Source organism: Streptosporangium becharense (assembly GCF_014204985.1).
GTDB classification, from domain to species: domain Bacteria; phylum Actinomycetota; class Actinomycetes; order Streptosporangiales; family Streptosporangiaceae; genus Streptosporangium; species Streptosporangium becharense.
In genome coordinates this window covers 2,986,786-3,044,456 of the sequence record NZ_JACHMP010000001.1, presented here as the reverse complement: position 1 = coordinate 3,044,456, position 57,671 = coordinate 2,986,786, and the positions used below count along the sequence as shown (strand labels likewise).

Here is a 57,671-nt window from a genome sequence, read left to right as displayed (position 1 = left end):
CGGCCCGGACCAGGTGGAAGTGGTAGGCGTTCTCCGGCAGCGTGCCGCCCCACTGGGCGGGCATGCCCGCGGCGCCGGAGCCCGCGACCAGGAACCAGCTCGGCACCGTGCCGAGGGTGCGGATCTCCGCCCCCGCCAGGGAGAACCGGTCGAGCTTGTCGCGCACGCCGGGGATCTCCAGCGTGCGGACCGCGACGACGACCCGGCAGGAGAGCAGGCCGGCCCGCTGGGCCCCGATCCACTGGTCGGCGTACCGGTGGGCGAAGTCGCTCATCGTCCGCTTGTCCGGGACGGTGTACAGCAGCTCCAGCGGCGGCGCCTGCACCGCCATGCCGATCACGCTCTCGTACAGCTCGTCGGCCCCGCTGACCAGGTCCACCGCGAAGTCGCCGCTCTGGTGGTCGAGCCCGGCGTCGTACTGGTGGATGAGGCTGCGGATCGACCCGAGGACGGTGTCGATCCTGCGGCTCTCCGCGGCCAGCCGGTCGAGCCGGTCGGCGATCAGGCGGCCGAGGGCGGCGGCGGGGTGGCGGGCCAGATACTCACCGCCCTGTTCGTCGACCACGCCCAGCCTGACCAGGGCGGCCAGCTCACGGCCGAGCGGTTCCGGTGAGCGGTCGGTGGCCTCGGCGAGCTCCGCGCAGGTGGCTCTGTGCAGGCGCAGCACCGCGTTGTAGAGCGCTGTCTGGGCGGGGGTGAGACCCAGGGTCTCCAGCGGGTCGTGCGGCGGGGGTGTGTCAGTACGCATCAGTGAGGGGCTCCTGAGACGACACGGGTCTGGCGAGGATAGCCCGGCGTCCCCTCCGTGTCCGGGCGTTGCCCCACTCGCTCGCCGTCCGTGCGTCACCCCACCCGGCCGCCGTCCCGTGCAGCTTCGTGCAGCTGCACCTTTCCCCATTGCGGACGGTCGCGCCGTGACGCACGCTTTACCCGGCGTCGGCACCAGCTGCGAGGCGCGTCGCCACCCGGGTGCGGAGGGGGGCCCGGTGGCGTGGACAGACGTCTCGCGGGTCGCCGGTGGTCCGGAGGGCCGAGCGGGTCACCGACCGCTCGGCCCTCCGTCTTCCCCCGCGTCCTCCGATCCGGGAGCCAGACTCTAAACTGTGACCCGGGGGTCGGCGCCTTTCCCCGCCATGAGAGCGCCGCAGCAGGAGGGTTGCAGATGGCCAGATTCACCGAACCCGGGCTCACGTTCGACGACGTGCTCCTGGTTCCCGCGTACTCGGACCTGCAGCCGGGCGAGGCGGACACCACCACGCGGCTGTCGCGCAACATCACGTTGCGCATCCCGTTGATCTCCGCGGCCATGGACACGGTGACCGAGGCCCGCATGGCGGTGGCGATGGCCCGTCAGGGCGGCATCGGCATCCTGCACCGCAACCTCTCGATCGAGGACCAGGCCCAGCAGGCCGACCTCGTCAAGCGCTCCGAGGCCGGCATGGTCACCAACCCGGTCACCTGCTCCCCGGACGACACCCTGGCCGAGGTCGAGCGCCTGTGCGCCACGTACCGCATCTCCGGGGTCCCGGTCACCGACGCGGACGGCGTGCTCGTCGGCATCGTCACCAACCGCGACATGCGTTTCGAGACCGACCACGGCCGCCGGGTGCGCGATGTCATGACGTCGATGCCGCTGGTCACCGCGCCGGTCGGGGTCTCCAGGGACGACGCGTTCGACCTGCTGCGGAAGAACAAGATCGAGAAGCTCCCGCTGGTCGACGCCGGGGGGCGGCTGCGGGGCCTGATCACGGTCAAGGACTTCACCAAGAGCGAGCAGTATCCGCTCGCCACCAAGGACGCCGACGGCCGGCTCGTCGTGGGGGCGGCCGTCGGCGTCGGCGGCGACGCGGACAAGCGGGCGTCGGCGCTGATCGAGGCCGGGGTCGACGTGATCGTGGTCGACGTCGCGCACGGCCATTCCAAGGGTCTCGCCGACATGGTCGCCAAGATCAAGGCCAACAGCCGGGTCGACGTGATCGGCGGCAACATCGCCACCCGCGCGGGCGCCCAGATGCTCATCGACGCCGGGGCCGACGCGGTCAAGGTCGGTGTGGGGCCGGGCTCGATCTGCACCACCCGCGTGGTCGCCGGTGTCGGAGCCCCGCAGGTGACGGCCATCCACGAGGCGTCCCTGGCCGCGGGCCCGGCCGGGGTCCCCCTGATCGGCGACGGCGGCCTGCAGTACTCGGGTGACATCGTCAAGGCCATCGCGGCCGGCGCCAACGCGGTCATGCTCGGCTCCCTGCTCGCCGGATGCGAGGAGTCGCCGGGTGAGCTGATCTTCATCAACGGCAAGCAGTTCAAGTCCTACCGTGGGATGGGCTCGCTGGGCGCGGTCCGCAACCGCGAGCGCGGCGGCGCCTCCTTCAGTAAGGACCGCTACGCGCAGGCCGACGTCGGCGGTGACGACAAGTTCATCCCCGAGGGCATCGAGGGCCAGGTGCCGTACCGCGGTCCGGTCGCCGCGGTGGCCCACCAGCTCGTCGGCGGCCTGCGTCAGGGCATGTGGTACTCCGGGTGCCGCACGATCGACGACATGCACGTCCGGTGCGAACTGATGCCCATCACGGCGGCGGGCCTGAAGGAGAGCCACCCGCACGACATCCAGATGACGGTCGAGGCTCCCAACTACCACCGTCGCTAGCAGGCACCGTACGGCTCCGCCTCCGTGGCGCGGGCCGTACACGCACGAAACGGGAAGTATAGACATATGACTCAGGTGGAGATCGGCCGCGGCAAGAACGGCCGTCGTGCCTACGCGCTCGACGAGATCGGCATCGTCCCCTCCCGTCGCACCCGCGACCCGGAGGAGGTCTCGATCGCCTGGCAGATCGACGCCTACCGCTTCGACCTGCCCGTGGTGGTGAGCCCCATGGACAGCGTGGTCTCACCGAAGACCGCGATCGAGGTCGGCAGGCTCGGCGGGCTCGCCGTGCTCGACCTCGAAGGGCTGTGGACCCGCTACGACGACCCGACGCCGCTGCTGGAGGAGGTCGCCGGGCTCACCGGCGAGGCCGCCACGAAGCGGCTCCAGGAGATCTACGACGCCCCGATCAAGGACGAGCTGATCGGCCGCCGCATCGAGGAGATCCGGGCCGCCGGGGTGACCACGGCCGTCCGCCTCTCGCCGCAGCGCACGATCCAGCACCACAAGGCCGTGATCGACGCCGGGGTCGACATCTTCGTCATCCGCGGCACCACCGTCTCCGCCGAGCACGTCTCCGGGCGGGCCGAACCGCTCAACCTCAAGCAGTTCATCTACGAGCTCGACGTCCCGGTGATCGTCGGAGGCTGCGCCACCTACACCGCGGCGCTGCACCTGATGCGGACCGGCGCGGCCGGGGTGCTCGTCGGCTTCGGCGGCGGAGCCTCGCACACCACCCGTACGGTGCTGGGCGTGGCGGTGCCGATGGCCACCGCCATCTCCGACGTGGCCGCCGCCCGGCGCGACTACATGGACGAGTCCGGCGGACGCTACGTGCACGTCATCGCCGACGGCGGCATGGGCACCTCCGGTGACATCGCCAAGGCCATCGCCTGCGGCGCCGACGCGGTCATGGTCGGTTCCCCGCTGGCCCGCGCCACCGAGGCGCCCGGACACGGCTTCCACTGGGGCTCGGAGGCGCAGCACCCCGAGCTGCCGCGCGGCAAGCGGGTGCATTTCGGCACGGTCGGCACGCTTGAGCAGATCCTGCACGGCCCGTCCTCGGTGGCGGACGGCTCGATGAACCTGATGGGTGCGCTCAAGCGGACGATGGCCACCGCCGGATACTCCGACCTGAAGGAGTTCCAGCGGGTCGAGGTCGTCGTGGCCCCGCAGTCCTGACACCCCGCCCGCGCCTCACCAAGAGATCGCGAACGCCCGGCCGAATCGGCCGGGCGTTCGTCGTCTCCGGCACGTCGGCGGTCGGTGACCACCTCGAACCAGGATGTGGTGCTCGTCCGTTCAGCCGGTCCTGGTGAAGGACATGGCCTGCTGCGTGGTGTCCTCGCTCTCGGTGTTGGTGGCGAGGACCCGCTTCACCCTGCCCTTGAAGTCGATCACCACGGCCTCCTGGCCGGAGTCCCCCTGCTGCCAGGCGACGATGTGCCGGTCGTCGTACCAGCAGATGATCCGTTCGGTCCAGAAGGGGATCCGGACCTTCGGCTCTCCACCGGCTGTGGCGGTGGTGGACCGGAGGCAGATCTCGTTGGTCTCCGGGCAGGATGTGATCATCAGCGCGCCGGACGGACTGACGCTCTCCCCATCGATCCAGATCGGTTCGCCCACATCCCGCAGGGTCTGCAGCGGGGTGCCCTGCAGGTCGTAGAAGCGAAGGTATTTCTTGGTGTCGACGTCGCTCAACCAGGCACCGATCGCCCGGCTGTCGGCTCGCCAGAAGAAGGGCCATATCCCGATGCCCTTCACCGGGACGACCGTCGCCTTCTTCGTGGCGATGTCGACGATCGCGTAACCGTAGAGCTGCGGGGCGATGTCGGGTTCCTCGTCCGTCTCGTACAGGTTGAACATGCCCTTGGTACCGTCCGGCGACCACTGCGGGGAGGTCGCGTAGAACGGCGACTTGGTGATCCTCACGGCGCTGGCCCCGCCGGTCCTGACGTCGACGATCGAGATGTACTCCTCGTTGTTCGAGTCGTAGTCACGATTCGTGGCGAGGGCCTGGGTGCCCGAGGAGTTCAGCACGTAGTCCCGGTAGGTGTTGTTCTTGACGAACTGGCGGGTGTTGGTCTCGCGGATGTAGAGGCTGTAGTCGTCCCCTCTCGCCAGGGTGTAGGAGGTCAGCTTGATCGGGTCCTCGTAGCTCTCGTGGATCGTGATGGAGCTGTCGGGGAGCTTGATCTCCTGGTCCGCCGTGGGCACCGGGGCCGGGGTGGGGCCGGGGGTGGACCGGCCGGTCGCTTGTCCGGTTCTGTCGGCCCGGGGGGTCGCCGGCGTGTCGGACGAGCCGTTGTTCACCACCGCGACGATGCCGCCGGCCACGAGGACCACGGTGGCGAAGCCGCCGACGGCCGCCCACAGTCCGCGCCGGCTCTTGGCCGGTGCGGCGCCTTGCGGCGGGTATGCCGCAGCGACCGCCCCCTGGTACGGCGCAGCCGGGTGGGAGGGGAAGGTCGGAGCGCCGCTGTGGGTCTGGTGGTACGCCTGCTGAGGTCCGGGTCCGGGTCCGGGTCCGGCCTGGTGGTACGCCTGCTGGGGCGGCGGGTTCTGCTGAGGGTGGCGGTGCTGCTCGGCCGGGTACGGCTGTCCGCCGGTGGACCCGCTGCCGTACCAGGTGCGGTCCTCGACCCTCGCGGGCGGGGAGAGGAACGCGGCGCCGGGCAGGGTGCCGGGCGGGTATCCGTTGGGACCGGGACCGGTGTGCTGGGCCGCCACAGCCGACCCCTGGGCGAGGATGCCCTGCGGCGCGGCCGGCAGCGCCGAACCGGTGCTCGCCTCACCGGTCATGCCGCTCGCCCCGGTGGCGTGGCCGAGCAGCCGCATCAGCGCCTCGCTCGCGGTGGGCCGCTGGGTGGGGTCCTTGGCCAGGCAGTGCCCGACCAGTTCGCGCAGCGCCGGGTCGGTGATGGCCGACAGGTCCGGGGTCAGGTTCATGATCCGGTTGAAGATGGCGGCCAGGCTGTCGGTGCCGAACGGCGGTGCCCCGGTGGCGGCGAACACCATGGTGCAGCCCCAGGCGAACATGTCGGCCGGCGATCCGGCGTTCTTCCCCTCCAATTGCTCGGGGGTCATGTAGGCGGGGGTGCCGATCGCGGTGCCGGTCAGGGTGGAGGTGCGGTCCAGGGCCTTGGCGATGCCGAAGTCGATCACGCGGGGGCCGTCGGGCGCCAGCAGCACGTTGGAGGGTTTGAAGTCGCGGTGCACGATCTCGGCCTGGTGGATGGCCACCAGCGCGGTGACGGTGCCGATGGCCAGGCGGTGCAGGACGGCGCCCTCGCGCGGGCCTTCGGTGGTGACGACCTCCTGCAGGGTGGGTCCATCGATGTACTCGCTGACGATGTAGGGGCGGTGGTGGTCGACGCCGGTGTCGAGCACGGCGGCGGTGCAGAACGGGGAGACCCGCCGGGTGGTGCTGACCTCGCGGACGAAGCGTTCCATGGCCTCGGCGTCCTGGGTGAGGTCGGCGCGTAGCAGCTTGACCGCGACGCGGGCTCCGGTGGGGGACTCGCCGAGGTAGACCGTTCCCTGGCCGCCCTCGCCGAGGCGGGCGGTGAGCCGGTACTCCCGCACGTGCTCGGGGTCCTCGGGCCGCAGAGGCGCACGGTCCGGCATGATGACATCCTCCCTAACGGCCGGGGAACAGCGCGGGTATGTCACCGTTATCCGTATCGGCCTTTATCCGTATCGGCCTCGAAGGACCGGTTCATGGGCGAAGTCTCCGAAGTCTCCTGAGATCGCAGCGCCGCGCGCTCAGCATCGCAGGACGCACTTGCGCCTCACTTGGAGATCACCAGAAGGCACCCGCCGGGAGCGCGGCGACCGGGGCCGCGATCGGGGCGGGTGTGGATCCGGGCGCTGGAGCCGGGCCTGGTCGGCATCCGTTGGACATGGCCCTGCCCCTGTGGACCGACCCCGCTCCACCCCCGGCCGTCCCGACCGGCGGCGGCCCTCTCCGGGCCCGGACCGTCCATGCCGGGATGCCGCCGCCTGACGTGCCATCACCCGGTGTACCGCCCGGGGCGGCCGTCCCCCCGTACGATCCGGTTCGGCCGCACGGCCCGGTTCAGCGCGGTTCGACGGCCCAGGAACCGCGCCTCATGACGCCGGCGACCTCGAACTCGTCGGTGAGCACCACCAGGTCGGCCTGCTTGCCGATCGCCACGGAACCCAGGCGGTCGTCGAGGCCGAGCACCCGCGCCGGGGTCAGCGAGGTGATCTCGGCCGCCTCGGCCGGTGACAGGGCCGCCTCCCGGACGGCGCGCCGGAAGGCCGCGTCCATGGTCAGCGTGCTGCCCGCGATGCTGCCACCCTCGGCCAGCCGGGCCACCCCGTCCACGACGTTCACCGTCATCGGGCCGAGCCCGTAGACGCCGTCACCCATGCCCGCCGCCGCCATCGCGTCGGTGACCAGCGCGGTGCGGGCGGGGCCCGCGGCGGTGAAGGCCAGCCGCGTCATGGCCGGGTGCAGGTGCACGCCGTCGTTGATCAGCTCGACCGTGACGCGCTCGTCCTGGAGCAGGGCGGCGATCGGGCCCGGGTCGCGGTGGTGCAGCGGCGGCATGGCGTTGTAGAGGTGGGTCGCCACGCGGGCACCGGCGTCGATCCCGGCGATCGTCTGCTCGTAGGTCGCGTCGCTGTGCCCGAGAGCGGCGATCACACCGTTCGCGACGGCCTCCCGGATGGTGTCCAGCGCGCCGGGCAGCTCGGGGGCGATGGTGAGCATCCGCACATGACCGCGTCCCGCCTTGAGCAGCCCGCCGAGCTCCGCGGGGGAGGGGTCGCGCAGCAGCGCAGGGTCGTGCGCGCCGCAGCGGGCGGTGGAGATGTAGGGGCCCTCGAAGTGGATCCCGGCCAGCAGGCCGTCGTCGCACAGGTCGGCGAGCGCGGCGGCGGCCCCGGCCAGGTCGTCCGGGGAGGCGGTGACGAGGCTGGCCATGATGGTGGTGCTGCCGTGCCGCAGGTGCAGGTCGGCGGCCCGGACCGCCTGCTCGGGGTCGCCCGTCGGGAAGGAACCGCCCGCCCCGCCGTGGTTGTGGATGTCGACGAAGCCCGGCACGACGTACCCGCCGCCGAGACTGTGACCGGAGCCGGGGGCCGCACCCTGACCGATGTGGGTGATGCGGCCGTCTTCTATGGTGAGCCAGCCTTCGTGCACACCTTCGGGGGTCACGACGCGGGCGTCGGCGAGTGTGATGCTCATGGGACCATCCTCCCGGTTCCGTCGGCCGGGCCGTCACGGGTGACCGGTTCCGCCGGTCGGATCATCCTGGATGATCAAATGTCAGATGAATAGGCTTTTGGGGTGGCTACCGTCGGGTAGAAACGCAGAACGCACAGCCGTACCCCAGGGGGATACAGCATGAGGGCGCGAATGGGCAGCGCGCGGCTCGGCCCCGCCGAGCGGTCCGCCGCACTGGCACAGATGGGCTCCGAGGAGCTCGACGTGGTCGTCATCGGTGGCGGGGTCGTCGGCGCGGGGGTGGCGCTCGACGCGGCGACCCGCGGGCTGACCGTCGGGCTGCTGGAGGCCCGGGACTTCGCCTCGGGCACCTCGTCCAGGTCGTCCAAGCTCATCCACGGGGGGCTGCGCTACCTGGAGCAGCTCAACTTCGACCTGGTCAGGGAGGCGCTCCAGGAGCGCGCGCTGCTGTTACAGCGCATCGCCCCGCATCTGGTCCGGCCGGTGCCGTTCCTGTTCCCGCTGACGCATCCGGGCTGGGAGCGGCCCTACGTCGGCGCGGGCCTGATGATGTACGACTCGCTGGGCTTCTCCTTCGGGTTCACCCGGGGCGTGCCCGGCCACCGGCACCTGTCGCGTACCAGAGCGCTGCGCCTGGCCCCCGCGTTGCGGCGCAAGGCGTTCTCCGGCGCGGTGCAGTACTGGGACGCGCAGGTCGACGACGCCCGCTATGTGATGACCACGCTACGGACCGCCGCGGCGTACGGGGCGTACGTCGCCTCGCGGGCGCAGGTGGTGGGTTTCCTGCGTGAGGGCGAGCGGGTCACCGGGGTCAAGGCGTGCGACCTGGAGACGGGCGGCGAGTTCGACGTGCGGGCCCGGCAGGTGGTCAACGCCACGGGCGTGTGGACCGACGACATCCAGGCGCTGGTCGGCGGGCGTGGGCAGATCCACGTGCGCGCCTCCAAGGGCGTCCACCTGGTGGTGCCGCGCGACCGGATCCACTCCCTGACCGGCATCATCCTGCGCACCGAGAAGTCGGTGCTGTTCGTCATCCCGTGGGGCCGTCACTGGATCATCGGGACCACTGACACCCGGTGGGACCTGGACCGGGCCCACCCGGCGGCGTCCCGCTCGGACATCGACTACGTTCTCGACCACGTCAACGCGGTGCTGTCGGTGCCGCTCACCCGCGAGGACGTGGAGGGCGTCTACGCGGGGCTCCGCCCGCTGCTGTCCGGGGAGTCGGAGGAGACGTCCAAGCTCTCCCGCGAGCACGTGGTGGCCCACCCCGTCCCGGGGCTGGTCATGGTGGCCGGCGGCAAGTACACGACGTACCGGGTCATGGCGCGCGACGCGGTCGACGCGGTGGCGCACGGCCTGGATCAGCGGGTGCCGCCGTCCTGCACCGACCGGATCCCGCTGGTCGGCGCCGAGGGGTACCAGGCGCTGTGGAACTCCCGGCAGCGGCTGGCACAGTCCTCCGGCCTGCACGTGGCCAGGATCGAGCACCTGCTGCAGCGGTACGGCTCCATGATCGACGAGGTGCTGGCGCTGATCGAGGAGGACCCGTCGCTGGCCAAGCCGCTGGCCGGGGCGGACGACTACCTGCGGGCCGAGGTCGTCTACGCGGCCACCCACGAAGGCGCGCGGCACGTCAACGACGTGCTGACCCGGCGCACGCACATCTCGATCGAGACCTTCCACCGCGGGCTGGGCGTGGTGGAGGAGGCGGCCGGGCTGCTCGCCGGGCCGCTGGAGTGGGACGACGACCAGGTCAAGCGTGAGGTGGAGTACTACACCAAGCGGGTCGAGGCCGAGCGCCTCTCCCAGGAGCAGGACACCGACCAGGAAGCCGACGCGATCCGGCTCGGCGCACCGGAGATCGTCCCGGTGGCGAGCCCCGAGGCCGCCCGACCGGCGTGACCCGTCCGGGCCGGGGATCCGCGCCGGCCCCGCGGTGATCCTCCCGCACCGGACCAGGCTGAACCGGGCTGAACCGGCCTGAACCGAACCGAGTTGAACCAGGGCTGAACCGGGCCGGGCCACCCCCGGGCCGGGCTGAACCGGCCCGGGGGCGGCCCGGGGCGAGCCGGACCGGGCCACCCGGTCCCGGAGGTCAGCGGATCTCGTAGACGGCGCAGACACCCGAGCGGTACCGGAAGACGGCGAACCCGTCGAGCGGCGGTGACGGACGCCCGTACCGGGTGTCGACGAACAGCCAGCGGACCCCGTACCGTTCCCGCAGCCGCCGCACCCCGGCCGCGGTGGGGACGCGGAACACCGCGTCGTTGTCGGCCAGCCGCCGCCGGTCCCAGAACGGCAACGAGGTGATCGCGTGGGTGGTGACGTCCCCGACGCGGGCATGGGCTCCCGCGCTGTAGCCCCAGCCTTCGACGAGCACCCGCCGTTCGGACAGGCCGGACACCCAGAAGTGCCGGTTGTCGCAGCGGGCCGTGCCGGGTACGGCGCAGTGCGCGTTGGTCGCGACGACGTCATCGGGACGCGAGTGGTCCCGCAGCCACCGTCCCGCCTCCCGTGCCCCCCTGGGGACGGACCCGGCGGGGCCGGCGAGCGGCCACATCTCGTAGGCGAGCAGTGCGCGCTCGGGAGCCGTCACCAGCCCGAGACCGGTCACGAGAGCGATCACCAGCGCCATGGGCAGGCCGCGTGGCGCCCCGAGCCTGCGGCAGGCCACCGTCACACCGGCCGCGCACAGGACCACGGCGCAGGCCAGGGCCAGGTACGGGACGACGAGGTGGGTGAACCGGGCGCCGGGGTCGCGGCCGACGGCGAGCGGCTCGACCGCCGCCCCGCCCGCGAGATCTCCCAGGACGCCGCCCGCGACGCGGACCGCGGCGGCGAGCGCGGCCCCGGCGCAGACGGCCCCCGCCAGCCACCACCGCGTCCGCGCGGCGGGCCGTGCGGCGGTGAGGAGCGTCGCCAGGCCGCAGGCGGCGGCCAGGGAGAGGAAGGGCCGGGCGGCCTGCAGGAAGAAGTACTCGCTGCCGCCGGGGTGGCCGAAGAGCAACACGGCGGGGAGGGCGGCGGCGCCCATGCCCAGCACCATGAGGACCGGCGCCTGCGGCACGGCCGGACGCGGCGGCCCCGGCGGACCGCTCCCGCCGGGCCCTTCCGGCGTCCGGTCCGCGGTGGCGCGAACGCCGGCCGCCGGCCCCCCGCCGGCCTCTTCCGCCTTCCCGCCCGCGGTGGGGACGCGGGCCGCCAGGCCGAGGACGCCGGACCACACGCACGCCCAGGACACGAGCATGATCACTCCCATGGTGATCGAGAGCGCCGGGGAGGGGTCGGTCCAGGCGGGGACGACCCGCCCCGCGACCAGTGCCTTGGTGGCGGAGGCCAGCGGCTCCGGCGCCATCCCGAGGCGTGCCCCGCCGAAGAGCACCAGCTGGGCGAAGAGCGCGCACGCCGCCGTGAGGCCCAGGGCGAGCACGGCGGGCCGGTGCAGGCGGCGCAGGAACACCAGGTGCGCGGCGACCACGGTGGCCAGACCGGCGGCGATCAAGGGCAGGTACGTCGACTTGGCGCCCATCGTGACGGCCAGCGCCACGAGCAGCAGCACCCACTCCGCCCGGCCGCCTCCGCCGCGCAGCAGGCCGACCAGGACCAGGACCGCCAGGCAGGACGTCACCGCGCCGAACGTCTGGGTGGGGCTGACCCAGAGAGTCCCGTCGAGCAGGGCACCGGACGGGACCAGCCCGGTGCTCCACGCCAGCGGGTTCGGGGCGACGACGAGGAAGGAGATCCCCGCCGCCACCGGCCCCGTCCACCACAGGCCGGTCAACCGGCGCGCGGTCACCGCGACGAGCACGACGAGCACCCCCGCCATGGGCGGCACGGCCAGCCGGTGGACGATGATCTCCAGCTCGATCCCGGTCACCCAGCTCGACGCCGCCAGGTGCGGGTAGACGAACCAGTGGTACAGCAGCGGCATCCCCAGCACGGTGGGTTCGGCCGGGGGGAGGTGGTGCTTGAGCTCGGCGGCCAGGGCGAGCTGGAACGGCATGTCGGCGAAGGGGCGGGCGTCCCCGGGCCAGGAGAGCCCGTGCGCGCGCAGGAAACCGGCGCCGCTCCAGGCCAGCACGATCCCGAACAGGCCCGTCAGGGACCACGACCACCACAGGGGGGCGGCCCCGTCGCGCGCCGGCGCGCGCCAGTGGCGCCGCAGGGCCGGGACGGCCGTGAAGGCCGCGAGCGTCAGGGCGGGCGGGACGAGCACCAGGAGCGGCGCGCCGGCCGCCCGCGCGGGGATGTAGGTGAGGACCTGCATCGCGTAACCGACCGCGGTGCCCGCCGCGAGGTCCTCGGCGAGCAGCCGCGGCCCCCGGTGCGCGGCCCGCCAGAGCAGGGCACCGGGCAGGGTCACGGTGAGGGCGACGAAGACGCCGAAGACCGCGACGTCACGCGGGCTCACCTCGTACGCGCACAGGACGCCGACAGCCGGGGCGGCGGCGGCCGGGAACGGCAGCAGACGCCACAGGCCCCTCGCGGCGCCGGACGGGACGACCGGCCTGATGCCCCTGGCGGCGAGGCCGGGGGGTGACGGCCTGCCTGGCGCGACGGTCACGAGGGTCCCCCTCCTGCGGAAGACTCGGGCGGGGACGGCCGGCGGAGTGGGCCGCCCCGGGACGAGCGGGCCGGGCCCGGGGAAGAACGGGAGCGCCCCCGCGAGGTGCGGGCCACGAGGGCGACCCGCCTGTCACGGAGTGTAGTCGAAAGAAATTCGAACGTGACCGTCGCTCCGGTCGGGCGGCTCGCCCGGGGCCGGGGAAAACGGGACCGCCGCCCGGCCACCGTACGGCGGCCGGGCGGCGGCCCGGGATGCGATGGACGTGACCTAGTGCGAGAACGCCTGGAACTCGGCGGCGCGCAGCTGGTCCCTGGCGAGGCTCGCCGTGGCGCAGTCGGTCGAGGAGTTGGGGTCGGCGTCCTGCTCACCGGCGTAGAGCGGGTTGCCGGTGCACTGGGTGGAGACGGCCCGCAGGGCCAGGTGGGTCGCCGTGGTGGTCGGGATCTTGAAGGACTCGATCAGCAGGTCGGCCCCTCGGGGACGCGGCAGGCGGGTCTGGAAGGCGTCGGCCGGGCTGGTGTAGACGACGGAGAAGGAGTCGGGCGACGAGCAGTCCTTCTTGGTGGAGTCGCAGGCCAGGACCTCGAAGGCGCGCAGCGCGCTGAAGCGGTTCTGCGATCCGGGGTCGGCCGGGTCGCCCACGTTGGGCCGCAGCATGGCGCTGACCTGGACCCTGCGGACCTTCACCGGGTCGGTGCCGGCCAGGTCGACGGTGACGGACCTGCCCTTGACCGGTCCGGTGAGCGAGGCCCAGTTCGTGGCCTCGGTCTCGTCGATCAGCTTGGCGTGGTTGACACCGTCACCGGTGGCCGTCGCACCCGACGCTGCGGAGGCGTGGTTCTTCGCGACCGGCAGCGGCAGCGGCAGCTTCACACCCGGCAGCACGGCGAACTTCACCCGGGTGTGCCCGAACCCGTTGCCCACGACCACGAAGTCGTACAGGCCCGGGGTCATCTCGACGGTGTCGCCGAGCTCGGTCGCCGGGTCGGTGTCGGCCACCGGCACCGCGCGGCCCTCGTAGCGGCCGACGTACAGCTTGAGCGCCGCACCCTTGGCGTCACCCAGCGGCTTGAGCTGGAGTTTCCCGTTCTTGCCGGACGGGTCGACGAAGCTGGGCACCGGGTCGGGGTCGTTCGGGCCGTTGCTCGCGGCGCCCGCGCCGAGGCCGTGCTCGGCGAACGCGCGCCACATGAGCGCCTGGTTCGCGCCGCCGAAGCGGATGGCGTCGGCCGCGAGCAGCGCGTCGCGGTGGTCGACGTAGCTGACCGCGCCGGAGGCCATCAGCAGCAGCGCGTCGAAGGAGAGCTGTGCCCAGCGGCGGTTGCCGGGGCACTGCCCGACCGGGGTCTGGCCGTCGGCGCAGGCCTTCTGCTTGGCCGCGGTGCCCTTGCCGTACCGCTGGACGAACGCCTTGCGGACGTCGTACTGGGTCGCCGACCAGATCTCGCCGTCGGCGTGCACCTGCTGGCCGACGAGGTCGTAGGCGATGTCGCTGTAGTTCAGCGGCGAGGCCGACATGTCGTAGTTGCGGATGCCCGCCTTCTTGTCGCCGGTGACGTAGCCGCCGGTCACGTACGGCGTGTCGCCCGCCGGGCGGAAGCCGTACTCCGCCAGGTACTCCATGGCGAACAGGTCGGAGGTGCTCTCGTTCATGGCGCCGGCCTGGGCACCGCTCCATCCGGCGTTCGGGCCGCCGATCATGCGGCCGGAGATCGCGTGCGTGTACTCGTGGCCGATCACCGACATGTCGTAGTCGCCGTCCACGCAAGGCGCGTAGAACGAGCCCGCGATCGGCTGCCAGAGGTACATGTTGGTGATGGGGGCGATCCCGTCCGGGCCGGTGATCTGGTTGGCGTTGTCGCGGATGCTCGGCACCCGGGCGCCCGCCTGGGCGTTGCCCTGCTCGGGGTCGCCGCCGAGGCCGCCGCGCTCACCGTTGTCGTTCTGCATGTTCCAGGCGGTCTCGGTGAAGCCGAGCCGGTAGGACCAGTCGTGCATGCGGTTGTGCATGGCGTGCAGGTTGGCGATGGCGGCTTCGAGGTCGGCCTCGCCCGGCTGGTCGAAGACGGCGGGGTCGCACTTGGCCGTGTGCCACTTGTTGGTCCACGGGTAGGCGTAGTCCCGGCTGGGCGTGGCCACGTTGCTGCGGGTGCCGACGCTGTACGGGTCCTCACTGGCGCGGTTCTCGAAGGTCCTGGCGGCGTTGCCGAGGCTGGTGTTCGTCGGGGTGTCCGTGGCGTGGTCGACGTCCCACGCCTTGCCCGTGGCGGGGTCGCCGCCGACCACGTAGTCGCAGCGCGGGCCGGTCTTGTGGCACCAGGTCTTGCGGGTGTCGGTGGAGGAGTAGTCGGCCGGCGGGTTGGCGGGGAACGCCTCCCAGCTGGGGTTGCCCGGGTCGAAGTGGTGGTCCACCAGGTTCTCGCGGGTCAGGATCTCACCGCTGACCGCGTCCACGTGGATGGTGTAGGCGGCGGCGTGGCCGTCACCGCCGCCGATCAGGACGACCTGGAAGGCCCGGTGCGTCCCGTCGGGTGCGGGCACCGCCACGGCGGTGACCTGCTTGGTCCTGGCCGTGGCCAGGTCGATGCCGCCGTCCGCGGCGGCGATCTCCAGGGCCCGCTGCTCGGTGATCCGGGCGGCGGGGGGCGCCTCGGAGGAGCGGGACAGGGTCGAGGTCACGTGGAAGACCTTGCCGTCCCGCACGCCGATCACGACCTGGCCGTCCACACCCGCGGGCAGGTCACCGAACTTCTGCCGGAGCAGTACGGCGTGGCCCTCCCCGACGGGGTTGGCGGCGATCTTCTCCAGTGCGTCCACGGCCTCGCCGGAGAGGCCGAACAGGTTCTCGTTCGCCTTCAGGTAGGCCCGTGCCGCCTGCTCGGGGTCGGCACCCAGGCCCTCGGCGAGAGGGGCGGCGCCGGTGACGACGGCGGGGGTGCCGAGGGAGTTCCACCGGACCGTCGCGGCGCCGGCGGACCGGGCGAACGACGCCGGCGGCGCGACGCTGCCGCGCCGGTTGTCGAGGTCGGGCTTGGCGCCTTCCTCCGCCTGGAAGTCGTGGATCTTGGGGGCCTGCCCGCCGGGCTCGCCCTGGGCGATTCCCGGGAGGGGGAGTGCGAGCGCCGCGGTGGCGGCGGTGATGACGGTGATGCGTAACCAGGGTTTGGGCGACACCAAGCCTCCTGCGCAGAGACGGCCGTCGTCGGCCATACCGCGTGGAAATCACGCGTGATGCGCAAGAGGTAACACCGGCTCAAGTGTCATGACAAGATCTTGTAAAGAGGGCTGTGTCGGTGTAATGGCCGCCCATGGGCCGCCCCCTCCGCGGGTGCGGGGGAGGGCACGGCCCGGGGCGGGGTCGCTCCGGACCGGAGGCCGGGGGCCGGGCCCGGAGGGCGAAAAGGAGGGGGGCCCGGACGCGGGGTCCGGGCCCGGTCGGCGGATGCCGGGCGGAACGGATGTCAGGAGAAGGGGATCCAGGCCCGGTCGGCCAGGGTCTTGAGGTCGTTGACCTTCATGCCGAGGTCGGAGACCGTCCACAGGCTGTCACCGATGACGATCGAACGGCGGATGCCCGGGTCGAAGGCGGCGAAGCGGGTGTCGTTCACCGGCCTGGGCCTGGGGTGGTTGATCATGCCGACCTTGGAGATGGCCGAGTCGCCGATGGTGAGGACCAGGGCGGCGCCGTTGGTCTGCTCGGTGCCCGTCCAGGTGCTCAGCGGCAGGACCGCCGTCCCCGTCTTGGCCCAGTAGAGGAAGGCGTGCGGGTCCCACTCCGCCTCCGACCCCGAGTCCTTGTGGAACATCTGCGACAGGCGGCGCGGGTCGGCCGGGTCGCCGACGTCGAACAGCGAGACCTGGGTGCCGAGCGTGCGGCCCTTCTCGCTCGCCTCCTGACCGACGCCGATCAACCGCCCGTCGCCCGCCGGGTGCAGGTAGGCCGAGTATCCGGTGATCTTCAGCTCGCCGGTCGTCCGCGGCTTCGCCGGGTCGCTCAGGTCGAGGGTGTAGAGCGGGTCCACCTGCTTGAACGTCACCACGTAGCCGACGGGGCCGGCGAAGCGCACCGAGTAGATCCGCTCGCCCTTCCCCAGGCCGCCGACCTGGCCGACCACGCCGAGGGTGCCGACGTCGAGCACGTGGACGGCGCTGGAGCTGTCCGGTGCTGAGCCGCCGGGGCCGGGGTCGCCGGCGTCCGAGGTGGTGGCGACGCGCAGGTGCCCGTCGTGCTCCGACAGGGAGTACTGGTTGAGCACCCTGCCGGGCACCCTGCCCGAGGCCACGTACCGGGGCTCGCCGGCGGCGGTGACGTCGAACCGGTGCACCTCCGTCTCCTGCGGCGGCTCCTGCGGTGCGGCGCTCGCCGTCGGTGTCACGCCGGAGGGCGGGGCCGTGGGGAGGCAGGGCTCGGGGCCGGCCTCCGCGGATGCGCCGCCGGACGCCGACGCGCAGACCGCGGGGCTCTCCGCCGCGGAGGCCGTGACCGTGGGAGCCGCCTCCTGGACGACCGGCGGCTCGACCGGCCGGGGCATCCACCAGCGCGGGTTGCTGGTCACGTACAGGCTGGAGGCGGTGCCGTAGACCGTGTCGCCGTCGGCGACCACGCCGATCGGGGAGGTGCCGCCGAGCGGTTTCGACAGGTCGAGGGTGTGCACGGTCAGCATCGAGGTGCCGGTGTACTTCTCGGGGTGGCTGACCTTCCCGCACTCGACCGTGTGGTTCGATGTCGTCCCGTCGGCCGCCGCCAGCTCGTACTTCGGCAGCCACGCCTCGATCGGGGTCTTGGCGACGACCTCCGCGTTGCGCCGCGTGCGCTCGTTGTCCGGCAGGTCGGGGCCGAGGTCGGGGAAGGTGATCTGCGGCTGGCTGCGGACCACGATCCGCACCGTGGAGCCCACCATCCTCGCGTCCACGTGGGAGCCGTCCGGGGTGAGCGAGCCGATCACCCTGGGCTTGCCGGACAGGTCGACGAGGACGTAACGCGGCCCGGGGCTCGGCGCGCGCTTGGCCACCGCGCCGAAGGGGATGATCCCTCCCCCGGAGAACAGCACCAACGCCCGGTCGCCGCTGACCAGCAGGTCGGCCGGGGCCCCCACGTGCTCGGCGTCCACGAGCCTGAGCGTGCCGGTGACCTTCCTGCTCGCAGTGTCCGTCACCCGTAGTACACCGCGGTTGACGGTGATCACCCGGTTGCCGTCGGTCTTCACCAGGTCCGGCTCGTCGACCCCTGCCTCGTGCACGTTCGTGGTGGAGTGCTCGGGGGCGGAGTCCGCCATCTTGGCGGCGGCCGGGTCCGAGGACCGCGCCTCGAAGATGATCGGGCCGCCGATGCCCCACGGGCCGACGTTCTTCGCCGTCTCGGCGCGCAACCCGGCCAGCATGTCGTCACAACCGCTGTAGGAGACCAGCCTGGCCTTCGTCAGGTCGATCGGCGTCGCACGACCGGCGTCGGCGGTTCCCGTCCCCGTCCCGGTGGACGTGCAGGCGGTGGCGAGCAGCGCGGCGGCGAGCATGACCGCGCCGGCCGTACGCGTGGATGTCCTCATGCCCCTACTACGGATCGGCGGCAGCCGGGGTTCACCCTTCTCTACCGACCGGTAGCCATCGTTCGTTGCGGCCGATCACGCTGCGGGCATGGCCATCCCCCCCTGACGTGGCCCGGGCACCCGGCGTGACCCGGACACTCGTCAGGCGAAGGGGATGTCAGGAGAAGGGGATCCAGGCCCGGTCGGCCAGGGTCTTGAGGTCGTTGACCTTCATGCCGACCTCGGAGACCGCCCACAGGCTGTCACCGATGACGACTGAGCGGTGGATGTCCCAGGGGATGGACTTCCAGTCGATGGTGTCGTCCCCCCGCCTGGGCCTGGGGTGGTTGATCATGCCGACCTTGGAGATGGCCGACTCGCCGATGGTGAGGACCAGGGCGGCGCCGTTGGTCTGCCCGGTGCCCGTCGAGGTCTCCAGCGGCAGGACCGCCAGCCCCGTCCTGGCCCAGTAGAGGAAGGTGTGCGGGTGGTTCCGCCGGGTCTTCGCCCCCGAGTCCTTGGGGAACATCTGCGACAGGCGGCGTGGGTCGGCCGGGTCGCCGATGTCGAACAGCGAGATCTGGGTGCCGAGCGTGCGGCCCTTCTCGCTCGCCTCCTGACCGACGCCGATCAACCGCCCGTCGCCCGCCGGGTGCAGGTAGGTCGAGTATCCGGCGATCTTCAGCTCACCGGCCGTCCGCGGCTTCGCCGGGTCGCTCAGGTCGAGGGTGTAGAGCGGGTCCACTGGCTCGAACGTCATCGCGTAGCCGACGGGGCCGACGAAGCGCACCGAGTAGATCCGCTCGCCCTTCCCCAGGCCGCCGACCTGGCCGGCCACGCCGAGGGTGCCGGCGTCGAGCACGTGGACGGCGGCGGAGCCGTTCCGGGCGGAGCCGCCGGGGTCGCCGACGTCCGAGGTGGTGGCGACGCGCAGGTGCCCGTCGTGCTCCGACAGGGAGTAGTGGTTGAGCACCCTGCCGGGCACCCTGCCCGAGGCCACGTACCGGGGCTCGCCGGCCGCGGTGATGTCGAACCGGTGCACCTCCGTCTCCTGTGGGGCGGAGGCCGTGGCCGACGGAGTCTCCTGGACGAACGACGGCTCGAACGCCTGGGGCCCCCACCAGCGCAGGTCGCTGGTCACGTACAGACTGGAGGCGGTGCCGTGGACCGTGTCGCCGTCGGCGACCACGCCGATCGGGGAGGTGTCACCGAACGGCTTCGACAGGTCGATGGTGTGCACGGTCAGCATCGAGGTCCCGCTGTACTTCTCGGGGTGACTGATCTTCCCGCACTCGACCGTGTGACGCGAGGTCTCACCGTCGGCCGTCGTCAGGTCGTACTTCGGCAGCCACGTCTCGATCGGGATCTGGGCGAGGAACTCCGTGTTGCGTCGCGTGATCTCGTCGTCCGGCAGGTCGCGGCCGAATTCGGGGAAGGTGACGTCGGGCTCGCTGAGGACCACGACCCGCACCGTGGAGCCCACCATCCTTGCGTCCACCTGGGAGCCGTCCGGGGCGAGCATGCCGATCATCTCAGGCTTCCCGGACAGGTCGACCAGGACGTAACGCGGCCCGTCGCTCCGCGCGCGCTTGGTCTCCGTGCCGAAGGGGATGGGCGCGGGCCCGGGGAACAGCACCAGTGCCCGGTCACCGCTGACCAGCAGGTTGACCGGCCCGTTCCTCACGTTCTCGGTCAAGAGCCTGAGCGTGCCGGTGACCTTCCTGCTCCTGGTGTCCACCACCCGGAGCACACCATGGTTGACGGTGATCAACCGGTTGCCGTCGGTCTTCACCAGGTCCGGCTCGTCGACCCCGGTCTCGTGCGTGTTCGTGGTGATCTGCCCATATGTGGAGTCCGCCAGCTTGTTGGCGGCCGGGTCCGCGAACCGCCACCTGGAGGTGCTCGGGCCGCTGAGGCCCCCCGGACCGACGGCCCTCCTCATTCCGGCGTGCAACCCGGCCAGCATGTCGTCACAACCGCTGTAGGAGACGAGCCCGGCCTTCCCCTGGCCGGTCGGTTCCGCGCGGCCGGTACCGGATCCCGATCCTGTCCCCGCTCCGGTGGATGTGCAGGCGGTGACGAACAGCGCGGTGGCGAGCATGATCGCGCCGGCCGCGCGCGTGGATTTCCTCATGTCCCCTACGACAGGGGGGCGGCGCACGAGGTTCGCGCTTTCTACCGACCGGTAGCCATCGTTCGTTGCGGCCGATTACGCTGCGGGCATGGCCATCCCCCCTGACGTGGCCCGGGCACCCGGCGTGACCCGGACACTCGACCCCCGCATGATCGAACGTGTCGTACGGCAGGTGACCTCCGGCGGGAAGACCCAGGAGATCGTCGCGCCGTTCACCGGCGAGGTTCTCACCGAACTGCCCGTCTCCACCGCCGGCGACGTCCGCGCCGCGCACGCCGCGGCGCGCGAGGCCGCGCGGGCGTGGGCGGCGCGTCCCGCGCGTGAGCGGGTCGTGCCCTTCCTGCGTCTGCACGACGCCATCCTCGACCGCCGCGAGGAGATCCTCGACGTGGTCCAGTGGGAGACCGGCAAGGCGCGCAGGCACGCCTTCGAGGAGGTGCTCGACTCCGCGCTCTCCACCCTCTACTACGCGCGGCGGGCCCCCGGCCTGCTGGAACCCAGGCGCCGGGCGGGGATCTTCCCCGTCGCGACGAGGACCGTCGAGGAACGCCGGCCGCGCGGCACCGTGGTCGTGATCTCCCCGTGGAACTACCCGCTGTCGCTCGGCGTCGCCGACGTCGTCCCCGCGCTGCTCGCGGGCAACGCCGTGGTGCACAAGCCCGACACCCAGACCGCGCTGTCCACGCTGTGGGTGATCGACTTGCTGGTCTCCCTCGGGATGCCGCGCGAGATCTGGCAGGTCGTGCTCGGCGACCCCGCCGAGCTGGGCGAGCCGCTGATCGACGGCGCCGGCTACGTGGCCTTCACCGGCTCCACCCGGGCGGGTCGGGTGATCGCCGAGCAGGCGGGCAGGCGACTGGTCGGCTGCTCGCTGGAGCTCGGCGGCAAGAATCCGATGCTCGTGCTCGACGACGCCGACCTGGACCTCGCGGCCCAGGGCGCCCTGCGCGCCTGCTTCAGCAACGCCGGGCAGCTGTGCCTGTCCATTGAGCGGCTCTACGTCCACGACTCCGTGCACGACGCGTTCCTGGAGCGGTTCGTCCGCCTGACCGGCAACATGAGGCTCGGCACCGGGCTCGACTGGGGCGTGCAGATGGGCTCGCTCACCTCGCGGCGGCAGTTGGAGGCGGTCTCCGCCCACGTGGACGACGCCGTCGCCAAGGGTGCCCGCGTCCTCACCGGCGGCCGGGCCCGCCCCGACATCGGCCCGCTGTTCTACGAGCCCACGGTCCTGACCGGCGTCGACGAGAGCATGAACCTGTGCCGCGCCGAGACCTTCGGGCCCGTCGTCTCGGTCTACCGCTTCTCGGACGACGACGAGGCGGTCGAACGGGCCAACGACACCGACTACGGCCTCAACGCCTCCATCTGGACCGGCGACGTGCCGCGCGGGCGAGCGCTCGCGGCCCGGATCAAGGCGGGCACCGTCAACATCAACGAGGGGTACGGCTCGGCCTACGGCTCCTATGACGCCCCGATGGGCGGGATGAAGTCCTCCGGCCTGGGCCGCCGGCACGGCGCGGAGGGGCTGCTGAAGTACACCGAGGCGCAGACCGTCTCCAGCCAGGCCACCTGGCTGGGCTTCGAGCCGGTCCTCGGCCTGCCGTACGACAGGTACGCCGAGACCCTCACGAACGTGCTCAAGCTCATGAAACGACTGCACCTGAAGTAGCGGGATCCCAAGCCGCTGGATGTGGGAGCACGGTGCCCGCGGTGACGGGCACCGCGCCACGGCCGTCTCCGGAGGGAGCCCCGGATGTTCGACTACGACGTACTGGTGATCGGTTCGGGGTTCGGCGGGAGCGTCTCGGCGCTGCGCCTGACGGAGAAGGGCTACCGGGTCGGGGTGCTGGAGGCCGGGCGCCGCTTCGACGAGAGCACCCTGCCCCGGACCTCCTGGCGCGTCCGCGACTTCCTGTGGGCGCCGGGCCTGGGGCTGAAGGGCATCCAGCGCATCCACGTGCTGCGCGGGAGCCGGGGCACCGGCGTCATGGTCCTCGCCGGCGCCGGGGTGGGCGGTGGCTCCCTGGTCTACGCCAACACCCTCTACGAGCCCGCCGACGCGTTCTTCACCGACGCCCAGTGGGCGGGGATAACCGACTGGAGGACGGAGCTCGCCCCCTACTACGACCAGGCCAGGCGCATGCTGGGCGTGGTGCCGAACCCGACGGTCACCCCGGCCGACGAGGTGGTGCGCGCGGTCGCCGAGCGGATGGGTGTGGGCCACACCTTCCGGATGGCCCCGGTCGGCGTCTTCTTCGGCACCCCGGGGGAGGAGGCCGACGACCCCTACTTCGGCGGCGCCGGGCCGCGCCGCCGGGGCTGCACCGAGTGCGGCGAGTGCATGACCGGCTGCCGGCACGGGGCCAAGAACATGCTGACCAAGAACTACCTGCACCTGGCCGAGCGGGCGGGGGCCGGGGTCCACCCGGAGACCACGGTCACCTCGGTCGTACCGGTGGAGGGCGGTTACCGGGTCGAGACGGCCCGGACGGGCGCGCCTTGGCGCCGCCGCGTGTTCACCGCCGAGCAGGTGGTCTTCGCGGCCGGCACGTACGGCACCCAGCGGCTGCTGCACCGTCTCAAGGCCACCGGGGCCCTGCCCCGTCTGTCCGACCGGCTCGGCGCGCTGACCCGGACCAACTCCGAGGCGCTGCTCGGGTTCGAGCGCCTGTCGGCCGGGGGGGAGAAGCTCAACCGCGGGGTGGCGATCACCTCCTCCGTCCACCCCGACGCCCACACCCACATCGAGCCGGCCCGTTACGGCGACGGCTCCAACGCCATGGGGCTGCTCCGCTCCCTGCTGATCGACGGCGGCGGCGGCCCGCGCTGGCTGCGGTTCCTCGGCGAGGTCCTGCGCAGCCCCCGCCTGCTGGCCCGGCTGTTCGACCACCGCCGCTGGTCCGAACGGGCGATCATCGCCCTGGTCATGCAGGCCAAGGACAACTCGATCACCCTGTCCGCGCGCCGGGGGCCGTTCGGCTGGCGGCTCCACTCCGGTCCCGGGCACGGCGAGCCCAATCCCACCTGGCTCCCGGCCGGGCACGAGTTCGCCCGGCTCGCCGCCGAGGAGGTCGGCGGCATGGCGGCCGGCAGTTGGCTCGACCTGTTCGACATCCCGGCCACCGCGCACTTCCTGGGCGGGTGCGCCATCGGCGCCGGGCCGGACACCGGGGTCATCGACCCCTACCACCGTGTCCACGGCTACGAGGGCCTGCACGTCGTCGACGGCTCCGCGGTGTCCGCCAACCCCGGCGTCAACCCCTCCCTCACCATCACGGCCCAGGCCGAGCGCGCCATGGCGCTGTGGCCCAACCGGGGCGAGAGCGACCCCCGGCCCGCGCCGGGGTCCCCGTACGTCCGGCTCCGGCCCGTCCCGCCCGTCCGCCCCGCGGTGCCCGCCGCCGCTCCCGGGGCGTTGCGCCTGCCCATCGTCGAGATCACCTGACCGTCCGGTCGTGATCACCCCGGTGCCGACGCAATGCAGCTATATATGGGTCAATATCCCGATGTGATGTGGAATGTCGAAGAGTTCGTGCGCGCCGCCGGAGTGACCGTCGACGAGCTGGCCGCGTACGTGGACGGCAGCCAGCGCGGCGTGCCGCCCGTCCTGGGCCGCAGGCCCCCACGGGAGGTGGCCGAGCGGCTCGGGCTGGCCCGGTGGATCCGCGACGGAGGCATGACCGAGGAGGGGTACCGGGAGTTCCTGCGCGCCTACCTCGCCGAGGGGACCCGCCAGCACCACCCCGGCTACCTGGGGCACCAGATCGCCGCCCCCGACTTCCCGGCGGCGCTGGCCGACTTCGTGCACGGGGCCGCCAACAACCCGATGGCGATCTACGAGATGGGCGCCTCGGCGGCGACCGTCGAGTCCGAGGTGCTGCGCTGGATGCTCGGCAGGGCCGGTTTCGGCGAGACGGGCGGCGGGGTGCTCACCCACGGCGGGTCGCTGGCCAACCTCACCGCGCTGCTGGCCGCCAGGGCCGCCGCCGCGCCGGACGCCTGGACCGACGGCGTCCCCGGCGACCTGGCCCTGCTCGCCCCGGCTTCGGCGCACTACTCCCTCACCCGGGCCGCCGCCGTCCTCGGCCTGGGCGAGCGCGCGGTCGTGCCGCTGGACGCCGACGGGCTCGGCAGGATCGACGTCACGCGCCTGCCGGACGCCCTGGAACGGGTACGGCGGGCCGGGCGGCGGCCGATGGCCCTGGTGGCGAACGCCTGCGCGACCGCGACCGGGCTCTACGACGACCTGCGTGGCGTCGGCGAGTTCTGCGCCGCGCACGGTGTCTGGTTCCACGTGGACGGGGCCCACGGCGCCTCGGCACTGCTGTCCCCGGCCCACCGGCACCTGCTCGACGGCGTCGAGCTCGCCGACTCGCTGATCTGGGACGCGCACAAGATGCTGCGGACCTCCGGCCCGGCGGCGGCGGTCCTGACCCGCCGCGAGGGCGACCTGGACGCCGCCTTCCGGCAGCGGGCCAGCTACCTGTTCTACGGCGAACCGGGGCTCGACCTCATCGGCAGGACCGTGGAGTGCAGCAAGGCCGAGCTGGGCCTGAAGATCTTCCTCAACCTGGCCTGGCGGGGCGAGCGCGGCCTGGGCGAGTACGTCGCGCGGCAGTACGCCACCGCGCACCGCTTCTGGGAACTGGCCCGTGAACGGCCGGGTTTCGCATGCCCGTACGAACCGGAGAGCAACATCGTCTGCTTCCGGTACGGCGACGGCGACCAGGCCGCGCTGCGCGAGCGGCTGACCGAGGAGGGTGCCTTCCACCTCACCTCCGCCGAGATCGGCGGCGTCCGCCACCTGAGGATGACCGTCATGGCCCCCGCCACGGACGACGGGACCCTCAAGGCCCTGCTCGACCGCATCCCCGACCTGGCGGACCGGTCCGGCGGGTGACCGGGGCAGGTCGGCGGGTGACCGGGCCGCTGTGGGCCGCCCGGCGGGCCGGGTACGGCGCTCCCCGGCCACGGCCCTGCCGTCCGGGCCGGCGGGGAACCCGCTTGAGCCGCGGGGAGAAGGTCAAATAGCGTCACGCCCATGACCGAACTCGACAGCCGCCTGCGCGCGGTGTGCGACCTCAACGTCGCCGGGGTACGCGAGATGGCCGGCCGCCACGAGTACGACGGGATGATCCAGGATCTCTCACCGGCGGGCGTGCGCGCCGGGCTGGCCGCGCTGGGCGGGGGCCCGCCGCCCGCCGACCCGTACGACGCGGCGCACCTGGAGATCTTCGAGGAGGCCGCCCGGGTGCGGTACGGCGAGCTGGAACTGCACCGGCGCAGCCCCATGGACCACCTGAGCGGCCTCGACCTGGCCGTCTACGACCGCGAGTACGGTCCCGAAGCCGAGCGGGCGGCGGCCAGGCACGCCCACCTCGCCCGCTGGCCCGAGGCCGTGGACAACGCGATCGCCGCGCTGGACATGCTCAGCGCCCCGGTGGCGGCCGCGTTGCTCGGGGCCGTGCGCGGCCTGGCCGCCGGGGTGCCCGCGGACGCCGACGAGCACGTACGCGAGGCGGCGCTGAAGGCCCACGCCCGCCTGGTCGAGCACGTCGAGCGGGCCGCGGACTCCGGTGATCCGGACGCCTCGCTCGGCGCCGGTGGCCTGGCCAGGCTGATGAGCGCGGGTGACGGGCTGGCGGTCGACCTGGGACGGCTCGCCGAGCACGCCGACGCCGAACGCGACCGGCTGATGGAACGGCTGGCCGACGCCTGTGCCCGGCTGGGGGAGGCCGGACGCCCGCCGCTGGACGTGGCGCGCGAGCTCGTCCGGCGGCACCCCGGCCCCGACGGCGTCATCGAGGCGGCCCGGATCGGGGCGGAGCGGGCGATCGCCTTCACCAGGGAGAAGGACCTGGTGCCCTACCACGACGGCGAGTGCCTGGTGGGCGTCGCGCCGGAGTCGCGCCGCTGGGCGATGGCGATGATCAGCTGGTCCGCGCCGGGGGAGCCCGACGGCCCCTCGTGGTACTACGTGACCCCGCCGGACCCCTCGTGGCCCGAGCACGACGTCGAGGAGTGGCTGGAGGTCTTCAGCGAGACCACCCTGCCGGCGATCAACGTGCACGAGGTCGCCCCGGGGCACTTCTCCCACGGCCGGGCCCTGCGGCACGTCCGCTCCGACGTGCGGCGCACGCTGATGTCGACGGCCTTCGCCGAGGGATGGGCCCACTACGCCGAGGAGCTCTGCGTCGAGGAGGGTTTCGCACCCGGCGACCCGCGCTTCGAGATCGGCGTCTGGCTGGAGGCCCTGATCAGGGTGACCCGGCTGGCCTGCGCGATCGGCGTGCACTCCGGCGCGATGACCGTCGAGGAGGGCGCCCGCCGGTTCGCGGCCGACACCCACATCTCCGGCCCGGCGGCCAGGTCGGAGGCGGCGCGCGCCACCTTCGACCCGACCTACGGCCGTTACACCTGGGGCAAGCTGGAGATCCTCCGCCTGCGGAGGCGGGCCAGGGCCGAGTGGGGCGCCGAGTTCGGCCTCAGGCGTTTCCACACCGCCATGCTGGACCTCGGCTCCCCGCCGCTGGGCCTGCTCGACCGGGCACTCTGATCGGGTGCTCCGGCCGGGTGCTCTGACCGGGTGCTCCGCCCCTGGCGCTCCGGCCGCCGGGTCGTCCGGGCGGGGAGGCCGGTCAGCGGCCGGGGCGGCCCATCCCGGGAGGTGCTCGTCCACATCACCTCGGTCAGCGGTCGACGGCCGTGGCCCCGCCGTCGACGACCAGGTGCGTCCCGGTGATGAAGGACGCCTCGTCGCTCATCAGGAACCGGACGGCCGCCGCCACCTCGCGGGGGCGGCCGAGCCGCCCGAAGACCGACCTCCCGGCGAACGCCCCCGAGCGGCCCGCGTCGCCGCCGGTGGCGGCGGCGAGCATCGGGGTGTCGATGTAACCCGGGCAGACCGCGTTGACGCGGATCGGCGCCAGCTCGTGGGCCATCGACCGGGTCAGGCCGAGCAGCCCGGCCTTCGCCGAGCAGTACGCCGGGATGAACGCCCGGCCGGCCAGGCCCTCGATCGAGGAGACGGCGACGACCGCGGCGCCGCCGTGCGCGCGCAGGTCGTCCAGGAGCGCCTTGGTGAGCAGCGCGTGGGCTCGCAGGTTGACGTCGAGGACGGCGTCCCAGGCGTCCTCGGTCAGGTCCGCGACGGCCAGCGGCCCCACGACGCCGGCCGCGTGCACCAGGCCGCCGATCGAGCCGAGGACGTCGCGGCTGGCGGTGATCGCGGCGGGGAAGGCCGAGCCGTCGGTGACGTCGATGGTCACGGCGACCGCGGGGGCGCCGTTCATCGCGACGAAGGACGCCGTCTCCTTGGCCCCCGTCTCGTCGCGGTCCCAGATGGCGACCGGGCGGCCCGCCTCGGCGAGCGCGAGCGCGCAGGCCCGCCCGATGCCCGACGCCCCTCCGGTGACGATGACTCCGGTGTTGGCTCCGGTCCTGACCATTGTCTGCCTCCTCGGCTGTCGACGGCCTTCACCTGGATAGGTGACCAATCGGACGCCAGGCATGCCGGGATCGGGGCGGCGGGTGTGAGCCACCGGACGCCACACCGTCCCCGGCCGGAGGCGGACCCTCCGTGCCGGAAGCAGATCTCCCACCCGGAGGCCGGTCCTCGCCGGCCGCGCACGGTCCTTGGCAGCCACGCACGGTCCTCGCCGGCCGCGCGTGTTCCCGGCTGCCCGTGTTCCCGGCCGGCCGTGGTTCTCCCGGCCGGGAACATGCGCGCTGACGAGCGCCGATAGACTGGACCGACCGCTGTGTTCTCTTTGGGGGTCTTGGTGTCCGACTTCGACACGGTCCTGGTCGTGGACTTCGGCGCGCAGTACGCGCAGCTGATCGCGCGACGGGTGCGCGAATGCCACGTCTACTCCGAGATCGTCCCCTCGACGATGCCGGTCGAGGAGATGCTGGCCAAGAAACCCAAGGCCATCATCCTGTCCGGTGGCCCCTCGTCGGTCTACGCCGAGAACGCCCCGGCCGTTCCCCGCGGGCTGTTCCAGACGGGCGTGCCGACCTTCGGCATCTGCTACGGCTTCCAGGCCATGGCCCAGGAGCTCGGCGGCAAGGTGGCCAGGACCGGCGTCGCCGAGTACGGCGGCACCAGCCTGAACGTGATCGACGAGGGTGTGCTGTTCGCCGGGCTCCCCGCCGAGCAGTCGGTCTGGATGTCCCACGGTGACAGCGTCGCCGCCGCCCCCGAGGGGTTCGCCGTCACCGCGGCGACCGCCGAGACCCCCGTCGCCGCGTTCGAGCACCCCGAGCTGGGTCTGTACGGGGTGCAGTTCCACCCCGAGGTCCTGCACTCCGCGCACGGCCAGACCGTGCTCAAGCACTTCCTCGACGCCGCGGGCTGCCGCCCCTCCTGGACGATGCTCAACATCGTCGAGGACGCGGTCGAGGCCGTCCGTGCCCAGATCGGCCCGGAGGGCCGCGCCATCTGCGCGCTCTCCGGCGGAGTCGACTCCGCCGTCGCCGCCGCCATGGTGCAGCGGGCCATCGGCGACAGGCTGACCTGCGTGTTCGTCGACCACGGGTTGCTGCGCAAGGGCGAGGCCGAGCAGGTCGAGCGTGACTTCGTGGCCGTCACCGGCGTCAAGCTCCGCGTGGTCGACGCCCAGGAGCGTTTCCTCAAGGCGCTGGACGGGGTCACCGACCCGGAGGAGAAGCGCAAGATCATCGGCCGGGAGTTCATCCGGGTCTTCGAGGACGAGCAGCGCGCCATCCTGGCCGACGGCCCCGTCGACTTCCTCGTGCAAGGCACGCTCTACCCCGACGTGGTCGAGTCGGGCGGCGGCACCGGCACCGCCAACATCAAGTCCCATCACAACGTCGGCGGCCTCCCCGACGACCTGCGGTTCTCGCTGGTCGAGCCGCTCCGCGCGCTGTTCAAGGACGAGGTTCGCCGGGCGGGCGAGGAGCTCGGCCTGCCCGCCGCCATGGTCTGGCGCCAGCCGTTCCCCGGCCCCGGCCTGGGCATCCGCATCGTCGGCGCGGTCACCCGCGAGCGGCTGGAGATCCTCCGCGAGGCCGACGCCATCGCCCGCGAGGAGCTCTCCCGGGCCGGTCTCGACCGGGAGATCTGGCAGTGCCCGGTCGTCCTGCTCGCCGACGTCCGCTCGGTGGGCGTCCAGGGCGACGGCCGCACCTACGGGCACCCGATCGTGCTGCGTCCGGTCTCCAGCGAGGACGCGATGACCGCCGACTGGTCCCGCGTCCCCTACGACGTGCTCGCCCGTATCTCCACCCGCATCACCAACGAGGTGCGCGAGGTCAACCGCGTGGTGCTCGACGTGACGAGCAAGCCCCCGGGCACCATCGAGTGGGAGTAGGCCGACCGGCCGGGTGCGGGCCGGGAAACCCTCCCGGCCCGCACCCGCGCGGCGCAAGGGCCCACCGGGCGGGAGGCCGCCGCCGGCTCCATTCCCGGCCCGTGCCCGTGCGGGGGAAGGCCGCCGGCGGGCCGACCGGTCACGTCCCGCCGACCGGGGGGCATGACCGGTCGCGGGGCCGCCGATCGGTTACATCGGACGCCGGCGGGTAAGTAGCGGCGAGTGCCTCCCTCCCCTTCCGTCCCTTCCACCGACGTCGGAGTGCCCGTGACCACCGCCGCCCGGCTGGCGTGGCTGGACGCGCTCCGCGGGCTCGGGGCGCTCGCCGTGCTGCTGGAACACCTGCTTCCCTGGTTCGCACCCGCCCTACGGCCGTACTGGTTCAACCTCGGAATGTACGGCGTCCTGGTGTTCTTCCTGGTCAGCGGCTACATCATCCCGGTCTCGCTGGAGCGGCGCGGCGACGTCCGGGCTTTCTGGATCAGCCGCCTGTTCCGGCTCTACCCGCTCTACCTGCTGGTGGCCGCCGGGGTGCTGTTGACGGCCTTCTGGCTTCCGGTGCGCGAGGAGGTGCCCCGCGACCTGTCGTCCGTCTCCGCCCACGCCACGATGCTGCTGGACGTGGTCCACCTGGGCGGTCTGGCCGACACCATGTGGACGCTCTCCTACGAGATGGTCTTCTACCTGGTCGTGACGGCGCTGTTCGTCGCCGGGCTGCACCGCGGCAGCGGGAGGTTCGCGGTGGGCTTCGGGGTGGTCGCGGTCGTGGCGGGGCTGACGCTGGCGGCGCCGCCGCTGACCGGTCCCTGGCCGGCGTACGTGTCCGGCGTGGTGTTCTTCGCCGGGCTGGCGTGCCTGATCGGCGGCCGGTTCCGTAACGTCGCCGCGTACGTCCTCGGCGCGATGGCCGTGATCCTGCTGGTCTTCGCCGGTTTCGTGCCGTGGCTGGGGGCGGCGATCCTCGCGGTGATGTTCACCGGGACCGCGATCCGCCGCTGGGAGGAGGGCGGCGGCGGGCTCCGGCCGGTGGCCGCCGCTACCGCGCTCGTGGCGCTGGCGCCGATCTGGGCGGACCAGGCGGGCTGGTGGTGGGTGCAGCCCGGCCCGTGGCTCGCCACGATGGCCCTGGCGGGGGCGACGTTCGCGATCGCGATGGCCGCGCGTGAGCGCGGGCTGCCCCGGTTCCTCGTCCGGCTGGGCCTGATCAGCTACTCGGTCTACCTGCTGCACCACCCGCTGCTGCGGATCGCGAACGCCGTCGTCGGCGACGTCCGGGCCGCGCAGCCGGTGGTGCAGCTGCCGCTGTCGGCGGGACTGGTGCTGGTGGTGCTCGGCCTGAGCACGCTCACCTACCGCTACGTGGAGCTTCCCATGCAGCGGCTGGGCAGGCGGCTCGCTCAGAGACCGTCCGCGGGCGACTCCGCGTACGACTCGGGGTCACCGGTGGGCGACTCCGACGACAGGTCCTGATCCTTCTCCGACCCGACCGGGTAGATGTCGCCGGCCTTGACGCCCTTGGCGCCGCGCAGGGAGGAGACGGCGACCACGTGGTAGCCCTGCTTCTGCAGCGCGACCAGCAGCTTCGGCATCACCTTGACGGTCTGCTCGACCCAGTCGTGCATGAGGATGACGCCGTCACGCTTGGCGTTCTTGAGCACCTCGTTGTAGATGGCCGTCTCGTTCCTGGTGGCCCAGTCGCGGGAACCGCCGTTCCACAGGATGATCGGCATGCCCATCTCGGTGGCGATGGCCTGGACCCGCTCGTCGAACTCGCCGTACGGCGGCCGGATGGTCGTCGGGTACTTCCCGGTGACCTTCTTGACGAGGTCCTGCGTCTTGGTCAGCTCCTCGCGGATCCTGTCTTCGGAGATCTCGCGCAGGTGCGGGTGCGTGTAGCTGTGGTTGCCGATGTCGTGCCCCTCGGCGACCATGCGCTTGGCGAAGGCCGGACGGGACTTCACGTACTGGCCCTCAAGGAAGAACGTCGCCTTGGACTTGTACTTCTTGAGGGTGTCGAGGAGCTTGTCGGCGTACTTACCGGGGCCGTCGTCGAAGGTCAGCGCGATGCACTTGACCTTGGCGCAGTCGACGGAGGCGACCTTGGCGGTGGACGTGGCCTCGCCCGCCGCCTTGGGCTTGTCCGCGCTCCACGCGGCAGTCGGTGCCGACACCAGTGTCAGCGCACACGAGGTGGCCAACAACAATCGGGTGGGAGACTTCATGAGGGAAAACTCCGGACGTTGCGGGTGTTACTGAGGGGACAAGAAAGGCATCTTATCCGGACACTTCGCCCAGAAGCCTGGTAACCGGAGGATCTATCAGCGGCCCTTCAGACTACTGTCAGCGAAAATTCAGGGACGGGCACGGGCCTTCCGGCCGGTCCCGGCCCGTTCCCCGCCCGCTCAGACCGAGATCGTCACCAGCCGCGTGCACTCCCTGAGCAGGTCGATCCCATCCCAGACGGCATGGAAGGCGAGTGCCTGCCCGAACGGGACGATGCGGTCGACACCCCGCCCGGCGAGGATCCGGGCCAGCGCCTCCAGCTCCGCGCGCTCGAAGCCGAAGGCGCTCAGCGTCTGGTCCCGGCGGCGGACGATCCCGGCCAGTTCCGGCAGCGAACCGAGCCGGGCGTGGCCGAGCGTGCCCGTGCCGAGCCAGTGGCGCGGCGGATCCGCCGGGTCGGTCAGGTCGAGCAGGGTCAGCGCGTTGCCGTGGAAGGACACCTCCCGGGCGGTGCCGTCCGCCGCCGCCCCGTACGCGCCGACCCGTCTCTGCACCGCCATCGCGGTGTCGACCGGCCACCTGCGGGCGGCGGTCGCCGCGAGGCGGGCGGCGAGGTCGTCGCGGGCCCGCGTGGTCTCCTCCGCCCCGCCGACCCAGAAGACCGTCCGGGGTGAGGAGCAGGCGGCCTGGTCGAACCAGTAGACGTCGTCGGCGAACGCCTCCGCCGCCGCCTGCCGCACCCGCTCCGGCGCCGCCAGCCACGCCGCGGTGCTGATCACCGCGAGCGAGGACCGGTCGGGGAAGGCGAGGTCACGGGCGTGCGGGGCCAGCGGGTGGCGCCGGATGTCGTTCACCGCCCGGTCGCCGCCCCAGATGATCCGCAGGTCGCAGGCCGCCGACAGTCGCGCGGTCACCACGTCGGACCGTTCGCAGGAGACGATCCGCTGGGTCTGCGCGACGGCCGGGTGAGCGCCGGCCAGCCCGGCCTCCAGTGCGGCCAGCACGGCCGACGCCGCACCCCCGGCCCGCCGTGACAGCCGCACCACGTTGCGGTTGCCGGCCAGGGCGGACAACGCCCACGAGTAGGCGAAGACGGTGTCGACGTTGGCCGGGGGGATGTGCAGGACCAGCCCGCACGGCACCCGCAGGTGCTCGCCGCGGAGCTGGTCGACGGCCCGGGTGATCTCGGCGCGTCGCAGGAAGAAACCGAGCGGCCCCAACTCGGGGTGGGCCCGCGTCACGGCGGGGGAGAGCAGGCGGCGGCCGACCGCCGCCAGGAACGCGGTGATCCGCTCGTCCCCCACGGTCAGCGGCCCGTCGTGCGGCTCCCGCGCCAACTCCTCCAGCAGGGCGTCGGCGGTGAGCGGTGCTCCTGCGGGGAAGCGCGGCACGAGCTCGCAACCCCCGCCGGGGACCGTGCCGGGAGCCGCCTGGAAGGCCGTGCCGGGGGCCATGCCGACGGTCGTGCCGGAGGCCGCCTCGAAGTCCGCGCCGGGGGGTGCCCCGACGGTCGTGCCGGAGTCCGTGCCGGGGGCCGCCTCGGAGTCCGCGCCGGAGGTCGCCTCGGGGATCACGCGGCGTCCCGCCGGGTGAAGGTGTCGCTGCAACCGCGCGCCTCGGCACGGGGGAGACGGCCGAGCACGGAGAAACGCTTGCCCGGCCAGACACCGTCGTCCACGCCGTGGACCACACCGAGATCCTCGGTCAGCAGCACGTGCCCCGGGTAGGACGAGGGCAGGGTGCTGATCACCTCGATCACGCCGGGTGTGCCGACGGGGGCCTCCAGCCAGGTCTCCGGGTCGCGGATCACCACGTCGGCGAAGTCGGGGCAGTACAGCCCCCCGCCGTCCGGCCCCTCCAGGAAGACGGTGCCGATCTGCTCGACCATCCCGTAGAAGTCGTGGACCCGCCGCAGACCGGTGTCCTCGGCCAGGCGGCGGCGGAACTCGGCGGGGCCGACCGCCCGGTCGGCCAGGCGTTTCCAGCCGCCCGAGTGCACCAGGACACCCCGGGACAGGTCCAGCCGGTGCTCGCGGGCGACCTCGTACAGGTAGAGCCAGACCATGAAGGTGAAGCCGAAGACCAGGTACGGCCCGTGCCCGTGGCGGGCGAGGAACGCGGAGACCGCGCCGGGATCGGGGACCCCGTCCTCGTCGAGGACGAAGGTGTGGTCCCGGCCGAAGTTCATCATCCCCAGCACACCCGCGCCGCGCGCGCTGAGCCGCGGGTCGCGCACCACCGAGCGGCTGTCCACGATCAGCATGGGCAGCCGCCGCCCGCCGAGGACGGTCCGCAGCGTTGCGGCGAGCATCCGGGCCTGCGTGGCCGCGGCCTCCCGGTCGAGGTGCACGAGACTGGGCCGCTGCCCGGTCGTGCCACTGGAGGCCAGGACACGGAAAACCTCCTCGTCGGGGATGCTCTTCAGCTCGTGCGTCTTGAACAGGCGCACCGGCAGCCAGGGCAGGTCGGCGAGCGAGTCGTACGGCGGGGCCGAGCCGATGGCGTCGAGGATCCGGCGATAGGGCGGGCAACGGCGCCGGTGCCGCTCGGTCAGCGCGGTCAGCTCGGGGAGCAGCCGCGCCTCCCGCTCCCGCGCACCCAGGGTGAACACGCTCATGGCCGAGCCTCCCGCTGCTGCGTGCCGAAGGCGGACACGCTCATATCCGTGCCTCCGGGACACCGGTCGTGGACGCGTTCATACCCGGGCCTCCAGCAGGCGGTAGTCGACCTTGCCGGTGCCCAGCAGCGGAAGCCGGTCGATCCCCCGCACGTCGAACCCGCTCCAGTGCAGGTTGAGCCGGCCGGCCAGGTCGCGGGCGAGCTCACCGCAGGCCGCGGTGTCGACCCCCTCGGCCCACACCACCACCCGGTCGTCGCCGGTGACGGCCGCGACCGGGCCCCGACCGCGCAGCAGCCGCTCGACGTCGTCGAGGTTGACCCGGACCCCGAAGACCTTCGCGATGCGTTTGAGCCTGCCGTCCAGGTAGAGGAAGCCCTCCTCGTCGAGGTGGCCGAGGTCGCCGGTGCGGATCCGCCCGCCCAGGTCGTCGCCCCTGGTCAGATCGGCGGCCGACAGGGCGTAGCCCATCATCACGTTGGGCCCCTCGTAGACCACCTCGCCGTCGCCCGCGACGGACAGCGCGCCGCCCGGGATCGCCCGCCCGACCGAGGAGGGCTTCTCGGCCAGACGCTCGGGCGGCAGCACCGAGATGCGCGGTGCCTCGGTCATCCCGTACATCTTGATCAGGTGCCCGCCGGCGGCCCGCATCCGCCCGGCGAAGTCGGTGACCAGTTCGGTGCGCAGGCGCGCGCCGGCCTGGGTGATCGCTCGCAGCGTGGGGTACGCGGCCGGGTCGAAGCCCGTGCGGTGCAGCATCTCGAACTGGTACGGCACGGCGGACAGCAGCGTCGCCCGGTGGGCGTCCGCCGCGGCCCAGAAGGCCGGGTCGAGCACACTCGCCGGGGTGACCAGGACCCCGGCGCCGCAGCCGAGGTGGCTGTTGAGGGTGCTCAGCCCGTAGGTGTAGTGCATCGGCAGGCTGGTGGGGGCGACGTCACCGGGAGTGAGACCCAGCGACTCGGCCACCGAGCGGGCGTTGGCGAGCACGGCCGCGCGGGCGAGCCGGACCAGCTTGGGGTTGCCGGTCGAGCCGGAGGTGGTGAGGAGCACGCCCAGGCCGGGGTGGTGAGGCGCCGCGTCGGAGCACACCCACCGGGGAGGGTCTCCGGCCCGGTGGTAGCCGGCGGGCGGATCGCTGTCGCCCGGCGGGTCGGCGACGACCGCGGGGACGAACCGCCGGACGAGTTCCAGCAGCGCCTCGCGGGAGATCGCCGGGTCGAGCAGGGCGATCGGCCGCCCCGACTCCAGGGCCCCGAGGTAGCGGACGACCGCGCGGACCTCGGTCGGCATCGGGGCCAGCAGCAGCCCCCCGGGCAGCGCCGACAGCTCCTCGGCCGCGGCCTCGACCCGGGCGGCGAGTGCCCGGCCCGCCAGTTCCCGCCCGGAACGGGCGTCGATCAGCCGGGCGTGCGGGTGCACCAGGTCCATCGGGACCTCACTCCTCCTTCAGTCGGACTTCGGTCGGACTTCGGCCGGACGCTGTCCGCCCGCCGGGCCGGGGGCCGGGATGTCATGCCGCCGGGCCGGGGGCCGGGATGTCATGCCGTCGGGCCGGGGTGCCGGGATGTCACGGCACGAGCCCCCCGTCCACGCCGATGACCTGGCCGGTGACGAAGGAGGCGCCGGGGGAGAGCAGGAACGCCGTCACGGCCGCCACCTCGTCGGCCTCGCCGAGCCGGCCCAGCGGCGTGGCCGCCACCGTCGCGGCCCGCGTCTCGTCGTCGAGGGTCGAGAGCATGTCGGTGCGGATGTAGCCGGGGGCGACGGCGTTGACCCGGACGCCGGCCGGGCCGAGTTCCTTGGCTGCGGCGCGGGCCAGGCCCAGCACGGCCGCCTTGGTCGCCGAGTAGACCGTCTGGCCCCGGCCGCCGCTGACCCCCATCACGGAGGAGACGAGCACCACCGAGGGGGCCGTCCCCCGGCGCAGCAGCCGGAGCATCGACTGGAGCGTGTGCGTCGCACCCTGGGCGTTGACCCGGAACAGCAGGTCGACCACGTCGGCGCGTACGGCGCCGAGCATGCCCGCGTCGTGCACCCCGGCGTTGACCACCAGGGCGTCGAGCCGTCGGTGGCGCTGGAAGACCTCGCGCGCCATCGCGGAGACCGCCTCCGGGTCGGCCACGTCGCCGTGGACCGCGTCGGTCTCGGCACCCGTCTCCGCGGCGAGCTTCGCCGCGGCCTCGGTCGCCGTCTCCCGGGTGCGGGCGTGCACGACGACCAGGTGCCCGTCCGCCGCCAGCCGCCGCGCGACGGCCCGGCCGATGCCCCGGGATGAACCGGTGACGAGCGCGATCCGGCGATCAGGACCGGACCGTGACACCCTGCTTCTCCAGGATCTCGACCGCCCTGCCGAACGAGTTCATACCGAGCACGTCATCCGTTTCGAGCATGATGTCGAACTCGTCCTCCAGGGCGGCCACGAGCGCCATGTGCGCCAGCGAGTCCCACTGGGGGATCGCGCGGTACTCCAGCCCGTCGACGTCGGTGCCGGGGGCGAGCCGGAGGGTGCTACGGAAGACGGCCCGGAGGTGTTCGAGGTGTTCCATGTTCCCTCACTGTATGCGTCTGCTTCGGGACGCAGTGTAGTGGAACTCCTTCGTCGGACCGGGCAATCTTGTGCCTCGTGATCGAATAATCACTCAGAGTAATGAAATGGTATAGGCCGCCGCGAGCCTCCCCGCGGGCTGTCAGGGTCAACTTCCGGCTGGCCGCTCAGACATGGAGGGAGGGCACGATGGACCGATCCAACCACTGGTACGGGCATTCGCGCGTCTTCGCCCGCTACTGCGGCATCGACGAGCGCGAGGTGCCGCGCATCCGGGGGTTCGTCCAGCACGGCTGGAACTACCTGCATGGTTTTCCACCGGACGACCACTGGTGCGTGCCGGGTTACCCCCGTTTCGTGTGGTCCGACGTGCTGCGGCGGCGGGGCTGGTCGATGGGCCGGCGCGGCCACTGCGTGATCGGGTCCCCCTGGGCCTACCTGCTGGCCATGGAGCCCCGCCCGGGTCGCGTCCCGGAGCCGGAGCGCGCGGGCACGATCTGGTACCCCTTCCACGGCTGGGAGAAGGCCGCGGTCCACGGCGACCACGCCGCCCTGGTCGACGAGATCAGGAACGTGGAGCCTGGACCGGTCACCGTCTGCCTCTACTGGCTGGAGTACCGGGATCCGGTCGTCCGCGGATGGTACGAACGGGCCGGTTTCCGCGTCATCTGCCACGGCGACCGGGGCTCGCGCTGGGACCTGCGCGGACGCGACTTCCTGCGCCGGCAGCTCGCCGAGCTGCGCAGGCACCGCCGGGTGGCCTCCAACCGCCTGGGCAGCGCGCTGTTCTACGGCGCCTCGGTGGGCTGCGACGTCGCCGTGTACGGCGATCCCATGCAACTGGAGAACGAGCGGCCCGAGTACGGCGGCACGGCGCGCCGGATGCGCCTGTGGCCCGAGCTGCACGGCGTCGAGGTGGACCGGGCGGCGGCGGCCGAGGCCGCACGCCTCGAACTCGGATTCGATCACCTCAGAGGCCCCGCCGAACTGCGCCACCTGTTCGGCTGGTCGGAGGAAGAGCCGGCGGAGAGGCCGGGGAGGAACCCGGCGAAGGGCCGGGCGAAGGGTCCGGTGGAGGGGCCGGGGAGGAGCCCGGTGGAGGGTCCGGTGGAGGGCCGGGCGAAGGGGGCGGTGCGGGGGACGGCGAAGGGAACGCGGTGCGGATGAACGTCAGACTCGTCGGTGGCGAGATGCTCCTGTGGTCGGACGGCCCCGAACGGCCCGGATGCGGGGCCGTCAGGGAGCTCCTGTGCCGGGTCCTCCCCGAGGACGGCAGGACCCTGCTGCTCGGGCCGCACCCCGCCGAACTCGTCGCCTGGCTCCTCGCCCGTCCCGGTGAGGTCTGCGTGCTGCTGCGTTCCCTGCCCGACGCCGAGCTCCTGGCCGCCCGCCACCCCGGCCTGGCCGTCCACTGCGGCCGGCTGGACGGACTGGCCGGTACGGAGCCGTTCGACGCGGTGCTCGCGCTCGACGGGTTCGGCCGCCTGCACTCGGCGGAGTCGGAGCCGCGCACCTGGCGGGAGAGCCTCGCCGAGGTGGCCGGGCTCGTCGCACCGGGCGGGATCCTCGCCATGGCCACCCCGAACGACCTGGGGATCCACCGTTTCGTCGAGGCGGAGCCCGCCGACCGTGCCCGGACCGACGCCGACTGGTTCCCGCCCGGGTTCGACGCCACCCACCCGCCCGGTCACCGGGCGCTGCTCGCAGAGCTGACCGCCGCGGGGCTGGCCCCCGAATGCTGCTATGCCGGGTTCCCGACCGCGGAGGCCCCCCGGGTGCTGCTCGCGGTCGACGAGCTGGAATCGGCCGATCCGGTCCCGGACGCCGTCGCCGTGCCGTCGTGCGCGCGGGGGTTCGACGGCCGCGCGGTGCTCGCCGATCCGACCGACCTGGCCAGGAGGGCGTTCCGGCACGGGCTCGCCGGGCACCTGGCGCCGCTGTGGGTGACGGTGGCACGCCGGGGGAACCCGGCGGCATGGCAGCCGCCGGCAGGGATCGTCGACGACGGCGTCTGTGCCCCGTTGCCGTCCGCGGTGCACGAGCTGGTGCGCGAGGGCGACGGCGGCTGGGTCCGGCGGGTCGTGCAGCCGGCGCCTCCGCCGCCTCCGGGGCCGCTGCGCCGGGTGCCCGGAGGAGCGGCCGGGCCGGTGCCGCGCGGCCGGGTGCTGGAGGAGGTCATGCTGGACGGCTGCGTCCGCGACGACACGGCCGCGGTCGGGGCGGCCGTCACCGCGCTGGCCGCCTGGCTGGACGCGCACGCCATCGGCGGCCGGCTGCCGGGGCGGCTGGCCTTCGCCACCGCGGACAACGTCGTCTGGGACGGTGAGCGGCTCGACCTCGTCGACGGCGGCTGGGCGCTCGACGGCCCGGTGCCGTCCCGGGCCGTGCTGCTGCGGGCGTTGCGGCGCTTCGCGGCTCGGCTGCTGGGCACCGGGCACCACCATCCCTGGCCGTGGCACACCGACCCCGACCGCCTGGTGGAGGCGCTGGCGGCCCTGGGCGGGCACACCGTCCAGCCGGGCGAGCCGGAGCTCGCGCTCAGCCTGGACGCCCGCATCCGGGAGGCCACCGGCGGTGGTGAGCCGCCCGCCGGCGAGGCGCCACCGGTCTACCGGGACCTGCTGGCCGTGCGGAACGGGCTGGCCGACCGGCTCGCTGAGGCGCAGGCGCGGATCGACCGGCTGGAGGCGGCGCTCACCTCCCGTGAGCGGTCGCTGCACGCCACCCGCGAGAAACTGGAGGCCGCCCGAGAGAAGCTGGAGGCCGCCCGCGAGAAGCGGCGGCCCGCGCGTGCCGAACCACGGCCCCCGGGCGTCGAAGCACGATCCGCCCGGGGGAAACCGCGGCCCGCGGGCGCCGAACCACGGTCCGCGCGTGCCGAACCGCGATCCGCTCGGGGGGAGTCGCGGCCCGCGGGCGCCGAACCGCGGTCCGCGCGGCGTCCCGGACCGGGGCGGCGTCCGCCCGGCGCCGGGATCCTCCGCCGCGCGCTGCGGTTCCTGCGCCGTCGCGGCGGGGAGCCGGCGATGGGCCGTCGTGACGGCGACGCGGCGAGCGGCCGGCGACGCGGGGGCACGGTGGCCGGCCGTCGTGACGGTGACGCGGCGAGCGGCCGGCGGGACGGCCAGGCAAGACAGTCAACCCAAAGTCGATCCTGAGGTAAGCGTGGCGGGGGAATCGTGAATCTTGTAGGGAACAGGTCGCAGTTCGAACGGCTGCTCACCACCGTGGGAACGTACTGGGGAAACCGTCTCCCGCGGCCCGAGGGCGGCGACTGCGTCGTCGTGGAGGCGCTGCACCAGGACATCCGCGTCATCATGCGCAACCTCGTGGTGGCCAACGCGATCCGGTGCGTCGTCCCGTCCCGTCTCGTCGTCGTCACCGGGACCGACGAGCAGTGGAGCGAGACGCTCTGGCAGGACTTCGACGTCGAGCACGTCCGGTCGCTGGCCGGGGCGTTCGGCGCCTCGGAGGTGCTCAACGTGCACGAGCTGGCCGGGAACCTCGACGCCGGAGCGGTCGCCGGGCACCTTCCGGCGGACTTCGAGGGCCCACCCACCCGCCGGAGGGTGCCCCCGGTGGACCCCGCCCTGCTGCGGAGGTTCGTGGACGCGACGGTGTGCCGGCTGAACCTGGTCCCGCGTCTGTCGCCCGCGGCCGGGGCCGACCCCGCCTACCTGGCGCGGCACGCCCGGGGTGCGGCGTTCTCGGCCTTCTACGACGAGCTCTTCGACGCGGTCACGCCCGTCGCGTTCGTCACCAGCCACGTCGACTACGACCAGTGGGGCCTGGCCGTGGAATCCGCCATGCGGCGCGACGTCCCCGTCGTCCACGTGCAGAGCACCGGCTCGCTGAAGGCGTACACCCTCTTCCCGGAGAAGCGGACCGGGCAGGTGAGCTACCGCGCGGAGCTGACCAGGCAGATCGGCGACTACTTCGAGCGGGCCGTCTGGCCGAACCGGAGGATCCTGCGCGCCAGCGCCGAACTGGTCACCTGGCGGGCCAAGGGCAACCTGGGGCGGCCGAGCTGGTGGCGGGCGGGCGCCTTCGCCGCCGCCGAGCTCCAGAACGAGGTGGAACGCGACCAGTTGCGCGCACACGCCCTGCGCCGTCTGGGCTTCGAGCTGGACCGCCCGGTGGTGACGGTCTTCAACCACGCCGTCTCCGACGCGCTGGGCACCAACGTCGAGGTCTTCGACGACCTGGCCCGCTGGTTCGAGGAGACGGCCGAGTACGCCGCCTCCGACATCACGGCGAACTGGGTCTTCCTCGACCACCCCAGCCAGTTCCGCTACGACTCCACCGGCTTCTTCGAGCAGGTGGCCGAGCGCTACGCGGGCCGCTCCCACATGGTCTTCCGGCCCAGCGTCGCCATCTCCAAGAACATGCTGTGGAGCCTGACGGACCTCGGGGTGACGGTCCGCGGCAGCGTCAGCAACGAGCTGCCCGCCTTCGGCATCCCGGTGATCCAGGCGGGCTGGTCGGAGTGGAGCTCCTGCGGGCTGTCGTTCGTCGCCGAGGACCGGCCGTCGTACTGGTCGCTGCTGGAGACGGCGATCGCGAAGGCCGCCAAGGGACGACCGGTCCTCGGTGAGGAGCAGCGCGAACGCGCCCGGCTCTGGCTGTGGTTCTACCGGTGCGCGACGGACGTGACGTCGCCGCTGGTCCCGGCCTGGGACACCGGGGCGGGCAACGAGCTGCTGCGCACCCTGTTCATCAACATGAGTCACGTCGAGAGCGACGGCGACCCGCTGTTCTCCTCCGTCACCCGGATGTGGGAACGCCGTGAGCCCTTCCTCACCCGCTTCGACCTGCTCTCCCCGGACGCGCTGGCGTCCGCGACCTTCCCCCTCAGGAGTTCGTGATGCACACAACCATCGGCGCGGGGTTCGGCACCGAGCACGACCGGCCGCTGCCCGCCCTGGTCCCCCCGGCCGTCGTCGAGAGCGGCCGGACCGGCGGCCTGCGGGTGACCGACCAGGTCTACCGCGGGACGCGCTTCGTCGGCCGGTTCGCCTCCAGCGGCCTGGCCGGGTTCAAGGTGTTCGGCTCCGGGCCCGGGGTGCGGGTCAGGGTCCTGCTGTCGCTGGACAACAAGGCGATCACGCACTGGCGCAGGAACGTCGAAGGCCGCGAGGAGGCATCCCGGCTGCCGCGGTTGATCCAGATCCGTTCCCAGGGCAGGCTCCGCCAGTGCGTCCTGCTCGACTCGCGCTCGGCCCGCAGGCGGCCTCGCGCGACGGTCGAGTTCGAGCTCACCGCCGACGAGCTGCCCCGCGACGGGCTGCTCTGCGTGGAGGCGGTCGACGCCACCGAGTGGTACGGCACCTCTCCACGCCTGACCGGCGCGGTGTACGGCCGGGTCGCCCCGTCGAGCGTGACGGGCGTCCGCATCGACCGGGTGGAGTTCGAGCCGGTGTCGCGGTCCGCCGCGGGACGCTTCACCGGGGTGCTCGACGCCACGACCGGTGAGGAGGTCTCCCTGGTCAGTCTCGGCGGGGTGCCGTACGGCCGGAAGGCGGGGGCACGCAGGCTGGACTCCGGCCTGATCGTGGTCAACCCGATGCCGCCGTCCGCGGAGCCCGGCCGGATCGGTCTCTGCCTGGGGCTCCGGGTCGCCGGCCCGCCCAAGGGCGGCGGCCCGGCCCGGCCGCGCGTGCGCCGGACCCGCCTGGGGCGGCTGCGGCTGCGCGTGTGGCGGGTCCGCCGGGCGGTCCACACGCGGATACGCGGGGTGTTGAACCGTCTCACCGCGGCCGGGCACGCGCTGGCCGCCCGGATCCGTCCCGTCGCCGTCCCGGAGCCGCTCGTGCTGAGCATGGAGGACGGCAGGGCGATCCCGGTGAGTTTCACCCCGCAGGGGCGGCGGGACGCCCGCCTGGACTTCCTCGCCCCGCTGACCGCACCCGCCCTGGTCGTGCTGCCCGCCGCCCCGAGGCTTCCACGCCGCATGCGGCTGTCACTGGTCTCGGTGGCCAGGCTGCCCTGGTGACGGCTCTCCGAGGAGGCCGGAGCCGTTCAACGGCTTCCGGCGGGCGTGACGGGGCGGGTCCCTCCAGATCTCACACCGTCACGCCCGTCTGTGGGTCAAGACATCGGCCGTGCCGGTATGCGCCGCCACGCCTGACGTTCAAGCCGAGTCTCAGCTTCCAGGCGGTGAGCCAGTTCGTCCAGGGTCGCCCCGCAGCGGATGTCGGACAGGCCGTGCGCACGCGCGTAGACCGACAGGGCGGCACGCCGCACGGCATACCAGCCGCCCCCCACCGCGCCGGAGATGGTCCAGGTCCGGCCATGGCACGCGGTCAGTTCCGCGAGCGTCATGAGCCACACTCCGACCGGGCAGCGAGGATCAGCTCCACCACCTTCTCCGGATGCTTCCTCGGCACAGTGTGGGGATCGGGGTCTTCACGCAGCGACACCAGGTAGCAGCCTGAGTGCAGTCCCATGGTCACCGTGGCGTCCTGCCGGCCCCCAGAATCGATCACGGTCAGTTCTGGCGGGTACCGGTCCAGTCGCGAGCGCATGGGGCGGTCCGGCCACGTAACCTCGGAGCCGGGGAAGAGCCCGAGGCTGATCGTGTGGTGGCGCTGGGAACGGACGCCCCGCTCTCTGAGGAGTCGTTGGACGATGACCAGCGCCTTGTCGTCATTCTCCACCGTTGCCTCGTTGACGGCGAGCGGGACGGCTCTGTGGTTGTCCACGGGTCAACCTCCGACTTCGTGATCAAAGGCCCACCCGGTGTTCGCTTCACCGTGGTGGGGTCGCCTACCGTGCGGGATCGATGACAGGACTGCGCGTGTCTCGTGGGCTGTCCTCATCGGGGAGCCGGAACAGCGGCCCTCAGCGAGTCGGTCGGCTCACAGGACCAGTGGATCGCCGAAGTCTCGAATGGCATAAGCGCGTGATCGGTTCGAGGAGTGGGAATCGATGCACACCCCGTGTGAAGGCGATCCAGTCGTGACCGGATCTGCGACCGAACGGCTGCGCTGCGCGTGATGTGCCGCTTACACTCCGAGCGGATACGGAGACCGACAGGAGGCCGGTCGGTGGGTGAGCCGAACATCCTGCTTGACTCGCTGCTCGCCGAAGCAGAGATCTCACACGCCGGGCTTGCCGCACGCATCAACAGGATTACTTCGACCGCCCGGCGCCCGACCCGCTATGACCACACCGCCGTCGCCCGATGGATCAGAGACAAGGCCATCCCGCGCGGAGACGTACCCGAGATCATCTGTGAGATCGTCGGAAGCCGGGTCGGCCGGACCCTGATGCTCTCCGACATCGGCATGGCCCGCAACGAGGCAGGCCAGGATGTGCCGGATCTGTCACGGGCCGTTGATCAGACGGTTGCGTTGTGGCGGGGAGATCTCAACGACAGAGCTTTTCTGGCCGGTGCCTCGATGCTCGAAGGACCGGCCGCCATAGCCCCCGTCTTCGAATGGGAGAACCCACCTCACGAGATGGACGTCTCCCGTCGAGGACCCGGCGCGGTGAGTACGGACGACGTTCAAGCGCTCAAAGACGCGCGCAGTCGTTACGAGCAGATGTATCGCCGGGTCGGCGGCGTGCCGGTACGGCCGCGCGTTGTGGCATTCCTCAGCGCCAACGTGACACCGTTGCTGAAGAGCGGTCACGATGACCGCACAGGGCGAGAACTGTTCCGGGCGGTGGGCGGTCTGGTGGCACTCGCAGGCATCTGCGCTTACGACTCCAACCGCCAGGCGCTCTCTCAGCGCTACCTGTTCCGCGCGCTCCGAATGGCCAAGGCGTCGGGCAACCCGGCGTTCGGCGGTTACGTGATCGCCCTGCTGGCCAACCAGGCCATGTCCCAGGCGAAGTATCGCCATGTGATCCAGTACGCGGAGACCGCGTTGCGGGGATCTCGGGGGCATCTGAGCCCCGCCTTGGTGACCGACCTGCACACGCTCCAGGCCAAGGCGTACGCGAGGGTGGGGGATCGATCGGGTTGTCATGCCCACATGCGCCGTTCGGAGACCACGGCAGCCCGTATCCGCCGGGACGACGAGCCGCCGGAGACGGGATATGTCCAGCTGGGCCTGCTGGAGTGCCAGCATGCCGAAGCACTGCGACGGCTCGGCGATCTCGTGGCCGCTCAGGTCTACGCCGAAGAGGCACTTCGATCCGTTGACGTCTGCCATCTACGCGGCCAGACGCACCGGCTTGCCACTCTTGCCCTTGTCTTGGCCGAGCGTGGTGAGCTGGACCAGGCGGTCACCACCGCCGAGTCCATGCTGGAGCGCGCGCAGGGCATGGAGTCCGAGCGCATCACCGAACGAATCGGCATGGTGGCCGACGCGCTACGGCCCTTCGACGCCTGCGTGGTCCGGGAGTTTCTGACGCGTGCGCACCGGCAGACGCGTGTGCCCTTGTAGCGTGGGGCCGAGATCAGGCAATCACGCTGGGAGTACGCAGCATGCGCTGGCAGGTCCACTCCGAAGAGCCCCTCTACACCGACCCGTGGCTTGACGTCCGGGTGGCGGATGTGGAACTGCCCGATGGCAGGCACCTGGCCCACCGGCTGATCCGCACCGCACCGGGTGCGGGAGCCGTGGTGGTCGACGAACAGCGCCGGGTACTGCTGATCTGGCGGCATCGCTTCATCACTGACTCGTGGGGATGGGAGATCCCCATCGGGAAGATCGACGACGGTGAGGAGCCGGCGGCCGCGGCGGCGCGAGAGGTCGAGGAGGAGACGGGGTGGCGGCCCGGGCCGCTACGCCCGTTGTTGCGTGTCCAACCGACCAACGGCATCTCCGACTCGGTTCACCACGTCTTCCGCGCCGACGGAGCCACCCACATCGGTCCGCCCACCGAGGGATGGGAGGCCGAGCGCATCGAGTGGGTGCCGCTGACGGACATCCGCCGGTTGGTCGGCGAGCGCGACCTGGTGAGCGGCACCAGCATGGCGGCCCTGCTCTACGTGCTCACCGGGCCATGAGGCGCGTGCTGGGGTGCCGCCGGTGGTTCGGCCGCACGCCCGTCCTCCTTCGACCGGACTGTGGGAAGGGCGTCTGACACCGTCGTGTCCGTCCCAGGGGCCGGCGAGCGGGCCCGGGCTCAGCGCAGGATCTTCGCCAGGGTCTCCACCACGCGGTCCTGGTCGGCGTCGGAGAGGCCGGGGTAGAGCGGCAGCGACAGCTGCCCGGCGTAGTACGCCTCCGCCTCGGGACACATGCCGCGCCGGTAGCCGAGGTCGGCGAAGACCGGGTGCCAGTAGGCCGGGATGTAGTTGACCTGCACCCCGATGCCGGCCTGACGCATCCGGTCGTAGACCTCCCGGCGGCGCCCGTCGAGCACCCGGACCGGGTACAGGTGCCAGGACGGGTCGGCGTACGGCCTGCACGGCGGCAGGGCCAGCCCCGGCACCTCGGAGAGCATCGTGGTGTAGCGCGCGACGAGTGCCGCCCTGCGGGCACGGAACCCTCCCAGCCGCCGTAGCTGGCTGCGGCCCAGCGCGCACAGCACGTCGGGGAGCCGGTAGTTGAGCCCGAACGCGTGCACCTCCTGGTGCCAGCCTCCCTCGTCGGGGTGGCGCTGCTCGGCGGGATCGCGCACCAGCCCGTGGTTGCGGAAACGCGCCGCGCGGGTCAGCAGCGCGGGATCGGCCGCGGCGACGGCCCCGCCCTCGGCCGTCGTCACCGTCTTCGTCGGGAAGAACGAGAACGTCGTCAGGTCGGCGAGTGAGCCGACCGGCCTGCCCCGGTGAAGCGAGCCGATGGAGTGGGCGGCGTCGCCGAGCAGCAGGGCTCCGGCGTCGCCGGCGACCGTGCGCAGCCCGTCGTAGTCGGCGGGGTGACCGGCGTAGTCGACCGCGGTGATCACGCGGGTCCGCGGAGTCACCGCCGCCCGCGCCGCCCCGGCGTCGAGGTTGGCGGTGTCGGGTTCGACGTCCGCGAAGACGACCCGCGCGCCGAGCAGCGCCGCGGTGGCCGCGGTGGCCACGAAGGTCATCGGCGTGGTGACGACGTCGTCGCCCGGCCCGACCCTGGCCGCGGCGTAGGCCACGTGCAGGGCGGCGGTCCCGGAGCTGACGCTGACGCAGGGCACGCCGCCGGTCCAGCGGGCCAGCTCCTCCTCGAAGGCCGGGACGGCCGGGCCGGTGGTGAGCCAGTCGCCGCGCAGCGCTTCGGCCACCGCCCGGACGTCGTCGTCGTCGATCGACTGCCGGCCGTAGGGCAGCATCAGACCCCCAGCGTGATCATGTCGCGGAGCTGGCCGACGGTGAGCCACCGGTCGTTGGTGTCGGAACGGTAGGCGAAGCCCTCGGGAAGCGTCGTTCCGCCCTGCGGCGGGACGTACCCCCAGGTGGCGATGGTGGGCTGGACGACGTAACGGTCGGGCAGGCGCAGCGTGCGCCGCCCGTCGTCAGGCGCGATCATCTCCTCGTGCAGCTTCTCGCCGGGCCTGACCCCGATCTCGTACGTCGGGCTCTCCGGCGCCACGGCCTCGGCCAGGTCGGTCAGCCGCATACTGGGGATGCGCGGGACGTACAGCTCGCCGCCCTGCATCATGTCGAAGGAGTCGACCACGAACCGCACCGCCTCCTGAAGGGTGATCCAGAAGCGGGTCATGCGCTTGTCGGTGATCGGGATGGACCCGCCCTCGCGGGCCAGGCGCAGGAAGAACGGGATCACCGAGCCGCGGCTGCCGACCACGTTGCCGTAGCGGACCACGGCGAAACGGGTGGGATGGGCCGCGGCGTAGTGGTTGGCCGAGACGAAGAGCTTGTCGGCCACGAGCTTGGTGGCGCCGTAGAGGTTGATGGGGCTGGACGCCTTGTCGGTGGAGAGCGCCACGACCTTGCGCACTCCACAGTCGATGGCGGCCTCGATGACGTTCTGCGAGCCGGCGACGTTGGTGCGGACGTACTCGAACGGGTTGTACTCGGCGGTGTCGACCTGCTTGAGCGCACCCGCGTGCACGACGTACTCCACACCGTGCATCGCCCGGGTGAGCCGCTCCCGGTCGCGGATGTCGCCGATGAACCAGCGCAGCCGCTCGTCGTCGCCGAACATCTGCCTGGCCTCGTACTGCTTGAGCTCGTCACGGGAGATGACGACGAGGCGGCGGGGGTCGAGGTGGTCGAGCGCGTGGCGGATGAACGCCTTGCCGAAGGAACCGGTGCCCCCGGTGATCAGAATCGACGACCCGTTCAGCATTCCCATGGAGCCCCCCGTGGTTGGTCCGACGCGCGGTGGGCGACCGCGCCGAGCCGGTAGCATAGCGCGACCATGTGGGAACGCACGGTGACAACGGGGGATGGGGCATCGGTGCGCATCATCGGAATCGTCCAGGCACGAATGGGTTCCACCCGGCTGCCCGGCAAGGTCCTGAAGGACCTGGCGGGCCGCTCGGTGCTGGGGTGGGTGGTCCGCGCGGCACGCCAGGCGCGGGCGGTCGACGAACTGGTGGTGGCGACCACGACGCAGACGGCCGACGACGCGGTCGAGGCCGAGTGCGCGCGGCTGGAGGTGGCCTGCCACCGGGGGCCGGTCGACGACGTGCTCGACCGCTTCCGGGGCGTGCTGGCCGGCCATCCGGGTGACGCGGTCATGCGCCTCACCGCCGACTGCCCGCTCCTCGACCCGGAGGTGATCCGTGAGGCCGCCCTCGCCTACCGGGCGATCCCCGGTCTCGACTACCTGAGCACCGGCCTGCCGCACACGCTTCCGCGCGGCACCGACGTGGAGATCGTCGGCAGGGCCGCCCTGGAGAAGGCCGGTCACGACGCCACCGGTCACCACCGGGCCCACGTCACCTCCTACGTCTACACCCACCCCGGAGACTTCCGGACCATGGGGCTGACCTACCAGCCCGACGCCTCCGACCTGCGTGTCACCCTCGACACCGAGGACGACTGGCGGCTGATCCGGCGGGTGGCGGAGGAGTTCGGCGACCGGACCGTCCCGGTCCGCTCCCTGGTCGCGTGGCTGCGGGCCCGTCCCGATGTCCGCGCGCTCAACGCGCACGTCCAGCAGAAGGCCCTGCGGGAGGCGTGAGCCCCATGCCTGCGCCGGGTTCCGCACTTCCGGCGGGTTCCGTGTCCTGGGTGAACCCCGCGTCCTCGGTGAACCCCGCCTCCCGGGCCGCGCCGCGCGTCGGAATCCGCTGTGACGCCGGGCCGCTGATCGGGGTCGGGCACCTGGTCAGGTGCGTGGCGCTCGCGGAGGAGCTGGTGTCGCGCGGCGCGGCGGTGACGTTCCTCGGTGACCTGGGTGGCCTGGCCTGGGCGTCGGACCAGCTCACGGGGCGGCGGCTGCCGCTGCTGGCCGCCGGGACGTCACCGGGCGGCCTCGCCGCCCAGGCGCTCGCCCTGGGCCTGGACGCGGTGGTCCTCGACTCCTACACGATCCCTCCGGCGACCGGGGAGACGCTCCGGGCTGCCGGCCTGCGGGTCGCGGCCGTGATCGACGGCGATCCGCGCGGCCAGGTCGCCGACCTGTACGTCGACCAGAACCTCGGCGCCGAAGAACGCGACGTGCCGCTGCCCGAGGGGGCGGTCCGGCTGGCCGGAGCCCGTTACGTCCTGCTGCGCGACGCCGTACGACGCCTGCGTGCGGTGCCCGCGGGAAGCGGCGAGCGGCCGGGCGGGGAACGCGGCGCGGCCAGAGCGGGTGAGACCGGAGGAGTGGTCGAGGGGGTCGCGGGGGAGACGGGGGGAGCGGTCGAGGGGGTCGCGAGGGAGACCGAGGGAACCGCCGAGGGGGTCGCGGGGGAGACCGGAAAAGTCCCCGTGACGGGGCCTCCCCGAGTGTTGTGCTTCTTCGGCGGCACCGACGCCGCGGGCATGGCCCACCGCTGGGCGGACACGCTGGCCGCGGTGGGTGTCCCCTTCTCGGCGACCCTGGTCAGCCCGCGGCCCCTGCCCGCCCGCCCGGGGATCACGGTCGTCCCGCCGACGGACGGGCTGCCCGAACTGATGGCGTCCGCCGATCTGGTGATCACCGCCGCGGGCACCTCCTGCTGGGAGCTGCTCTATCTCGGCGTGCCCGCCGCGCTCGTCTGGGTCGCCGACAACCAGCTGACCGGTTACGAGGCGCTGGTCGGCCGGGAGCTGGCCGCCGGGCTCGGCCCGGGATGTTCCGCGGCCGGGGCGGTCCCGCTCCTGCGTGAGTTGCTGACCCGTCCCGCCCTCCGTGCCCGGTACGCCGAGCGGGGCCGCGGGCTGGTCGACGGGCGGGGCCGGGAACGGGTGGCCGGAGCATTGCTCGACGGCCTGCGTCGGCGCGGTGCCGGGCCACGGTGAGGAGGAACCGCCGACCGGCAGGGGGAACGCTCGGCGGGCCGGAAGCGCTTCGGTCACCGGCCGGCGGCGCTACGCCGACAGCGCTACGTCGACGGTGCTCGGGAGGCCCGCCGCGACCGGCGGGCCGGGCCGTCAGGGGGCTTCCTCCGCCGCTCTCTCACGCCAGGAAGCGGCGCTCTCCTTGTGCCGGTACGCCTGCCAGAGAAAAGCGGGCCCGGCGCACAGGGCGGCGAAGCCGGCGAAGAAGCTGATGCCGAACCACGGGTCGGGTGGGGCGTCCTCCTCCACCGTCCGACCGGCGTGACCGAAGAAGTAGAAGGCCGCGACGGCGAAGACGACCACGAGGACCAGGCCCGCGACCAGGAAGACCCCCGCCCGCCGTGCCTCACGCCTGGCGCGTGCCTCCGGTGGCAGGGCGGCGAGGCCGCTGCGGCGTTCCCGCTCGGCCGCGATGATCGCCTTCGCTTGCGTGCTGGTGAGCCCCAGCTCGTTCAGCAGGCGCCGCTGCGGGATGAGCAGGAGCAGCCCGATGCCCACTCCGGCACCCACGCCGAGCCCGGAGGGGAGCGGCACATCGGCGCGCGCCAGGAGGACGACCACCACGATGATCACGGCGATGGTGACCAGCATCGAGGTTCTCAGGCGACGGTGGGAACGGAGCAGGCGTTCGAGCTCATTCGGGCTGAGACCGCGCATGTGGAGCCGCCTTCCGCTCGTACGCTTCTCCGTCGAGCGTGGGACACGGCGATGCCCGTCGCAACCGATGGGCCGATGTCGGCCACGCCGGGACGCGGGTGCGGGCGGCGGCCTCAGGGACGGATGCGAAAAAATCCGGAGAAAACCGGGAAGGGCTGGTGGGCACCGGCGAAGAAGGGGTGTCCTGTTCTTCCGGCGGGGGAGCCCCTTGCATGATCACAGTCCCCGGTGAGACGTCGCCCACCGACTCCCACTGGTTCGGTGCCGTCTTCGACGCGCACTACGAGGAGATCCACCGCTACATCGGGCGGCGGCTCGACCTCGATGTGGCCGAGGACCTGGCGGCCGAGACCTTCCTGATCGCCTTCCGGCGCCGTGACCGGTTCGATCCCGCGCGGGGTGCGCCACGGCCTTGGCTCTACGGCATCGCCACCAACCTGATCGGCCGGCATCGGCGGCTGGAACTGCGCCGCTACCGGGCCCTGGCCAGGACCGGCCCGCCCCCGGACGACGACGGCCCCGAGCAGCGGGTGGTCGACCGGGTGACGGCGGGGGTGACGGCCGGCCGGCTCGCGGGGGCGCTGGCACGGCTGTCGCGCGGTGAGCGGGACGCGGTCCTGCTCGCCGCCTACGGCGGGTTCACCTACGACGAGATCGCCGAGGCCCTCGGGGTGGCCGCCGGCACGGTGGCCTCCCGGCTCAGCCGGGCCAGGACCAAACTGCGTGACTTTCTGGGAGTGGAGGCCTGATGGACGAGTTCAAGCTCATCGACGAGGTGATGCCGGACGTTCCGCCTCCGGCTCCCGGCCGGGTCGCCGAGGCGAGGGCACGGGTGCTGCGCACCCGCCGCCGCGGGTTTCCCGCGTGGGCCGGGATCGCGCTGGCGGCTGCCGCGACGGCCGCGGTGATCGGCGCGATCGTCGTCGTGCCCGCCCTGCGGGACGGCGCCGGGAACGGCCCGGCGGTCACCGCGGTGGTCCCGGCGGACGGCCGCGCGGTGTTCGACGCCGCGACGGACCGGCTGGCCCGCCGACGGGAGACCGAGCACGCGAACTGGCGCAGGGAGGTGGAGCACGCCCGTCGCGAGCCGTTCGAGCACAGGAATCGGGGGAAGGGAGGGTTCACGGTCGACAGCCGCATCCGGGAGGTCCTGTGGGCGGGGCCCGACGGACGCACCGCCCACGAGGTGACCGCGCTGCGGAGCACCCCTCTCACCGCCGCGGACCGCACGGCCTGGAAGAAGGCGGGTTCGCCCGGACTCTGCGGGAACGACGGCGACTGCGACAACGACCAGGTCCCCTACGGCTACACCCAGTACCTGTCGTCCGCCGGCTCCCCGGAGGACTACACGGTGTCGGATGTGAGGCTGAGCGCCCGCGAGGTCCGCGAGCTGCCACGGGACCCGGCGGAGCTGAAGGCGGAGCTGCTGTCGCGCTGGGCGGTCGTCCGAGACGCCAATGACAAGACCCACTATTCCGGGCCTTTCCCCTCTGACGATGACAAGATCTGGCAGATCGGGCAGGAACTGCTCGTGAACGCTCCCACCACCCCGGGAACCCGGGCGGCGATCCTGCGCATGCTGGCCGCGCTTCCGGGCGCCCGTGTCGTCGACGGGGCCCGGGACGTCGAAGGACGCACCGGCCTGGCGGTCCTGCGCAGGACGAGCGACGGCTCGACCGAGAGGCAGGTCCTGGTCGACCGCGTCACGGGCGACACCCTGGCGGTGCAGGAGGTCCTCGTCGTCCCGCACGCCCATGTGCCGGACGTCCCGGTCGGGAGCGTGTTCAACGCCACCCTGGTGCGGCGGATCGGCTGGACCGACGACCGTTTCGTCCTCCCGGAGGGGTGCACTCCGGCGGGCAGGCAGTGCCTGCGCGAGGCCGCGGACTGATCGGGGACGTCCCTGCCCGGGCATCGCGGCCCCGACGGCCGACGGCGCGCGGCGTGAGGCGCCGTCCGGACCATGCTCCAGGCCGTGCGCCGGGCCGCGGGTTCACCCGGGTGAGCCGGCGGCCCGGCGCCGGTCAGACCAGGTCCCAGCCCATGGGCGTGCCCAGGGGGACGTCGCGGGTGAAGGGACGGCCCAGGAGGTCGGGCAGCGCGTCGGGGGGCAGCCCTCCGGCGGGGCGGATCGAGCGCACGTTGCGCTCACTGACCTTCTCACCCGCCCGGACGTCGGCCACCACGTACAGGGAACGCCGGAAACGCAGCCCCTCCCGCTCGCCGGGCCGGGGGCCGATCCGCGCCGAGCCCAGCGACCGCCAGGCCCGCTCGCTCTCCGTCACCAGCGTCGCCAGCTCGGCGGGCTCCAGGGAGAAGGCCGAGTCGACGCCGCCGTCGTCCCGGTCGAGCGTGACGTGCTTCTCGATCAGCCGGGCGCCCAGCGCGACCGCGGCGAGCGCCGCGCCGACCCCCGGGGTGTGGTCCGACACCCCGACCACCGCGCCGGTCAGCGCGGCGAGCAGAGGCAGGGACCTCAGGTTGCTCTCGGCGGGGGAGGCGGGGTAGGCGGCGGTGCACGACAGTATGGCCAGATCCCGGCACCCGGCTCCGCGGGCCGCCTCGACGGCGGCGTGGATCTCCCCGATGGTGGCCATGCCGGTGGAGAGGATGAGCGGTTTGCCGGTGGCCGCCGCCAGCCTGATCAACGGCAGGTCCACCAGCTCGGATGAGGCGATCTTGTAGGCGGGGGTGCCGAGGGACTCCAGCAGCTCGATCGCCGTGGGGTCGAACGGCGAGGAGAACGCCACCAGCCCGCGTTCCCGGGCCCGCTCGAAGATCGGCCGGTGCCACTCCCAGGGGGTGTGGGCACGCTCGTAGAGCCGGTAGAGGTTGTCGCCGCCCCACAGCGCGTGGTCCTCGCCGATGCGGAAGGCGGGGCCGTCGGCGTCGACGGTGATGGTGTCGGCGCGGTACGTCTGCAGCTTGAGCGCGTGCGCGCCCGCCCCGGCGACGGCGTCCACGATGGCCAGGGCCCGGTCCAGGTCGCCGTTGTGGTTGCCGGACATCTCCGCGATGACGAAGGGGGCGTGGCCGGAGCCGATCGGCCGGTCGGATATGGAGATCACGGTGCTTCCTCTCGATCGAGCCGGACGACGACGACCTCGCGCGGCACGCCGTCCACGTCGCGCAGGTAGGAGCCGACCTCGGTGAACCCGAAACGCCGGTGCAGCCGGCGTACCGCGTCGTTTCCGGCCAGCACCTCACCGCGGAGGGTCCGCAGGCCCAGCGGGCCGAAGGCGTGGCCGACCGCGGCCCGTTCGATGCCGAACCAGGCTTCGAGCAGCCGCCCGGACCGCTCCAGCCCGTCGACGTCGAGGTAGAACCCCCAGGTGGCGCCTGCGTCACCGCCGGTCAGGCCGGTGAAGGCGACCACCCCGGCCCCCTCGCCGCCGTGCTCGTAGAGCAGCACCTCGCGGTCGGGGTCGTCGCGGACCGCCCGCCACCAGCGGGCGTGCTCGGCGGCGCCGATCTCGTGCGTGGTGAAGCTGGCGGCCCGGACCTTCGGATGGTTGCGCCAGCGGCGGACCGTCTCCAGGTCGCCGTCGTCGATGCGTCTCAGTGTTCCGCCCCCCGTGGTCACGAACACACAGAGAGTAGCGGCCCCGAGTGTGGGCGGCCCCAGGGTTGGGCAAAGAGCGGGCCACGGGGAGACCGGCTCCGTCATGACGGGCGCCGGGCGGGAGCATCGTGGGCCGTGACGTGACTGGACGTCCCGACCGGAGGACCTCGTTGGAAGCGCCATTGCTGAGTGTCGTCGTGCCGTTCTACAACGTGGCGGACTACATCGGGGAGTGTCTGGCCTCCCTCGCCGCGCAGACCCTGCGGGACGTCGAGTTCGTCCTCGTCGACGACGGTTCCGAGGACGGCAGCGCCGCGATCGCCGCCGAGTTCGCCGCCGGGGACCCGCGGTTCCGGATCCTGCGCCAGGAGACCATGGGGCCCGGTCCCGCCAGGAACCTCGGCGTCCGGCACGCCCGCGGCACCTACCTCGCCTTCGCCGACAGCGACGACGTCGTCCCGGAACGGGCCTACGAGGCGCTGGTGGGCTCCCTGGAGGAGACCGGGTCCGACATCGCCTGCGGCGCGGTCCGCAGGCTCACCCCCGACGGGCTCGTCCCGTCCTCGCTGCACGTCAAGCTCTTCAGGAAGCCGCGTCAGCGGACCCACATCACCGGCTACCCCGACCTGACCCGTGACCGGACGGTGTGGAACAAGGTCTACCGCCGTTCCTTCTGGGACGAGCGGGGCCTGGCGTTCCCCGCCGGGCTGTACGAGGACGCGCCGGTCGCCGTGGCGGCGCACGTCCTGGCGTCCGGTGTGGACCTGCTGAACGAGGTCGTCTACCACTGGCGGCTGCGCGAGACGGGTGACGCGTCGATCACCCAGCGGCGGATGGAGGTGTCCAACCTGGAGGAGCGCGTCGCCTCGCTGCGCGGGGTCCAGCTCTTCCTGGCCGAGCGTGCCCCCAGGATCAAACGGGCCTTCGACGAGATGATCGCCACCTGGGACGTGCGGTTCCTCTACGAGGCGCTGGAGGACGCGGACGAGGGGGAGGCGCGCAGGCTGCTGGACGCCGTGGTCCCCTGCGTCGAGGCGCTCCACCCGTCGGTGGTGGCCGGGCTCGGTGCCGGGCGACGGCTCGAACTCCACCTCCTGCGCCGGCGCATGCTGCCCGAACTGCGCGAGGTCCTGCGCTTCCGCCGTGAGGAGGAGGTGCGGGTGGTGCGCAGGGGCATCCGCAACCCCCGCTGGTACGCGGCCTACCCCTTCTTCGAGGACCGCTCGCGCGACATCCCGGCGCACGTCTACGAGGTGACCCGGGAGCTGGTGCTGCGAGTCCACACCGACCGGGTGCGCTGGTCGGGCGGGCGGCTCCTGGTGGAGGGGCGTGCCTCCATCAAACGGCTCGACGAACGGCACAGCAAGATCAAAGTTTGGTTGTCGGGGCGGAAGAAGGCGCGGATCGCGCTGCCGGTCCACCAGGAGGGTGCCGCGTTCGTGACGGACGTGGCGGTGGGCAAGCCCGGCCGGTGGTCGCTGCACGTGGAGGTGTCGTCGGCCGGGATGCGTCAGAGCGACGTCGTGCGGGTGGCCCGGCGGCAGCTGCCCCGGGGGGGCCGCGGTCGCGTCCGGGCGGCGCTCGGCAAGGGCGGCAGGCTGGCGATCCGGGTCCGGGCCGGTGGGTGAGCCACACTCCGAGGTTGGTCAAGAACGGGCATGGAGAAGTCCAGGCGGTTGCAGAGAGTCACGACTGGCCGGTCGATCGTCGCCATGCTGGGACGCATGAGGGCCTACTCGTTGGACGACGTTCACGCCACCCGCAAGCGGAGAGACTCGTGGTGGACCGTCTTCCTCGTCGACCCGGTGGCGTGCAGGCTCACGCTGCTCGTCGCCAACCACACGGCCGTCACCCCCAACGGGCTCACCCGCTTCTCGCTGATCCTCGGGATGTGCTCGGCGATCTGTTTCGCGCTCGGGCAGCTGGCCGCGGGAGCCCTGCTGTTCTACGTGAGTTTCGCGGTCGACTGCATGGACGGGAAGATCGCCCGGCTCAAGGGCACGGGGACCGCCTTCGGCCTCTGGCTCGACTACGTGGGAGACCGCATCAGGGTGGTCTGCTGCGCCGCCGGCCTGGCGTCCGGGCAGTACGAGGCGACGGGGGACGTCGCCTACATCCTGCTCGGCGCGGGGGTGGCCGTGCTCGACCTGTTCCGCTACGTGAACGCGCCGCAGATGAAACGCGTGCGCGAGGTGGTCAAGGAGAACCGGCTCATGCGCCTGGCCCAGATCGAGGCGCCGCGGCGGGACGAGGCGTCGGAGCGGGCCGAGCCCGCGGCGTACACCGCGGTGTACGCCGCGGAGGCCGCCCGCGCCGGGGCCGCGGCGCACGTCCGGCCCATCGCGCACGCCCGGTCGGCGGTCCGTGCCGGAGCAGGGGCCGGTGCCGGTGCCGACCTCGCGGGGACCGGCGTCATCCCCGGGCGGGTGGAACCGCTGATCCCCAGGGCGGCGCGGCGGCCCCGGCTGCCGCGCAAGCTCGGCCGGCTGCTCGCCCGGCACCGGGTGCGGAGCCACCTGATCAGCGGTATCGAGTTCCACGCCGCGGTGTTCGTCGTCGCCCCGCTGGTGGGCAGGGCGGCGCTGGTGCCCGTCGCGGTGGCGGCGGGGGTGCTGCTTCTGCTGAACGAGGTCTTTTTGATCTACCGAATGTGGCTCTTCGCCCGGGTGGCGTCCGTCGTGCCGCTCCCGCAGGAAGCGCCGCGCGTATCCGTCTGATCAAGTTCTACGGGGGTTCGCTGTCATGCAGTCCGACCGACCGATCTTCGTGATCGGCTGCCCGCGCTCGGGCACCACCATGTTGCAGCTCATGCTGCACTCCCACCCGCGCATCGCGGTGCCGCCGGAGACGCGGTTCGTGGTGCCCGGCTACTACCGCCGGTTCTCCTTCGGCGACCTGCGGGAGGAGCACAACCGGCGCCGGCTCGGCCGGTGGATCGTGACCGACAAGGACACCAAGTTCAAGGAGCTCAAGCTCGACGGCGAGCGGCTGATCGAGGACATCATCGCCGGTCCGCCGACGCTCGGCTCGGCGATGGGCATCACCTTCCGCTCCTACGCCGAGCAGTACGGCAAGTGCCGCTGGGGCGACAAGCGGCCGAGCTACTACCACCACGTGGACCTGCTGATGCGGCTCTTCCCGGACGCCCAGTTCGTGCACCTGATCCGGGACGGCCGCGACTGCGTGGCGTCGCTGAAGGAGATGCCCTGGTACACCAAGGACGTCTTCCACGCGGTGGTCAACTGGGGTGAGGCGATCGACTTCGGCCGCCGGCACGCCAGGAAGCTCCCCGCCGACAGCTACTACGAGCTGCGCTACGAGGACCTGACGGCCTA

Annotated in this window: 43 protein-coding genes (2 of these 43 only partly in view); 22 read left to right on the top strand and 21 right to left on the bottom strand. The window is 72.6% G+C overall.

Going from position 1 to position 57,671, the window contains the following annotated elements; translation table 11 throughout:
- Positions 1-748, bottom strand: partial view of a helix-turn-helix transcriptional regulator gene (locus tag F4562_RS12920; RefSeq protein WP_184538334.1) — the 5' portion only. The gene continues 275 nt to the left of window position 1, outside the view; only the first 748 of its 1,023 coding nucleotides appear in the window; it begins with the start codon at positions 746-748; the stop codon falls past the left edge of the window.
- Between the two features lie 414 nt (positions 749-1,162).
- Here F4562_RS12920 and guaB point away from each other — a divergent pair, with 414 nt between their 5' ends.
- Together guaB and F4562_RS12910 are read left to right on the top strand one after the other, a co-directional pair.
- Positions 1,163-2,644: an IMP dehydrogenase gene (gene guaB / locus F4562_RS12915; RefSeq protein ID WP_184538336.1), complete on the top strand. Its 1,482-nt coding sequence runs from the start codon at positions 1,163-1,165 to the stop codon at positions 2,642-2,644.
- Positions 2,645-2,710: 66 nt separating this feature from the next.
- Positions 2,711-3,826, top strand: coding sequence for a GuaB3 family IMP dehydrogenase-related protein (locus F4562_RS12910; RefSeq protein ID WP_184538337.1), 1,116 nt, complete (start codon positions 2,711-2,713; stop codon positions 3,824-3,826).
- A 120-nt stretch (positions 3,827-3,946) separates the two neighbouring features.
- Here F4562_RS12910 and F4562_RS12905 read toward each other — a convergent pair whose 3' ends face one another.
- Complete coding sequence (locus F4562_RS12905; protein ID WP_184538339.1) at positions 3,947-6,271, bottom strand: serine/threonine-protein kinase; 2,325 nt, start codon at positions 6,269-6,271, stop codon at positions 3,947-3,949.
- A 451-nt stretch (positions 6,272-6,722) separates the two neighbouring features.
- On the bottom strand, positions 6,723-7,859 hold the full coding sequence (nagA, locus tag F4562_RS12900) for an N-acetylglucosamine-6-phosphate deacetylase (protein ID WP_184538340.1): 1,137 nt from the start codon (positions 7,857-7,859) through the stop codon (positions 6,723-6,725).
- Positions 7,860-8,018: 159 nt separating this feature from the next.
- Here nagA and F4562_RS12895 point away from each other — a divergent pair, with 159 nt between their 5' ends.
- Positions 8,019-9,764 (top strand): glycerol-3-phosphate dehydrogenase/oxidase, encoded by a 1,746-nt coding sequence (locus F4562_RS12895; RefSeq protein WP_184538342.1) that lies wholly within the window; start codon positions 8,019-8,021, stop codon positions 9,762-9,764.
- A gap of 193 nt (positions 9,765-9,957) precedes the next feature.
- On the opposite strand, the gene F4562_RS12890 is transcribed toward F4562_RS12895, so the two are convergent.
- The 4 genes from F4562_RS12890 to F4562_RS12875 all read right to left on the bottom strand — a co-directional run bounded on the left by F4562_RS12890 (position 9,958) and on the right by F4562_RS12875 (position 20,088).
- On the bottom strand, positions 9,958-12,426 hold the full coding sequence (locus F4562_RS12890) for a hypothetical protein (RefSeq protein WP_184538344.1): 2,469 nt from the start codon (positions 12,424-12,426) through the stop codon (positions 9,958-9,960).
- 270 nt (positions 12,427-12,696) lie between these two features.
- Positions 12,697-15,603 (bottom strand): M36 family metallopeptidase, encoded by a 2,907-nt coding sequence (locus F4562_RS12885; RefSeq protein ID WP_311733819.1) that lies wholly within the window; start codon positions 15,601-15,603, stop codon positions 12,697-12,699.
- Positions 15,604-15,890: 287 nt separating this feature from the next.
- On the bottom strand, positions 15,891-17,975 hold the full coding sequence (locus F4562_RS12880) for a beta-propeller domain-containing protein (RefSeq protein WP_184538348.1): 2,085 nt from the start codon (positions 17,973-17,975) through the stop codon (positions 15,891-15,893).
- A gap of 157 nt (positions 17,976-18,132) precedes the next feature.
- Entirely contained in the window at positions 18,133-20,088 is a 1,956-nt protein-coding gene (locus tag F4562_RS12875; protein WP_184538350.1) for a beta-propeller domain-containing protein, read from the bottom strand.
- Between the two features lie 88 nt (positions 20,089-20,176).
- Here F4562_RS12875 and F4562_RS12870 point away from each other — a divergent pair, with 88 nt between their 5' ends.
- The 4 genes from F4562_RS12870 to F4562_RS12855 all read left to right on the top strand — a co-directional run bounded on the left by F4562_RS12870 (position 20,177) and on the right by F4562_RS12855 (position 26,647).
- Positions 20,177-21,760: a succinic semialdehyde dehydrogenase gene (locus tag F4562_RS12870; RefSeq protein ID WP_184538352.1), complete on the top strand. Its 1,584-nt coding sequence runs from the start codon at positions 20,177-20,179 to the stop codon at positions 21,758-21,760.
- Between the two features lie 84 nt (positions 21,761-21,844).
- Positions 21,845-23,536, top strand: a complete 1,692-nt coding sequence (locus tag F4562_RS12865) for a GMC oxidoreductase (RefSeq protein ID WP_184538353.1) — start codon at positions 21,845-21,847, stop codon at positions 23,534-23,536.
- A 66-nt stretch (positions 23,537-23,602) separates the two neighbouring features.
- The gene (locus F4562_RS12860) at positions 23,603-24,991 is read left to right on the top strand and encodes a pyridoxal phosphate-dependent decarboxylase family protein (protein ID WP_184538355.1); all 1,389 of its coding nucleotides are present in this window, start codon (positions 23,603-23,605) and stop codon (positions 24,989-24,991) included.
- Positions 24,992-25,132: 141 nt separating this feature from the next.
- Positions 25,133-26,647 carry a DUF885 family protein gene (locus F4562_RS12855; protein WP_184538357.1) on the top strand — a complete coding sequence of 505 codons (1,515 nt, stop codon included), beginning with the start codon at positions 25,133-25,135 and terminating at the stop codon, positions 26,645-26,647.
- A 133-nt stretch (positions 26,648-26,780) separates the two neighbouring features.
- Here the strand turns inward: F4562_RS12855 and F4562_RS12850 are convergent, their stop codons facing one another.
- On the bottom strand, positions 26,781-27,539 hold the full coding sequence (locus tag F4562_RS12850) for an SDR family NAD(P)-dependent oxidoreductase (RefSeq protein WP_184538359.1): 759 nt from the start codon (positions 27,537-27,539) through the stop codon (positions 26,781-26,783).
- A 312-nt stretch (positions 27,540-27,851) separates the two neighbouring features.
- Here F4562_RS12850 and guaA point away from each other — a divergent pair, with 312 nt between their 5' ends.
- Both guaA and F4562_RS12840 read left to right on the top strand, forming a co-directional pair.
- On the top strand, positions 27,852-29,423 hold the full coding sequence (gene guaA, locus F4562_RS12845) for a glutamine-hydrolyzing GMP synthase (protein WP_184538360.1): 1,572 nt from the start codon (positions 27,852-27,854) through the stop codon (positions 29,421-29,423).
- Between the two features lie 267 nt (positions 29,424-29,690).
- Positions 29,691-30,893: an acyltransferase family protein gene (locus F4562_RS12840; protein WP_311733821.1), complete on the top strand. Its 1,203-nt coding sequence runs from the start codon at positions 29,691-29,693 to the stop codon at positions 30,891-30,893.
- Here the strand turns inward: F4562_RS12840 and F4562_RS12835 are convergent.
- The 6 genes from F4562_RS12835 to F4562_RS12810 all read right to left on the bottom strand — a co-directional run bounded on the left by F4562_RS12835 (position 30,821) and on the right by F4562_RS12810 (position 36,812).
- The gene (locus tag F4562_RS12835; protein ID WP_311733822.1) at positions 30,821-31,594 is read right to left on the bottom strand and encodes a polysaccharide deacetylase family protein; all 774 of its coding nucleotides are present in this window, start codon (positions 31,592-31,594) and stop codon (positions 30,821-30,823) included. The genes F4562_RS12840 and F4562_RS12835 overlap by 73 nt on opposite strands.
- Before the next feature lie 231 nt (positions 31,595-31,825).
- On the bottom strand, positions 31,826-33,220 hold the full coding sequence (locus F4562_RS12830; RefSeq protein WP_311733823.1) for an acyl-CoA reductase: 1,395 nt from the start codon (positions 33,218-33,220) through the stop codon (positions 31,826-31,828).
- On the bottom strand, positions 33,217-34,263 hold the full coding sequence (locus F4562_RS12825; RefSeq protein ID WP_184538366.1) for a LuxE/PaaK family acyltransferase: 1,047 nt from the start codon (positions 34,261-34,263) through the stop codon (positions 33,217-33,219). Before F4562_RS12825 ends, F4562_RS12830 begins: the two co-directional genes overlap by 4 nt.
- Positions 34,264-34,341: 78 nt before the next feature.
- Positions 34,342-35,694 (bottom strand): AMP-binding protein, encoded by a 1,353-nt coding sequence (locus tag F4562_RS12820; protein WP_184538368.1) that lies wholly within the window; start codon positions 35,692-35,694, stop codon positions 34,342-34,344.
- 139 nt (positions 35,695-35,833) lie between these two features.
- Complete coding sequence (locus F4562_RS12815; RefSeq protein WP_184538370.1) at positions 35,834-36,586, bottom strand: SDR family NAD(P)-dependent oxidoreductase; 753 nt, start codon at positions 36,584-36,586, stop codon at positions 35,834-35,836.
- On the bottom strand, positions 36,567-36,812 hold the full coding sequence (locus tag F4562_RS12810; RefSeq protein WP_184538372.1) for an acyl carrier protein: 246 nt from the start codon (positions 36,810-36,812) through the stop codon (positions 36,567-36,569). The genes F4562_RS12815 and F4562_RS12810 overlap by 20 nt, the downstream gene beginning before the upstream one ends.
- Before the next feature lie 188 nt (positions 36,813-37,000).
- Here F4562_RS12810 and F4562_RS12805 point away from each other — a divergent pair, with 188 nt between their 5' ends.
- The 4 genes from F4562_RS12805 to F4562_RS12790 are packed head-to-tail and all read left to right on the top strand — an operon-like array spanning position 37,001 to position 42,803.
- On the top strand, positions 37,001-37,978 hold the full coding sequence (locus F4562_RS12805) for a hypothetical protein (RefSeq protein WP_221206124.1): 978 nt from the start codon (positions 37,001-37,003) through the stop codon (positions 37,976-37,978).
- Positions 37,975-39,969, top strand: coding sequence for a hypothetical protein (locus F4562_RS12800; protein WP_184538374.1), 1,995 nt, complete (start codon positions 37,975-37,977; stop codon positions 39,967-39,969). The genes F4562_RS12805 and F4562_RS12800 overlap by 4 nt, the downstream gene beginning before the upstream one ends.
- Positions 39,970-39,990: 21 nt before the next feature.
- The gene (locus tag F4562_RS12795) at positions 39,991-41,676 is read left to right on the top strand and encodes a hypothetical protein (RefSeq protein ID WP_184538376.1); all 1,686 of its coding nucleotides are present in this window, start codon (positions 39,991-39,993) and stop codon (positions 41,674-41,676) included.
- Positions 41,676-42,803: a hypothetical protein gene (locus F4562_RS12790; RefSeq protein WP_184538378.1), complete on the top strand. Its 1,128-nt coding sequence runs from the start codon at positions 41,676-41,678 to the stop codon at positions 42,801-42,803. The genes F4562_RS12795 and F4562_RS12790 overlap by 1 nt, the downstream gene beginning before the upstream one ends.
- Positions 42,804-42,898: 95 nt before the next feature.
- Here the strand turns inward: F4562_RS12790 and F4562_RS12785 are convergent, their stop codons facing one another.
- Both F4562_RS12785 and F4562_RS12780 read right to left on the bottom strand, forming a co-directional pair.
- Positions 42,899-43,132, bottom strand: a complete 234-nt coding sequence (locus F4562_RS12785) for a hypothetical protein (RefSeq protein WP_184538380.1) — start codon at positions 43,130-43,132, stop codon at positions 42,899-42,901.
- Positions 43,129-43,512: a hypothetical protein gene (locus F4562_RS12780; protein WP_184538382.1), complete on the bottom strand. Its 384-nt coding sequence runs from the start codon at positions 43,510-43,512 to the stop codon at positions 43,129-43,131. Before F4562_RS12780 ends, F4562_RS12785 begins: the two co-directional genes overlap by 4 nt.
- A gap of 345 nt (positions 43,513-43,857) precedes the next feature.
- Between F4562_RS12780 and F4562_RS12775 the strand changes: the two genes are divergently transcribed.
- Both F4562_RS12775 and F4562_RS12770 read left to right on the top strand, forming a co-directional pair.
- Positions 43,858-45,204, top strand: a complete 1,347-nt coding sequence (locus F4562_RS12775) for an NsdA family TPR-like regulatory protein (RefSeq protein ID WP_311733824.1) — start codon at positions 43,858-43,860, stop codon at positions 45,202-45,204.
- Between the two features lie 41 nt (positions 45,205-45,245).
- The gene (locus F4562_RS12770; protein ID WP_184538385.1) at positions 45,246-45,770 is read left to right on the top strand and encodes an NUDIX domain-containing protein; all 525 of its coding nucleotides are present in this window, start codon (positions 45,246-45,248) and stop codon (positions 45,768-45,770) included.
- A 119-nt stretch (positions 45,771-45,889) separates the two neighbouring features.
- Here F4562_RS12770 and F4562_RS12765 read toward each other — a convergent pair whose 3' ends face one another.
- On the bottom strand, positions 45,890-47,014 hold the full coding sequence (locus F4562_RS12765; protein ID WP_184538387.1) for a DegT/DnrJ/EryC1/StrS family aminotransferase: 1,125 nt from the start codon (positions 47,012-47,014) through the stop codon (positions 45,890-45,892).
- Entirely contained in the window at positions 47,014-47,997 is a 984-nt protein-coding gene (gene pseB, locus F4562_RS12760; RefSeq protein WP_184538389.1) for a UDP-N-acetylglucosamine 4,6-dehydratase (inverting), read from the bottom strand. The genes F4562_RS12765 and pseB overlap by 1 nt, the downstream gene beginning before the upstream one ends.
- A gap of 105 nt (positions 47,998-48,102) precedes the next feature.
- Here pseB and F4562_RS12755 point away from each other — a divergent pair, with 105 nt between their 5' ends.
- Both F4562_RS12755 and F4562_RS36305 read left to right on the top strand, forming a co-directional pair.
- Positions 48,103-48,831 (top strand): cytidylyltransferase domain-containing protein, encoded by a 729-nt coding sequence (locus F4562_RS12755; protein ID WP_311733825.1) that lies wholly within the window; start codon positions 48,103-48,105, stop codon positions 48,829-48,831.
- 50 nt (positions 48,832-48,881) lie between these two features.
- Positions 48,882-50,078 (top strand): PseG/SpsG family protein, encoded by a 1,197-nt coding sequence (locus F4562_RS36305; protein WP_184538392.1) that lies wholly within the window; start codon positions 48,882-48,884, stop codon positions 50,076-50,078.
- A 132-nt stretch (positions 50,079-50,210) separates the two neighbouring features.
- On the opposite strand, the gene F4562_RS12745 is transcribed toward F4562_RS36305, so the two are convergent.
- Entirely contained in the window at positions 50,211-50,774 is a 564-nt protein-coding gene (locus tag F4562_RS12745) for a hypothetical protein (RefSeq protein ID WP_184538393.1), read from the bottom strand.
- 212 nt (positions 50,775-50,986) lie between these two features.
- Between F4562_RS12745 and F4562_RS12740 the strand changes: the two genes are divergently transcribed.
- Positions 50,987-51,523 (top strand): RNA polymerase sigma factor, encoded by a 537-nt coding sequence (locus F4562_RS12740; protein ID WP_184538395.1) that lies wholly within the window; start codon positions 50,987-50,989, stop codon positions 51,521-51,523.
- Positions 51,523-52,665 (top strand): CU044_5270 family protein, encoded by a 1,143-nt coding sequence (locus F4562_RS12735; protein WP_184538397.1) that lies wholly within the window; start codon positions 51,523-51,525, stop codon positions 52,663-52,665. The genes F4562_RS12740 and F4562_RS12735 overlap by 1 nt, the downstream gene beginning before the upstream one ends.
- A 133-nt stretch (positions 52,666-52,798) precedes the next feature.
- On the opposite strand, the gene pseI is transcribed toward F4562_RS12735, so the two are convergent.
- Both pseI and F4562_RS12725 read right to left on the bottom strand, forming a co-directional pair.
- Positions 52,799-53,842 carry a pseudaminic acid synthase gene (gene pseI / locus F4562_RS12730; protein ID WP_184538399.1) on the bottom strand — a complete coding sequence of 348 codons (1,044 nt, stop codon included), beginning with the start codon at positions 53,840-53,842 and terminating at the stop codon, positions 52,799-52,801.
- On the bottom strand, positions 53,839-54,357 hold the full coding sequence (locus F4562_RS12725) for a GNAT family N-acetyltransferase (protein ID WP_311733826.1): 519 nt from the start codon (positions 54,355-54,357) through the stop codon (positions 53,839-53,841). The genes pseI and F4562_RS12725 overlap by 4 nt, the downstream gene beginning before the upstream one ends.
- 161 nt (positions 54,358-54,518) lie before the next feature.
- Here F4562_RS12725 and F4562_RS12720 point away from each other — a divergent pair, with 161 nt between their 5' ends.
- From F4562_RS12720 to F4562_RS12705, 3 genes are all read left to right on the top strand, one after another.
- The gene (locus F4562_RS12720) at positions 54,519-55,964 is read left to right on the top strand and encodes a glycosyltransferase family 2 protein (protein ID WP_184854775.1); all 1,446 of its coding nucleotides are present in this window, start codon (positions 54,519-54,521) and stop codon (positions 55,962-55,964) included.
- Between the two features lie 96 nt (positions 55,965-56,060).
- Complete coding sequence (locus F4562_RS34865; RefSeq protein WP_246473419.1) at positions 56,061-57,053, top strand: CDP-alcohol phosphatidyltransferase family protein; 993 nt, start codon at positions 56,061-56,063, stop codon at positions 57,051-57,053.
- 25 nt (positions 57,054-57,078) lie between these two features.
- Positions 57,079-57,671, top strand: partial view of a sulfotransferase family protein gene (locus F4562_RS12705; protein WP_184538404.1) — the 5' portion only. 418 nt of this gene lie beyond the right edge of the window; 593 of the gene's 1,011 nt are visible here — the first part of the coding sequence; the start codon lies at positions 57,079-57,081; its stop codon lies beyond the right edge, outside the window.

Excerpts from the sequence above, each read along its gene's own strand:
- guaB (WP_184538336.1), top strand. The coding sequence starts at position 1,163 with ATGGCCAGATTCACCGAACCCGGGCTCACGTTCGACGACGTGCTCCTG.
- F4562_RS12910 (WP_184538337.1), top strand. The coding sequence starts at position 2,711 with ATGACTCAGGTGGAGATCGGCCGCGGCAAGAACGGCCGTCGTGCCTAC.
- F4562_RS12905 (WP_184538339.1), bottom strand. The coding sequence starts at position 6,271 with ATGCCGGACCGTGCGCCTCTGCGGCCCGAGGACCCCGAGCACGTGCGG.
- nagA (WP_184538340.1), bottom strand. The coding sequence starts at position 7,859 with ATGAGCATCACACTCGCCGACGCCCGCGTCGTGACCCCCGAAGGTGTG.
- F4562_RS12895 (WP_184538342.1), top strand. The coding sequence starts at position 8,019 with ATGAGGGCGCGAATGGGCAGCGCGCGGCTCGGCCCCGCCGAGCGGTCC.
- F4562_RS12880 (WP_184538348.1), bottom strand. The coding sequence starts at position 17,975 with ATGAGGACATCCACGCGTACGGCCGGCGCGGTCATGCTCGCCGCCGCG.
- F4562_RS12875 (WP_184538350.1), bottom strand. The coding sequence starts at position 20,088 with ATGAGGAAATCCACGCGCGCGGCCGGCGCGATCATGCTCGCCACCGCG.
- F4562_RS12870 (WP_184538352.1), top strand. The coding sequence starts at position 20,177 with ATGGCCATCCCCCCTGACGTGGCCCGGGCACCCGGCGTGACCCGGACA.
- F4562_RS12865 (WP_184538353.1), top strand. The coding sequence starts at position 21,845 with ATGTTCGACTACGACGTACTGGTGATCGGTTCGGGGTTCGGCGGGAGC.
- F4562_RS12860 (WP_184538355.1), top strand. The coding sequence starts at position 23,603 with ATGTGGAATGTCGAAGAGTTCGTGCGCGCCGCCGGAGTGACCGTCGAC.
- F4562_RS12855 (WP_184538357.1), top strand. The coding sequence starts at position 25,133 with ATGACCGAACTCGACAGCCGCCTGCGCGCGGTGTGCGACCTCAACGTC.
- F4562_RS12850 (WP_184538359.1), bottom strand. The coding sequence starts at position 27,539 with ATGGTCAGGACCGGAGCCAACACCGGAGTCATCGTCACCGGAGGGGCG.
- F4562_RS12825 (WP_184538366.1), bottom strand. The coding sequence starts at position 34,263 with ATGAGCGTGTTCACCCTGGGTGCGCGGGAGCGGGAGGCGCGGCTGCTC.
- F4562_RS12820 (WP_184538368.1), bottom strand. The coding sequence starts at position 35,694 with ATGGACCTGGTGCACCCGCACGCCCGGCTGATCGACGCCCGTTCCGGG.
- F4562_RS12810 (WP_184538372.1), bottom strand. The coding sequence starts at position 36,812 with ATGGAACACCTCGAACACCTCCGGGCCGTCTTCCGTAGCACCCTCCGG.
- F4562_RS12805 (WP_221206124.1), top strand. The coding sequence starts at position 37,001 with ATGGACCGATCCAACCACTGGTACGGGCATTCGCGCGTCTTCGCCCGC.
- F4562_RS12800 (WP_184538374.1), top strand. The coding sequence starts at position 37,975 with ATGAACGTCAGACTCGTCGGTGGCGAGATGCTCCTGTGGTCGGACGGC.
- F4562_RS12790 (WP_184538378.1), top strand. The coding sequence starts at position 41,676 with ATGCACACAACCATCGGCGCGGGGTTCGGCACCGAGCACGACCGGCCG.
- F4562_RS12785 (WP_184538380.1), bottom strand. The coding sequence starts at position 43,132 with ATGACGCTCGCGGAACTGACCGCGTGCCATGGCCGGACCTGGACCATC.
- F4562_RS12770 (WP_184538385.1), top strand. The coding sequence starts at position 45,246 with ATGCGCTGGCAGGTCCACTCCGAAGAGCCCCTCTACACCGACCCGTGG.
- F4562_RS12765 (WP_184538387.1), bottom strand. The coding sequence starts at position 47,014 with ATGCTGCCCTACGGCCGGCAGTCGATCGACGACGACGACGTCCGGGCG.
- pseB (WP_184538389.1), bottom strand. The coding sequence starts at position 47,997 with ATGGGAATGCTGAACGGGTCGTCGATTCTGATCACCGGGGGCACCGGT.
- F4562_RS12745 (WP_184538393.1), bottom strand. The coding sequence starts at position 50,774 with ATGCGCGGTCTCAGCCCGAATGAGCTCGAACGCCTGCTCCGTTCCCAC.
- F4562_RS12740 (WP_184538395.1), top strand. The coding sequence starts at position 50,987 with ATGATCACAGTCCCCGGTGAGACGTCGCCCACCGACTCCCACTGGTTC.
- F4562_RS12735 (WP_184538397.1), top strand. The coding sequence starts at position 51,523 with ATGGACGAGTTCAAGCTCATCGACGAGGTGATGCCGGACGTTCCGCCT.
- F4562_RS34865 (WP_246473419.1), top strand. The coding sequence starts at position 56,061 with ATGAGGGCCTACTCGTTGGACGACGTTCACGCCACCCGCAAGCGGAGA.